56 protein-coding genes and 3 pseudogenes (2 of these 59 only partly in view) are annotated in these 55308 nt (G+C 64.1%); 28 read left to right on the forward strand and 31 right to left on the reverse strand.

The genetic code is table 11. From position 1 onward, the window contains the following. A protein-coding gene (locus B9A95_RS08260) for a discoidin domain-containing protein (RefSeq protein ID WP_212648274.1) crosses the window boundary here: on the forward strand, window positions 1-1213 show its 3' portion. It extends 1121 nt beyond the left edge of the window; only the last 1213 of its 2334 coding nucleotides appear in the window; the start codon falls outside the window, past its left edge; it ends in the stop codon at window positions 1211-1213. A 497-nt stretch (window positions 1214-1710) separates the two neighbouring features. Here the strand turns inward: B9A95_RS08260 and B9A95_RS08265 are convergent, their stop codons facing one another. Continuing rightward, window positions 1711-3096 carry a serine hydrolase domain-containing protein gene (locus B9A95_RS08265; protein ID WP_084046439.1) on the reverse strand — a complete coding sequence of 462 codons (1386 nt, stop codon included), beginning with the start codon at window positions 3094-3096 and terminating at the stop codon, window positions 1711-1713. Window positions 3097-4085: 989 nt separating this feature from the next. Between B9A95_RS08265 and B9A95_RS08270 the strand changes: the two are divergent. Together B9A95_RS08270 and B9A95_RS08275 are read left to right on the forward strand one after the other, a co-directional pair. Then, a pseudogene (locus B9A95_RS08270) lies at window positions 4086-4871 on the forward strand (IS5 family transposase). A 98-nt stretch (window positions 4872-4969) separates the two neighbouring features. Next, window positions 4970-5227, forward strand: coding sequence for a hypothetical protein (locus tag B9A95_RS08275; protein WP_245808193.1), 258 nt, complete (start codon window positions 4970-4972; stop codon window positions 5225-5227). A gap of 417 nt (window positions 5228-5644) precedes the next feature. Here the strand turns inward: B9A95_RS08275 and B9A95_RS08280 are convergent, their stop codons facing one another. Both B9A95_RS08280 and B9A95_RS08285 read right to left on the reverse strand, forming a co-directional pair. Next, window positions 5645-6112 (reverse strand): hypothetical protein, encoded by a 468-nt coding sequence (locus tag B9A95_RS08280; protein ID WP_084046441.1) that lies wholly within the window; start codon window positions 6110-6112, stop codon window positions 5645-5647. Between the two features lie 81 nt (window positions 6113-6193). After that, window positions 6194-6922 (reverse strand): DNA adenine methylase, encoded by a 729-nt coding sequence (locus B9A95_RS08285; protein ID WP_084046442.1) that lies wholly within the window; start codon window positions 6920-6922, stop codon window positions 6194-6196. A gap of 970 nt (window positions 6923-7892) precedes the next feature. Between B9A95_RS08285 and B9A95_RS08290 the strand changes: the two genes are divergently transcribed. Beyond that, window positions 7893-9173, forward strand: a complete 1281-nt coding sequence (locus B9A95_RS08290; RefSeq protein WP_084046443.1) for an MFS transporter — start codon at window positions 7893-7895, stop codon at window positions 9171-9173. A 726-nt stretch (window positions 9174-9899) separates the two neighbouring features. On the opposite strand, the gene B9A95_RS08295 is transcribed toward B9A95_RS08290, so the two are convergent. The 4 genes from B9A95_RS08295 to B9A95_RS08310 form a co-directional block, all read right to left on the reverse strand. Beyond that, window positions 9900-10841: an aldo/keto reductase gene (locus B9A95_RS08295; protein WP_084046444.1), complete on the reverse strand. Its 942-nt coding sequence runs from the start codon at window positions 10839-10841 to the stop codon at window positions 9900-9902. A 336-nt stretch (window positions 10842-11177) separates the two neighbouring features. Next, entirely contained in the window at window positions 11178-12218 is a 1041-nt protein-coding gene (locus B9A95_RS08300) for a zinc-dependent alcohol dehydrogenase family protein (RefSeq protein ID WP_084046445.1), read from the reverse strand. Between the two features lie 421 nt (window positions 12219-12639). Then, window positions 12640-13290, reverse strand: coding sequence for a pyridoxal-phosphate dependent enzyme (locus B9A95_RS08305; protein ID WP_245808194.1), 651 nt, complete (start codon window positions 13288-13290; stop codon window positions 12640-12642). 466 nt (window positions 13291-13756) lie between these two features. Next, window positions 13757-14323 carry a hypothetical protein gene (locus B9A95_RS08310; RefSeq protein ID WP_084046447.1) on the reverse strand — a complete coding sequence of 189 codons (567 nt, stop codon included), beginning with the start codon at window positions 14321-14323 and terminating at the stop codon, window positions 13757-13759. A 67-nt stretch (window positions 14324-14390) separates the two neighbouring features. Between B9A95_RS08310 and B9A95_RS08315 the strand changes: the two genes are divergently transcribed. Further along, entirely contained in the window at window positions 14391-15062 is a 672-nt protein-coding gene (locus tag B9A95_RS08315) for a hypothetical protein (protein ID WP_084046448.1), read from the forward strand. 435 nt (window positions 15063-15497) lie between these two features. Here B9A95_RS08315 and B9A95_RS08320 read toward each other — a convergent pair whose 3' ends face one another. Further along, window positions 15498-16166: a hypothetical protein gene (locus B9A95_RS08320; RefSeq protein WP_139806591.1), complete on the reverse strand. Its 669-nt coding sequence runs from the start codon at window positions 16164-16166 to the stop codon at window positions 15498-15500. 289 nt (window positions 16167-16455) lie between these two features. Between B9A95_RS08320 and B9A95_RS08325 the strand changes: the two genes are divergently transcribed. Then, window positions 16456-16638 (forward strand): hypothetical protein, encoded by a 183-nt coding sequence (locus tag B9A95_RS08325; RefSeq protein WP_084046451.1) that lies wholly within the window; start codon window positions 16456-16458, stop codon window positions 16636-16638. 336 nt (window positions 16639-16974) lie between these two features. Here the strand turns inward: B9A95_RS08325 and pdxR are convergent, their stop codons facing one another. Beyond that, entirely contained in the window at window positions 16975-18459 is a 1485-nt protein-coding gene (pdxR, locus tag B9A95_RS08330; protein ID WP_084046453.1) for a MocR-like pyridoxine biosynthesis transcription factor PdxR, read from the reverse strand. A 96-nt stretch (window positions 18460-18555) separates the two neighbouring features. On the opposite strand from pdxR, the gene B9A95_RS08335 reads away from it, so the two are divergent. The 3 genes from B9A95_RS08335 to B9A95_RS33440 all read left to right on the forward strand — a co-directional run bounded on the left by B9A95_RS08335 (window position 18556) and on the right by B9A95_RS33440 (window position 19748). Next, window positions 18556-19128, forward strand: coding sequence for a pyridoxamine 5'-phosphate oxidase family protein (locus B9A95_RS08335; protein ID WP_084046455.1), 573 nt, complete (start codon window positions 18556-18558; stop codon window positions 19126-19128). A gap of 82 nt (window positions 19129-19210) precedes the next feature. Further along, the gene (locus tag B9A95_RS31830; RefSeq protein WP_139806592.1) at window positions 19211-19408 is read left to right on the forward strand and encodes a hypothetical protein; all 198 of its coding nucleotides are present in this window, start codon (window positions 19211-19213) and stop codon (window positions 19406-19408) included. Between the two features lie 97 nt (window positions 19409-19505). Further along, the gene (locus tag B9A95_RS33440) at window positions 19506-19748 is read left to right on the forward strand and encodes a hypothetical protein (protein ID WP_084046456.1); all 243 of its coding nucleotides are present in this window, start codon (window positions 19506-19508) and stop codon (window positions 19746-19748) included. Between the two features lie 99 nt (window positions 19749-19847). Here the strand turns inward: B9A95_RS33440 and B9A95_RS08345 are convergent, their stop codons facing one another. Then, a complete protein-coding gene (locus B9A95_RS08345; RefSeq protein ID WP_084046457.1) occupies window positions 19848-20057 on the reverse strand; it encodes a hypothetical protein in 210 nt (69 codons plus the stop codon). A 223-nt stretch (window positions 20058-20280) separates the two neighbouring features. Between B9A95_RS08345 and B9A95_RS08350 the strand changes: the two genes are divergently transcribed. Further along, the gene (locus B9A95_RS08350) at window positions 20281-23031 is read left to right on the forward strand and encodes a PAS domain S-box protein (RefSeq protein WP_084046458.1); all 2751 of its coding nucleotides are present in this window, start codon (window positions 20281-20283) and stop codon (window positions 23029-23031) included. Continuing rightward, window positions 23028-23837: an alpha/beta fold hydrolase gene (locus tag B9A95_RS08355; protein WP_084046460.1), complete on the forward strand. Its 810-nt coding sequence runs from the start codon at window positions 23028-23030 to the stop codon at window positions 23835-23837. Before B9A95_RS08350 ends, B9A95_RS08355 begins: the two co-directional genes overlap by 4 nt. A gap of 738 nt (window positions 23838-24575) precedes the next feature. Here the strand turns inward: B9A95_RS08355 and B9A95_RS08360 are convergent. The 5 genes from B9A95_RS08360 to B9A95_RS08380 form a co-directional block, all read right to left on the reverse strand. Continuing rightward, on the reverse strand, window positions 24576-25088 hold the full coding sequence (locus B9A95_RS08360; protein ID WP_084046462.1) for an alpha/beta hydrolase: 513 nt from the start codon (window positions 25086-25088) through the stop codon (window positions 24576-24578). A gap of 875 nt (window positions 25089-25963) precedes the next feature. Continuing rightward, window positions 25964-26380: a hypothetical protein gene (locus tag B9A95_RS08365; protein ID WP_084046463.1), complete on the reverse strand. Its 417-nt coding sequence runs from the start codon at window positions 26378-26380 to the stop codon at window positions 25964-25966. 396 nt (window positions 26381-26776) lie between these two features. Continuing rightward, the gene (locus tag B9A95_RS08370; RefSeq protein WP_084046465.1) at window positions 26777-27340 is read right to left on the reverse strand and encodes a hypothetical protein; all 564 of its coding nucleotides are present in this window, start codon (window positions 27338-27340) and stop codon (window positions 26777-26779) included. A gap of 19 nt (window positions 27341-27359) precedes the next feature. Then, on the reverse strand, window positions 27360-29639 hold the full coding sequence (locus B9A95_RS08375; protein ID WP_212648276.1) for a hypothetical protein: 2280 nt from the start codon (window positions 29637-29639) through the stop codon (window positions 27360-27362). Between the two features lie 361 nt (window positions 29640-30000). Beyond that, the gene (locus tag B9A95_RS08380) at window positions 30001-30555 is read right to left on the reverse strand and encodes an acyl-CoA dehydrogenase family protein (RefSeq protein WP_139806593.1); all 555 of its coding nucleotides are present in this window, start codon (window positions 30553-30555) and stop codon (window positions 30001-30003) included. A gap of 875 nt (window positions 30556-31430) precedes the next feature. On the opposite strand from B9A95_RS08380, the gene B9A95_RS34510 reads away from it, so the two are divergent. Further along, window positions 31431-31688: a hypothetical protein gene (locus B9A95_RS34510; RefSeq protein ID WP_084046468.1), complete on the forward strand. Its 258-nt coding sequence runs from the start codon at window positions 31431-31433 to the stop codon at window positions 31686-31688. Window positions 31689-32000: 312 nt separating this feature from the next. Here B9A95_RS34510 and B9A95_RS08390 read toward each other — a convergent pair whose 3' ends face one another. Then, the gene (locus B9A95_RS08390) at window positions 32001-32750 is read right to left on the reverse strand and encodes a DUF72 domain-containing protein (protein WP_245808195.1); all 750 of its coding nucleotides are present in this window, start codon (window positions 32748-32750) and stop codon (window positions 32001-32003) included. Window positions 32751-32999: 249 nt separating this feature from the next. Here B9A95_RS08390 and B9A95_RS08395 point away from each other — a divergent pair, with 249 nt between their 5' ends. From B9A95_RS08395 to B9A95_RS31840, 3 genes are all read left to right on the forward strand, one after another. Further along, entirely contained in the window at window positions 33000-33311 is a 312-nt protein-coding gene (locus tag B9A95_RS08395) for a hypothetical protein (protein ID WP_425429926.1), read from the forward strand. 543 nt (window positions 33312-33854) lie between these two features. Next, window positions 33855-34193, forward strand: a complete 339-nt coding sequence (locus tag B9A95_RS08405) for a hypothetical protein (protein WP_084046470.1) — start codon at window positions 33855-33857, stop codon at window positions 34191-34193. Window positions 34194-34351: 158 nt separating this feature from the next. Further along, the gene (locus tag B9A95_RS31840; RefSeq protein ID WP_139806594.1) at window positions 34352-34729 is read left to right on the forward strand and encodes a hypothetical protein; all 378 of its coding nucleotides are present in this window, start codon (window positions 34352-34354) and stop codon (window positions 34727-34729) included. A 136-nt stretch (window positions 34730-34865) separates the two neighbouring features. On the opposite strand, the gene B9A95_RS08415 is transcribed toward B9A95_RS31840, so the two are convergent. From B9A95_RS08415 to B9A95_RS31845, 3 genes are all read right to left on the reverse strand, one after another. Further along, window positions 34866-36374: a protein adenylyltransferase SelO gene (locus tag B9A95_RS08415; protein ID WP_084046472.1), complete on the reverse strand. Its 1509-nt coding sequence runs from the start codon at window positions 36372-36374 to the stop codon at window positions 34866-34868. Between the two features lie 1081 nt (window positions 36375-37455). Further along, window positions 37456-38475: an aldo/keto reductase gene (locus tag B9A95_RS08420; RefSeq protein WP_084046473.1), complete on the reverse strand. Its 1020-nt coding sequence runs from the start codon at window positions 38473-38475 to the stop codon at window positions 37456-37458. 38 nt (window positions 38476-38513) lie between these two features. Continuing rightward, window positions 38514-38810, reverse strand: coding sequence for a hypothetical protein (locus tag B9A95_RS31845; RefSeq protein ID WP_139806595.1), 297 nt, complete (start codon window positions 38808-38810; stop codon window positions 38514-38516). Between the two features lie 142 nt (window positions 38811-38952). On the opposite strand from B9A95_RS31845, the gene B9A95_RS08425 reads away from it, so the two are divergent. From B9A95_RS08425 to B9A95_RS08445, 4 genes are all read left to right on the forward strand, one after another. Beyond that, entirely contained in the window at window positions 38953-39192 is a 240-nt protein-coding gene (locus tag B9A95_RS08425) for a DUF7669 domain-containing protein (protein ID WP_084046474.1), read from the forward strand. A 152-nt stretch (window positions 39193-39344) separates the two neighbouring features. Continuing rightward, a complete protein-coding gene (locus B9A95_RS08430; protein ID WP_139806596.1) occupies window positions 39345-39527 on the forward strand; it encodes a hypothetical protein in 183 nt (60 codons plus the stop codon). A gap of 565 nt (window positions 39528-40092) precedes the next feature. After that, window positions 40093-40320, forward strand: coding sequence for a hypothetical protein (locus tag B9A95_RS08435; protein ID WP_139806597.1), 228 nt, complete (start codon window positions 40093-40095; stop codon window positions 40318-40320). A gap of 1416 nt (window positions 40321-41736) precedes the next feature. Next, window positions 41737-41940, forward strand: a complete 204-nt coding sequence (locus tag B9A95_RS08445; RefSeq protein WP_084046482.1) for a hypothetical protein — start codon at window positions 41737-41739, stop codon at window positions 41938-41940. A gap of 246 nt (window positions 41941-42186) precedes the next feature. On the opposite strand, the gene B9A95_RS08450 is transcribed toward B9A95_RS08445, so the two are convergent. Then, window positions 42187-42414: a hypothetical protein gene (locus tag B9A95_RS08450; RefSeq protein WP_084046483.1), complete on the reverse strand. Its 228-nt coding sequence runs from the start codon at window positions 42412-42414 to the stop codon at window positions 42187-42189. An 80-nt stretch (window positions 42415-42494) separates the two neighbouring features. After that, window positions 42495-42668, reverse strand: a complete 174-nt coding sequence (locus B9A95_RS33445; RefSeq protein ID WP_170928526.1) for a hypothetical protein — start codon at window positions 42666-42668, stop codon at window positions 42495-42497. 604 nt (window positions 42669-43272) lie between these two features. On the opposite strand from B9A95_RS33445, the gene B9A95_RS08455 reads away from it, so the two are divergent. Continuing rightward, window positions 43273-43548 carry a hypothetical protein gene (locus B9A95_RS08455; RefSeq protein WP_084046485.1) on the forward strand — a complete coding sequence of 92 codons (276 nt, stop codon included), beginning with the start codon at window positions 43273-43275 and terminating at the stop codon, window positions 43546-43548. Between the two features lie 647 nt (window positions 43549-44195). After that, the gene (locus B9A95_RS36935; protein WP_084046486.1) at window positions 44196-44525 is read left to right on the forward strand and encodes a transposase family protein; all 330 of its coding nucleotides are present in this window, start codon (window positions 44196-44198) and stop codon (window positions 44523-44525) included. A gap of 447 nt (window positions 44526-44972) precedes the next feature. Here B9A95_RS36935 and B9A95_RS31850 read toward each other — a convergent pair whose 3' ends face one another. Together B9A95_RS31850 and B9A95_RS31855 are read right to left on the reverse strand one after the other, a co-directional pair. Next, window positions 44973-45206 (reverse strand): hypothetical protein, encoded by a 234-nt coding sequence (locus tag B9A95_RS31850; protein WP_139806598.1) that lies wholly within the window; start codon window positions 45204-45206, stop codon window positions 44973-44975. A 298-nt stretch (window positions 45207-45504) separates the two neighbouring features. Further along, window positions 45505-45690 (reverse strand): hypothetical protein, encoded by a 186-nt coding sequence (locus B9A95_RS31855; RefSeq protein ID WP_139806599.1) that lies wholly within the window; start codon window positions 45688-45690, stop codon window positions 45505-45507. A gap of 35 nt (window positions 45691-45725) precedes the next feature. Between B9A95_RS31855 and B9A95_RS33455 the strand changes: the two genes are divergently transcribed. Continuing rightward, window positions 45726-45872 carry a hypothetical protein gene (locus B9A95_RS33455; protein WP_170928528.1) on the forward strand — a complete coding sequence of 49 codons (147 nt, stop codon included), beginning with the start codon at window positions 45726-45728 and terminating at the stop codon, window positions 45870-45872. A 414-nt stretch (window positions 45873-46286) separates the two neighbouring features. Here B9A95_RS33455 and B9A95_RS36940 read toward each other — a convergent pair. From B9A95_RS36940 to B9A95_RS36950, 3 genes and pseudogenes are all read right to left on the reverse strand, one after another. Next, window positions 46287-46787 (reverse strand): annotated as a pseudogene (locus B9A95_RS36940) (transposase); the annotation flags it as partial. A 62-nt stretch (window positions 46788-46849) separates the two neighbouring features. Continuing rightward, window positions 46850-46954 carry a winged helix-turn-helix domain-containing protein gene (locus B9A95_RS36945; RefSeq protein ID WP_084046489.1) on the reverse strand — a complete coding sequence of 35 codons (105 nt, stop codon included), beginning with the start codon at window positions 46952-46954 and terminating at the stop codon, window positions 46850-46852. Window positions 46955-46977: 23 nt separating this feature from the next. Continuing rightward, window positions 46978-47358, reverse strand: a complete 381-nt coding sequence (locus tag B9A95_RS36950) for a helix-turn-helix domain-containing protein (protein ID WP_084046560.1) — start codon at window positions 47356-47358, stop codon at window positions 46978-46980. Between the two features lie 74 nt (window positions 47359-47432). Between B9A95_RS36950 and B9A95_RS35205 the strand changes: the two genes are divergently transcribed. The 5 genes from B9A95_RS35205 (at window position 47433) to B9A95_RS36955 (ending at window position 48883) form a co-directional block, all read left to right on the forward strand. Further along, on the forward strand, window positions 47433-47624 hold the full coding sequence (locus B9A95_RS35205) for a hypothetical protein (protein WP_245808196.1): 192 nt from the start codon (window positions 47433-47435) through the stop codon (window positions 47622-47624). Window positions 47625-47649: 25 nt separating this feature from the next. Further along, window positions 47650-47844, forward strand: a complete 195-nt coding sequence (locus tag B9A95_RS35210) for a hypothetical protein (RefSeq protein WP_245808197.1) — start codon at window positions 47650-47652, stop codon at window positions 47842-47844. A gap of 8 nt (window positions 47845-47852) precedes the next feature. Next, window positions 47853-48236 (forward strand): transposase family protein, encoded by a 384-nt coding sequence (locus B9A95_RS08485; protein ID WP_245808206.1) that lies wholly within the window; start codon window positions 47853-47855, stop codon window positions 48234-48236. Between the two features lie 84 nt (window positions 48237-48320). Further along, entirely contained in the window at window positions 48321-48530 is a 210-nt protein-coding gene (locus B9A95_RS36570) for a transposase (protein WP_342744575.1), read from the forward strand. Continuing rightward, window positions 48527-48883 (forward strand): transposase, encoded by a 357-nt coding sequence (locus tag B9A95_RS36955; RefSeq protein ID WP_425429919.1) that lies wholly within the window; start codon window positions 48527-48529, stop codon window positions 48881-48883. Before B9A95_RS36570 ends, B9A95_RS36955 begins: the two co-directional genes overlap by 4 nt. 966 nt (window positions 48884-49849) lie before the next feature. On the opposite strand, the gene B9A95_RS31860 is transcribed toward B9A95_RS36955, so the two are convergent. Next, entirely contained in the window at window positions 49850-50530 is a 681-nt protein-coding gene (locus B9A95_RS31860; RefSeq protein ID WP_139806600.1) for a transposase, read from the reverse strand. Between the two features lie 48 nt (window positions 50531-50578). After that, a complete protein-coding gene (locus tag B9A95_RS31865) occupies window positions 50579-50905 on the reverse strand; it encodes a hypothetical protein (RefSeq protein ID WP_139806601.1) in 327 nt (108 codons plus the stop codon). A 323-nt stretch (window positions 50906-51228) separates the two neighbouring features. Here B9A95_RS31865 and B9A95_RS08505 point away from each other — a divergent pair, with 323 nt between their 5' ends. Beyond that, window positions 51229-51456, forward strand: a complete 228-nt coding sequence (locus B9A95_RS08505) for a hypothetical protein (RefSeq protein WP_084046494.1) — start codon at window positions 51229-51231, stop codon at window positions 51454-51456. 260 nt (window positions 51457-51716) lie between these two features. Here the strand turns inward: B9A95_RS08505 and istB are convergent, their stop codons facing one another. The 3 genes and pseudogenes from istB to B9A95_RS08520 all read right to left on the reverse strand — a co-directional run. Then, a complete protein-coding gene (gene istB, locus B9A95_RS08510) occupies window positions 51717-52517 on the reverse strand; it encodes an IS21-like element helper ATPase IstB (RefSeq protein WP_084046045.1) in 801 nt (266 codons plus the stop codon). Beyond that, the gene (gene istA / locus B9A95_RS08515) at window positions 52514-53800 is read right to left on the reverse strand and encodes an IS21 family transposase (RefSeq protein WP_170928458.1); all 1287 of its coding nucleotides are present in this window, start codon (window positions 53798-53800) and stop codon (window positions 52514-52516) included. Before istA ends, istB begins: the two co-directional genes overlap by 4 nt. 387 nt (window positions 53801-54187) lie before the next feature. Continuing rightward, window positions 54188-55308: pseudogene (locus B9A95_RS08520) on the reverse strand (IS3 family transposase); it runs 19 nt beyond the window's last position.

A 55308-nucleotide genomic window follows, 5' to 3' on the forward strand; every position in this document is an offset into this window, starting at 1 on the left:
TGCGCGCATCGACCGGGTGGAGCTGGACTGGGAGCGCGCCTGGTCAAGCCGTTACACCCTGGAGGTGTCCAACGACCGCCAGAACTGGACGGCTGTAGGCGGCGTGCAGACCAACCCCCGCGTACAAGACGGCGTCACTTCCACGCCTCCGGCCAGCGAGTATCACGATACGGTCGCGCTCAACCTCACGCAGCCCTACCGTTACGTCCGCATAAACTCCACCGAGCGGGGGTGGTCTGCGGGGGACGGAAGCCAGTACGGCATCTCCCTCTACGAGTTCGCCGTGTATGGGGCCGGTGGCCAGGACAACCCGGCCGTCATCGGTGGGCCCCCGGCGCCCACCGGCAATACCTGGGCCCTGAAGTGGCAAGACGAGTTTGACAGCGCCGCGACGCCCCTCAAGGTTGATGGCAACAGGTGGAACTATGAACTGGGCGACGGTTGCGCCAAGGGCCTCTGCGGCTGGGGCAACGGCGAGCGCCAGTACTACACCGACAGCCTGAGCAACGTCGCCTTGCAAAACGGCCTACTCAACATCACGGCCCGCAAAAATGACCAGGGCCATCCCTACACTTCGGGGCGCATCACCACCGCCGGGAAGTACCAGTTCACCTACGGGCGCGTGGCGGCGCGCATCCGCATGCAGATGCCTGCCACGGCCGCAGGAGCCAAGGACGGCGCGGTGGGCGTATGGGGCGCGTTCTGGATGCTGGGTTTCGACGTGGACGATCCCTACGTCGGGTGGCCGAATGCTGGCGAAACCGATATCTTCGAGAACATTGGGTACTCGTGGTGGTACAGCTCCTCACTGCACGGACCCGGGTACTCGGGCGGCGGCAGCATCGGTGAGTCGTACAACAAGCAGGACACGGCCAGCGGCATTGCCCTGAATGGCCACCCCGACTTCAAGACCACCGACTGGCACACCTACCAGGCCCAGTGGGACGCCGACCAGATCGTGTTCAGCATTGACGACGTGCCTTACCGGACCGTCTCGCGTGCGGAGACCGAGCAGCGCGGCTACTGGGTGTTCAACCGGCCGAACTACATCATTCTGAACGTCGCCTACGACGGCGCGTACCCAGCGGCCTACCGCAACAATGCCCAGAACTTCACTGGAGCCAGGACGGCGGACGGACTGGCCCAACTGGCGGAGAATAACTTCCCGCACACGATGCAGGTGGACTGGGTGCGGGTCTACCAGCGGCAGTGAGCCGCCGGTTCCCCCGTTCCTGGGCGCCCGGAGCAGTTAACGAAAAAAGACCCACCCCCTCACCGCGTGGGGTCCTCTCCTTTAAAGGGAGGGGCTCAGGTTCCTGAGCCTCTTCGACTGACCCTTTGTCAACGGCCCTGTCGGGCTGATCCGGTTTCCAGATCAGCCGTTCCGTCCCCTCTGCTGCGCAGCTTTGCAGGTCCGCGCCGCTTCGGTGGTTCCACGCCTCTCGGTCACCGCTCGCTCTGCTTGGCCCGTTATTTCATTATTGATGAAGTGAAATTCTGATGCTAACGGCAGAAAGAGGGTGTCCCCTGCCGACAAAGGGTCGAGGAACGGCCTTGCGAGGTGGCATGTAGGGGTTCCTTCTGCACACTGTGATTGAATCGTTTGCGGAGCGGTGCAGAGCGAGCAGGAGAGAAACGGGTTCCGGGTGTAGAGGGAAGCACACCGGCGGTCTTCAGGTTTGTTCGCGAAACAGACGGAACCCGCCCACCCTACTGCTGACGAACCGTGATCCGCGAGAACGCCCTCAGATAGCGAACTGTTCCCTCTACACGCAGGAAATCAAACTTCATTCCCTTGAGGATGCCGTCCTGCACCGTCACCCGGTCATTCGCATGAAATGCCAGCCGGGTCGGGGGCCATGGATCCGTTTCGGCAAACACCTCCCTTCCTTCACCCTGCTGGAACGCGAATATCAGCCCACCCTCGTTGGCCGTGACGCGAAAGCCATGTCGGTCTCCGGGAACTTGATACCGGCCCTCGTACTCCACGAGCTCACTTTGCCCCAGGGTCAACCAGACCGGTTCCTGGGGCACGTCATGCAGGACATGCTGGCAAAACCACTCCAGTAACGCACGGTTCATCTCCATCCCCGCAGCGGCGTTTGTCATTGACGCGAGGGCGACCCCCAGTTGGGGAATCAACGCCAGCACCGCTGTCTGTCCTCCAGTCGAACCAACGTGAGAGCTCACCTGCACGCCGTTTACCAGCGCCACGTTCCAGGTCAGGCCCACCCAGCGGCCGTCCGTCGTCTCGTGTTGGGGCTGGAGCAAAGAGGCCATCCCCTCCTCACTCAGCAGCCGTTCTCCCTGGGCGTTGCGTCCATCCCCCAGCATGAAACGCGCGAACTGCAGCAGGTCGTTCAGGGAGCAAGCCAGGCCCGCGAAAGGCGCAGAATTGCGCGGAAGGCTCCAGGGTCTGGCGACCACCGTCTGACCGTTTTGCTGAACATGACCGACGGAAAAGTGGTGGGTCATAACTTCCGCAGGAAAGAAGAACGAATGCTCCAGCCCAAGCGGTTTGAGCAACCACTGGCGCGCTGCATGTTCGAACGGCATTCCGGTAACAACCTCCACCACACGTCCAGCCAGGTAGAACCCGGCGTTGTTGTACGACCAGTACGCGCCAAGTGGGGTTACCTGGGGTTGCTCGGCCAGCAACCGAACCATCTTCGCCAACGCGTCATCACCGTCCCCGGTGTTCTCAAACACGTCGCCCCGCCAGCCACCCGTATGGGTCAGGACATGTCGGAGCGTCGCCTGCTGCGTCGCGTGCTCATCGGACAGTTGCAGCTCAGGCAGGTAGGTCCGCAGGGGCGCGTTGAGGTTGAGCAGACCTTGTTCGGCGAGGCGCAGGATCAGCAGCGCCGTGAAGGGCTTCGTGATCGAGCCGATCTGCCCGATGGTGTCGCGGCTGAGGGGCTGCGGGTACTCGGCGCTGGTCACGCCCAGTGTGAACGCGCGCTCCTCGGTCGGCGTTAGCAGTGCAATGGCCGCCCCGGGAACGTGATGTTGATGCATCAGCCCCTGGGCGTGCTGTTGCAAAGCGTCATAGAACGCGGGGTTGGGCGTTGGTTGCTCCCACAAGCCTTCGGTCATCACGGCACCTCGGGTGAAAGCTTAACCAAAAGCCGAAACGCCATCCGTCCGGTCCTGGGTTCCAAGTCAAAGGAGCGCGTCAATCACCTTCTGGGCGACTTGAGATCGGTTGCGCAGTAAGGAGGTGAGGCTCCATCCACGTCGTCTGAGTAGGGAAACACCCTCCCTTTTAAACTGAAACCAATTCGGGTTGGTCGACACAGACAGCGTTTTCTCAAACCCAGTCCACTCCTGCACAATAGGTCTTCAGTTGAAAACCACTATTCCATCCCCCAATTTTCAACGGTCTAACCCATCCTGAACCCTAAAATAAAGCAGGTCACCCACTTGAGAACCTTTTTCACCCCTCAAAATTTCCCCGAGGCCTCATCCTGGCCTTCCTGGTGCCTCACGATTTTTCATTTGGTGACCCACCACCGCTCCACGCCCTGAACCATGTCAGTCCGGCCGCCATTGCGCCTCCACGCCGTACACCCCACCCCCGCGGGCCTGCATCACCTCCTCAACTCACTTCAGTCCATTTGGAACCGAAGGATGACCTCTCAAATAATTAGAGCATTTGTCATAGTAAGGGTATGAAGCCAGTGGGTGGGCGAGGATACAGTCTGGATTTGCGCGAGCGGGTGGTGGCGGCAGTCGAAGGAGGACAGAGCCGGCAAGAAGTCGCCCGGTTGTACCGAATGCGCGTCGAGACTGTTAATACTACAGTTGCAGTTGCCCAAGGAACCTGTTGTTCAAGGGCTTTCTATCACCAGGCACCTCCCGAGAATTCCCGTGTTTGAGGGACCCAATCGCCAACTGCAACTGTAGTATTAATACATATCTGGAAAAGCAACGCCTGGGAACACTACACGAAGTTGGTCGGTCTTCTGGACGTCCTCCGCGTGTCACATCCTTCCACGAACAGCAACTCTTGAAACAACTCGAAACGCATCGGGACGCGACCTTACAGGTCATCCGGAAATAGGTCACTGTTTTGGCTGAGGGCCGTGTGGCACGCTAAAAAGGTGCGACTGACAGACGAGCAATGGTCCATCCTCGCTCCCTTGTTACCTCCACCCGAAAAGAAAACCCGAAGCGGCCGTCCGCGTCGGGGAGATAAAGAACTGCTCGAAGGCATGTTGTGGGTGTTGAGAACAGGAGCGCAGTGGGCAGAACTTCCTCGCCCCGATTACCCTCCGAAGTCCACATGTTTCGAGCGCTTTCAAGAATGGAATGAACGTGGCGTGTTTCCCAATGTATTGGGCCGTTTATACGAATTATTGGAGGATCAAGCGCTTCTTGATCTCCGGGAAGCTTTTATCGACGGTACCTTCAGTGCCGCGAAAAAGGGGGCGCTGATGTCAGTCCCACGAAGAAAGGCAAAGGCACCATGATCATGGTGGACTCGAGCGGTATACCGCTCGCTGTTCATACTGAAAGTGCAAGTCCTGCCGAAGTGACCCTAGTGCACGACACTTTGGAAGCCTCTTTTGGCATGGACTTCCCCAAACGACTCATCGGGGACAAAGCGTATGACAGTGATTCTCTGGATGCGGAACTTGCTGCTCTGGGGATCGAGATGATTGCTCCAAATCGCAAGAACCGGAAGAAAAAGACGCAGGATGGACGACCACTGCGTCGTTACAAGCGACGCTGGAAGGTGGAACGCACGACCTTATTGGCTGCAGTCATTCAGGCGTGTTCGGACACGAGATGAGCGCAAAGCCCAGAACTTCCTGGGCTTCGTCCAGCTCGCCTGCATCCTCATCCTGCTCCGTCGGATTTCCGGATGACCTGTATCCTCGTGGTCTTAGCTCTCGGGTTCTTCGTGTTGTGGCCCTCCTTCACATGTGCCTGTCGTCGTATTCCTCCCGATTCTCCCGCTCGGAGCTTGCTGGTCCAAGCCATTAACGCCGCTGAGGATCACCGCTCCACCAGTGGTACCTACTTCAAGGTCGCCACCGACTGCAGGAACAGCGAATTACTCAACATCACGTCCTTTCCTGCCACCGTAACGGCGTGCCGGATTCAGCAAACGCCCAACGGAACCTACGGCTATGTCACTTCCAGTACCATGGATAAGTCCTACCAGTTCGACGGCACCTTCATTGCTCAGGGCTCTGCCGCCATGCCCTCCAGCATGCCTTAAAAAAGCCCTCCTTTCGGCACTGCTCGTGATCGTCAAAATGCTGTTGTTTATTCCCAGCAGTGTGATTCGTTCCGTTGGCATTTTTGAAGGAGAACGGAGGAAGAAAAGCCAAGTCAGGATGACGGACCTTCCCTGCTCTAATTGGCTTTAGGCCAGAGCAGGCTGCAGGGCGTCGATTGCTCGGCCATAGGGTTGTACAGAGCGGGGAGGCCCAGGGCTCAATGCCTGGGCTTCCCCTCGTCTTGTCCTCCGGCTCAGCCGTTGACGCTTTCCTTCAGGCTGCGGCTGCGACGGCGTTTTTCGGGTTCGCGCATCCACGAAGTAGGCGGGTCCTGGGTTGCTTCCGCCAGACCCTTTTCTGTAAAAGTCTGCGCCGCACTCCAGGTTTCGGGAGTGCGGCGCAGACTTTCTGACGGTTTAGGGAGCCGTCACAGTGATGATGAAAGCGACAGGTCCGGGGCTTGCAGGTACGTCGGCGCGCGTCAGGCCCAGGATGGCCGTGGAGCGCGTGCCAGCGGCAACACTGGAGGGCACCGTCACGTTCACGGTGGTGGTGTGGGAAGCGCCGGTGGTAAAGGTGCGTGCTGGAACGGTGTAGGTGACGCCTTCGGGGGAGACGAAGATGACGTTGGGATCAGGGTTCTGGGCAGCGACTTCGTTGGACTTGCTCCACCTCAGTGGCGTGCCCGTGGGGACCGGGCCGTAGTTGATGGTGACCGTGCCCGTGCGGGTGCTTCCCTGCGGTACTGCGAGCTCGACCGTGCCGCCGTCGACCACGCCATTGCTGGTGCCAGGCGCAGAAAAAGGTGAAGAAGAGCTGTTCACGCAGCCGGTCAGGCCGAGGGCGAGCAGCGCCGCGATACCGAGAGCCAGAAACGACCTCATGGCCCGTATCCTACGCCCCCTCAAGGCTGGGCCACCCGGCATTCGGTCCAGGTGTGGTCGGACCGGGCAGGTGAATCTGCTTTATTGGGGGGGGTACTCCGCGGTCGTTTCCACCTGCTCCAGGTTGTTGTCCGGTCCGAACAGACTGGGTTGCGTGACGGTTCCGGGCAGCAGCAGGCTGCCGAGCCCCTCTGCCCAGCGAAAATCCCGGCCCACCACGAGTTCCCGCGCGGTGACGTTGTGGCCGCTGACCATCTTCACGCTGCGCCACGACAGGCCGTTTTGCCAGGCGAGCGCCATCACATTTGGGTCGTGCTCATGCGTCATGAGCCACGGCACCCGCAGGCCCGCGCAGGCGCGGAAGAGCCGCTCGTGATCGAGGGCGTGGTGCGTGTAGAGGCGCTTTCCAGCGCTTTTCGCTCCAGCGGTGTACGGGGGATCGACGAAGATCACGGTGCCGGGCGAGAAGGGGGTTTGTTCGAGGATGTTCAGGGCGTCGCCCTGCGTGACGCGCACGCGGTCCTGGTGCGCACTCAGGACCATGATGCGCTGCGCGAGCGTCTCGGGATACCACCGCTGCGCGAGGCCACGCCCCCCCTCGCCGTGCTTGACCAGGCCTGCGCCGGGCGCGAGAATCCCGCCGCGGTTGACGCGGTTTCGCACAATGGTCTGGAACGCCCGGTCGAGTTCTGTGCGGGGCTCGGCATGCAGTGTCTTCAGCACGTGCTCGCGGGTGAACTCGAACTCCAGGATGCGCTGCGCGAGCTTGGGCGCACGTGCGCTGAACACCACCCGGTGAACGGCGACCACCGCGGCGTCCAGTTCGTTAAGCCAGACGGACGCGGCTGTGCAGTCCAGGACGCTCGCGGTGAGGGCCGCGCCACCCGCGAAAGGCTCGAAGAAGAGCTTGGGCGGATGTGCCCGCAGGAGGTGCAGCAGCGGAAGCGCGAACCAGGTCTTCCGCCCGGATAGCGGAAAACACCCTTGGCTTTGACGTGCGCGACATTCTCTGTACGCTGAACGGGAAGGACGGACATGCCGTTTCCTGAACCCGCGGCCTTGCCGGGTGAAGGGGGTAGCTTCGCGCCCGGAAGGTGGGCGTGCGCAACCTCCAGGAGGTCAGAGGTCGCTTTCCACGTCTGCAGCGACACCCAGTCGTCAGGCACCGGGCGTTCCCTGAACGGGTCCGGCCACGGCCATATCCCGCGCGGCGGCACGACCGTTTCCGCCCAGGCGGAGGGCGAGGGCGCTTCCGGCGGAAGGATCGGATGATCTCGCAGCGCGTCTTCCCACTGCTGAGGCGTGAAGGTCGTGATCCGCATGTTGTCGGGCGGACCGTCAGGCTGCAGCTTGCGCCTGGAGTGAGCGTATCTGTCCCAGCCAGCAGCCTGGTGTCGCCCGTACCGTTGAAGGCCGGGTTGACGGTGCAGCCTCCTGCGATACTGGTGGGCACCACAGTGACCGAAAACGAGGGGCTACCCGTGACAAAGACCTGCGACAGGGCATCACCCAGCTGAACGTTGGTCACAGCTGCCGCCCCCGTGTTGCCCAAGACCACCTGGTATGCGGCGGCACGCCAGGGCTGGTCGCCACCCCTGTTCGCAGGCGGCCTGGACCGGCCGTAAGGCCACCGTGCAGATCCGCCGCGCGGACGGCGACCTGAGGCGAGTGACCGGGAGGCACCGCGCCGCCTTGCGTGGCGGGAGGCACCGCGCCGGCTTGCCTGGCCGTATCCTGTGGCCTGCGCCGCCTTCTCGCGCCGCTGCCCCGAGGTTTCCCTATGTTCTCCCTGCTCCGCGACCGCCGCATCCTGATCCTGTGGATCGGCGAGAGTATCAATTCCTTTGGCAGCGGCCTGACCTTCATCGCCCTCGCCTGGTTCCTCTACCGCCTCTATCCAGATTCGCCCACGCGGTCGGGCAGCGTCATTGGGGTCTGGACGGCGGCGATGCTGCTCGGCACGGTCAGCCTGGCGAGCTTCACGGACATCTGGGACCGCCGCATCACCCTGCAGGTCGCCAACGGCCTGAGTGCCCTGTGGATCAGCCTGATTCCACTGCTCTACGCCCAGGACCTGCTTTCCTTTCCGGTCCTCTTCGCCGTCGCGGCCCTGAGCGGCTTTACCGGCAGCGTGATCTTTCCGGCGCAACAGGCGTCCCTGCCCACTTTCGTGCCCCCGAACCGGCTGCAGGGCATCCAGGCGCTCTTCAACCTCACTTGGACCACCAGCGGCCTGCTCGCTCCAATCAGCGCCGGCTTCCTGGTGGCGAGCGTCGGCGCGCCCGCTGTGATGTGGGTGAACGCAGCGAGCTTCGCCGCAGCTCTGGCGGCCTACTCGCTTGTGCGCTTTCCAGCCGTGACCCGCCCCGGGGACAGCGGGCAGGGGCTGGCCGCCTGGTGGGCGCGGACCCGCTTCGGCTTCGCCTTCGTCCTCGCGCGGCCCGCGCTGTGGGCGACGTTGCTGGGCCTCGCCAGCGTCAACTTTGCCATGGAGCCCTACACCGCGGTCTTCTTGCCGCGCATCGCTGACCGCCTGATGACGGGCGTGGACCTGCCCGCCGCCCTGTCCTGGGTGAGCACTGAAAATCGGGGCGCCCTTGGGGTCGGCCTGCTGGGTTCGGTCCTGGCGCTGGCGGAACTGGGCATGGTGATCTGGATGGGGCGGCGCGTGAGTCACCATCCCCTGAACTGGATCGTGCTGGGCTGCGCTGGGCCCGCGCTGTGCATCGTCGGGGTGGCGTACGCGCCTGCGCTGTGGGTGGCCCTGATCCTCGCGCTGCTGATGGGGCTGTGCTTCGGACCCCTGAACGTGATGGTGGGGACGCTCTTTGCCCGGCTGACGCCGGAGGAGGTGCGCGGACGGGTGTACAGCGCCCGCATCCTGGTGGGTCAAGGGCTGCGCCCGGTGGGGGTGAGTCTGGCCGCCCTGCTGATCGGTGTGGCGGGCCTCGCGCCGGCGGTGGCGTTGCTGGGCGTGTTCGCCGCCCTGCTCACGCTCGCGGGTTACCTGCGGGCACGCGGTGGGGAGGCAGGGGAGGGCAGATCGGCGGGCGGACGCTGAAGCGGTGCCGTTCGAGGCGCGCTGCCTGCCACAGACCATCTGGGCACGCGCCGCGCGCCAGGGGTCCTTTTTCCCCGCGCAGGCGCCTTTCGTGCTCCTCGGCACCTCCTCGTCAGCGTTCCGGTTCATCCGTGATGAAATCACGGGCCACCTCGGGCGGACGCGCAGCGCAGCGGGCAGGAGAAAAGCGGATAGAGGGAAGCAAAGCGGTGGGGGGGCGGAGCTGTTCACGAAACAGACGGACTCCGGAGAAGATGCCCCAGCCCTCCGGGCGGCGCGGGGCGGCGGAAGGCGCAGAACGCCTTCATTTCGCCCAGAACGGCTTATTTCCCTCCTCCACACCGGCGTTTCTCAGACAGTGACTCCTTTTGTGCAGGCCACTCTGAACGCCACGTTGTCCCTGCCGCCGCTGCGCGGGCTGGCCGAGCTCCGGCGGCGCGAGGACAACCCCGTGTGCGCCGGACGTGAGCGCCCTCCTCGCTGGAGGACACCTGGAAGCAGCGCTGCCAGGCAGTGGACATGCCCCGCGCGCCGAAGGCGGCCCAGCACCTCTCGGCACTCTTGCGGGGCCAAGAAGCGCCCGGCCGTGGGGGGTTTGGGGCTGCTGTCCGGCCAACGGGGGCAGGGTGCGATACGGTTTCCGGCCTATCCGTAGGGTCTGCTCGGGGGGAGCCGTGATTTCATCACGGATGAACCGAAATTCTGACGGCTGGGCCCCCACCCCTGTCAGGCGGCCGTGATGCGGTCCACCTCAACGAGGTCCTCGGGAGAGAGCGTCCAGCCCGCGGCGGCCACGTTCGCGCCAATCTGTTCGGGCCGCGTGGCTCCGGCAATCACGCTGCTGGTCACGTCGTGCGAGAGCAGCCAGCTGAAGGCCAGGTCCAGCAAGGTATGCCCACGCGCCGCTGCGAACTGCCGCAGATCCTCCACGACCCGCCAGTTGCGTGCGGTCAGGTACCGGTGTTGCGCGCCCTCTGATCCCGTGATGCGGGCCCCCTCGGGCAGGGGCTGCCCGGCCTGGTACTTCCCGGTGAGCAGGCCGCTGGCCAGCGGGAAGTACGGCAGCAGGCCCAGACCCAGCTCCCGCATAGTAGGCATCAGCTCGCCCTCGATGTCCCGCACCAGCAGGCTGTACTCGTCCTGACAGGCGGTGAACCGGGCCTGGCCGGGTCGCTCGGCTGCCTCGTCCGCCGCCCGGACGCCGGCCGCATTCATATTCGACACGCCCACGGCCCGAACCAGACCGGCCTGAACGAGTTCGTCCAGGGCCCCCAGGGTGTCTTCAATGGGCGTCTCAGGGTCTGGGCGGTGAAGTTGGTACAGGTCCAGGTGGTCGGTGCCCAGCCGCCGCAAGCTCGCTTCGAGTGCCTGCCGGATATAGGTGGGCCTGGCGCCCTGAAGCTCACCCGCATCGTCCATGGGAAGCCCGAACTTGCTGGCGAGGATGACGCGGGACCGTTCCTGCCCGAGGGCCCGGCCCAGCATGGTCTCCGAGCCGCCCCGGTTGCCGTAGACGTCGGCGGTGTCGAAAAAATTGATGCCGTGGTCCAGGGCCTGACGAACGACCGCTGTGGTGGCGGCCTGATCGAGGCGGCCGCCGAAGTTGTTGCAGCCGAGACCAACGGCGGAGACCTGCAGGCCCGAGGAACCCAGGACGCGGAGTTGCATGCCCATCATCCTAGAGCATGTATCAACGTGTGGACCTCTTGTTGAGCGAGCCCGGCAAGCGAAATGCGCATGGGGGAGAAGGGGGAGCCGTGAGGGCTGCCCTTCCACGCCCGGCGCCATTCGGACCCATGCTCCAGGGCGCGGGGGGCGCTCACCCTCAAGGCGCGGAGCGGGGCCGACGCCCCACGTTTCCGCCGGGGGCCATGCCGGCTCCTGCCTGCCGGGATCCGCATCGGCACCGCGCGGTGGCCCGGGCGCTGACCGTGCGCGGCCCACGGCCCAGGCCGGGCGGGAAACGCACCTGGCGCGGGCGTCTTGCGCCCGCACGCGCCCCCGTCAGAAGCGGTCGATGACGCTCACGCCCGTTCCTGCGAACCGGTCCATGTTCACCAGGGCGCCTATCGACTCTTCGAGCGTCAGGCGCTGGCCGATCAGCGCCTCGGGCTTCAGCAGGCCCGCTCCGATCATCCCCAGCATCTCCGGGTACGCGTGGGCGGCCATGCCGTGGCTGCCGTAGAGTTCGAGTTCCCGGGCGATCACGGCGTCCATCGGAAGTGCCGGCCGGCTCTGGTCCCCGAGCAGCAGGCCCACCTGCACGTGCCGTCCCCGCCGGCGGAGGTTGGCCACCGAGTTGAAGGCAGTCTGCGGGTGTCCCAGGGCGTCCAGGGAGACGTGGGCCCCGCCTCCCGTGAGGTCGTGGACGGCCTGCACGGTGTCGGAGACGGTACGGCTGTTCACCGTGACCTCTGCCCCCAGGTCCCGGGCTCTTTCCAGCTTCTGATCGTCGATGTCCACGGCGATGACGCGGGCCCCAAGGGCGCGGCCGATCATGACCGCCGACAGGCCCACGCCGCCGCAGCCGTGCACGGCCAGCCACTCTCCGCCCCGCACACGCCCCTGCTGCACCACCGCGCGGAACGACGTGGCGAAGCGGCACCCGAGGCTCGCGGCCGTCGTGTACGTCATGTCCTCCGGAAGGCGTACCAAGTTCTGATCGGCGTGGTGAATGCCAACGTACTGCGCAAACGACCCCCAGTGCGTGAAGCCCGGCTGGAACTGGCGCTCGCAGACCTGCGGGTGGCCGGACTGGCACTCGCCGCAGTCCCCACAACCGCACACGAAGGGCAGCGTCGCCCGGTCGCCCACCTGCCAGCGCCGAACGCCCGGCCCGGCGGCAACGACGGTTCCGGCAATCTCGTGGCCGGGGACGTGGGGCAGCCGGATGTCCGGGTCGTGACCCATCCAGCCGTGCCAGTCGCTGCGGCAGACGCCGGTCGCACCGACTTCCAGCACCACGCCCCCCGGCACTGGTGCCGGGTCGGGCACTTCCCGGAGTTCAGGACGCTGGCCAAACTGCGCGTAGACGACGGCTCGCATGCTCCCCAAAGTAGCAGTGACCGGGGCTGCCCGGCCGCGTGAACGGCAGTAAGGGCCTGGAGCTCGTCCGCGGGCGGCGCGAGGTCTGCGCACAGCGAGGTCTGCGCACAGGGGTCAGGACGGGGGTCACGGACCGGAAAGGACCCAGGACGAACCAGTCTTCCCTGCGTTGCCGGGTGGGGCGCGTCCGGGCCGCACATGCACCTGCGCCGGGTCGCCGGCCTTTTCATACGGTTTCCCTCCGCTCCGGTGCTGCCGCGCTTATGCGTCACCGTTGTTCCCGCGCGCTCCGCCGCGTTGCAGGTCCGCTCAGGGAACCCCGGGACGGGGCAGCGCGCATCAACCGGGATCCTGTTCAGGTCGTGGGCAGAGTGCAAGCGCTCTGGTCTTGAGGGGAAGCTCTGCCGCCCGGCGGGGCCCCTCAGGCCTTCTCCGGCACCGTGCGGGCATACGCTTCAGGGTCTGTCGCGCCTTCGGTGGAGATCAGCAGCACCGTGCTGTCCGGGGTGACGCCGAGCCTCTCCCGCGCCTCAGCGGCGAGTGGGCCCGCAAGCAGTTCGAGCAGTCCGCCTGCCCCAGCTGCGCCGCTCTCGCCGGACGTGACGGCGCCACGCGCGAGCAGCCGCACGGCCTGCTCGGCGCGCCCGTCTGGAAGCGCCACGGAGGCGCTGAGCCCCCCTTGCAGGACGGGCCATGCGAGCGGAGAGACGGTGCCGCCGTTGAGGCCCGCCATGATCGACGCGTGGGGTCCAGGCACCGCGGTGGGTTCCCCGGCCTCCAGGGACCGCAACACGCAGTCTGCCCGGAGGGGTTCCACGCCCACCACCCGCGTCTGCCAGCCTGGCACCCGGTAATGCCGCACCGCCGCCGCCAGGGAGCCAACGCCCATCTGCGCGGCGACGACGTCCGGCTGCCCGCGGCCCTGCGCGGCGAGCTGCGCGTCAATCTCCATGAAGATGGTCGCGTATCCCTCGACCACCCAGGTCGGGACGCGCCCGTAGCCTGTCCAGACGGTGTCGCTGATGACCAGGTGCCGTCCGCGCGGCCGCGCACTGAGCCGCCTCCAGGGCAACGTGACGTCCTGAGTTGGGATGCTTCAAGCGTCAGGCCAACTTGAGCGGTTGGAGGTCAGTCCGAAGGGACTTCCTTCCATCCTCCGTACAGTGAAGGTGACCAGTTCGGATTACGCTTTACGCACGGTGACGTTTTATGCGTTAAAAAAGGGCCATTCTTGAAAGACGAACAGCCTCGTGGATGACGCGTCTCGCGGGTAGAACAGGGGTTGGTATGGCGTTATTGGTCTTCCGTTGAGTCTGAAAGTGCTGACGAAGAACGCAGTGGATCCCCACTCTTTACCGCGCTGAGCCCAGAAACACGGGCGCCATTCATCAGGCTCCTGCCAGTCAGCGGAGTACCATGATTGGTAGCGGTGTAAGCTCACACCGGTCCTCCACGCTTCGGACCGAGCGGAAACGGGCCAACACACAAAACGTTCCACTGGGATTCATACCGACCTAAGCCCTGTCCTGCCTTTACGATCAAACTCCATCCCCGCCGCCCAGGGTCGCGGTCAGTTGCTTGCTGACCGGCTTGATCTCCTTGATGGTTGGCTGACCGGTGTAGTTCGCGTCACGCGTGATCTGCAAGGCCACCCGGGAACCGCTGCCCACCGTCAGCGTGAGGGCGGTGGGCTTGAAGGCCGAGGTGAAGCCTGCCGTGGGTATCGTGGTCTCAGCCGTTACGTTGACCTGTATTACGCCTTCCCCCTTGCCGCCTGTCGTCGAGCCCTGGATGATGATGGGGTACGCGCCCGGCGTGGTGGTCGGGGACGCCTGGATCTGAAGGCCTGCGCCACTGGTGGTCACCGTCAGCTCTTTAGGGGCTCCGGGAACCTTCAGATTGAGGTTTGTGACGGGCGTGCCGTCTCCCGTGGCCGTCACCGCGACGCAAGCACTTTTGCTGGCGGTCAGGGCCAGGGGCTTGGGCGTGGCTGTCAGATCAGGGGGAACAAGGAAGGGATTGCTGAACTGGCCTTGGCCGCACGCGGTGAGGAAGGCGAGGAGGAGCGCGGCCGGGAGGTGGCCCCGCAAACGCCGTGCGTTCACACCCCTGCAGCGTGCGGTGGTGGTGGCCCAATCCCTCCAATGGCACAGATCGTGTACGGTCGGGAGAATGACCGAGAACCGCGCGAGTTCCGCTTCCGTGCTTTTCGGCCTCACACTTGTGGAGATCCGCTTCACGACCGTTGCGGGGCAGCCTGAATGGGTCGAGGAGTGCTGTCCTTACCGGGAGTGTCTTGCGGGAACACCGCTGGAGGCAGATGAAGTGGTCCAGCTGGAAGGGGAGAATGACCAGGGGGAGGCCGTCTGGTGGACGGCCCGCCTGACGGGTGCGAGGTGCCCGAACCTCTCCCGGTATGGGAACCACACTTTGAGGTTGGGATGCCAGAGGGGCCCCTGGCAAGCGCTGCAGGCCGTTGAGGCGTTTTTCAACGGATCGTGGTTGCAAGGGAACGCTGAGGACCCATCGTTCTTGCGAAGTCTCGCTGAGTTGCGGCCTGGGGAGGGCGTGAACTTGCGTGAGGAGGGTCATGCGGTGCGCGTGGGGGATTGCGTCTCCCTCTGGTCGGGGATGAGTTACCTCGGCGCCGAGCTGCCGCAAGCGCAGATCGCCTGGGAGGACTGGAGCGAACTCGTGAAGCTCAACCTGGTCTTTTTGGACCTCAAAGCTGCTGTGGAGGCGTTCGTACGAAACGCCCAACGGGAGACGAAACTCCCTGGAGACGCCGCACTGCCCCAGTACCAGGCTGCCCATGGATTCCTTTGCGCTGAACGGTGGCAATAGGCAGCGACCGACTTCCGAGAAGTTAACGGCCCGGGCACTTTTGTGCGCCAGGGCAGACGTTCTGCACTCCTCCCGCATGCTTCTTGACCTCTCTGGGCGCCAGCCGGGTGTTCACCAACATTTGGAAGGCAGAAGTGGACGCACTCTGGGTCCGCTTCCTCTCATTCTGCAACACGGCACCATCCAACGGGAGGAGTGCAGAACGTCTGCCCTGCCTTGTTCCTCCAGACGAGTGCAAGCCAGACGTAATTTTTCAAAGTGACAAAGTCCTGCTTATTCCTGTTGTTCTCCGGGCAGCCAGCGCTTACTGCTGGGCCAAACCAGGCCGCAGCGCTGACCCTCGGACAAATTACGCCTTTACCACTCGGCAGGTGACCAGTTGCATGAGCGCCACAGTTTTCCTGTTGGTGACCGAACGCCTGGCTTGCCCCACTCTTACAAGACCGGAGGCTTGGTTCCGAAGGACAACAGCCCTCCAAACGGCATCACTGAAAGGGTGAACTTGTCATCGTTGATGACGAAGCGCATCAGGTTCCACCCCCGATGTAAGGGGAGCGTGACCTTTTGCACCACACCGACTTTGACGCACTGCAGGGTCCCGCTGAGCGTATCGTCGCGCGTCACAAATACAGGCACGTCAATCTGAAACCCACTGTCCCCAATCTGGGGCAGGAGATAGAGTGACACGCCGCCCTCACTGGTGCTGAAATCCCCCGTATTGAGCATGAGTGCCCTCGCGCTGGGATCGCTCTCGGTAAATGTGTCCGTGCAACTCGCACTCAGCGCTTTACTCACGATCCGTGCAGGCAAGGTTGCTTTCTCCAGTACGCCCTGGGGCTCGCCGGGAAGCTTGAGCGTGCCCCGGCCGAGAGCGTCGACCTGACCCGAAGCGACGACGGCCCCGGCAGACTTGTCCAGCGTGAAGGACCGCAGCGCCACATTGCCTGCTCCGAGCGTCCACCCTGCAAGAAACTCCCTGTACAGCTGCACAGTCACGTCCACATCCGAAACCGAGGGATTGGGAGGCAGGCTGGAGTTTCCTCCACCACATGCGGCCAGAAGGAGGGGAAGGGCCGACAGTGCGCGAAACCTCGTCTTTCTCATGGTTTGACTATGGGGGTGCACCCGTCAAAAAGGCGTCAAACCACACGCCCTGCACCACCGTTTTAAACCTCCCAGCGCTCCAATCGAACCCGCCCGTGTGAACGCGGACATCCGCTACTTCTTCAGGTGCAAGACCTGAGTATCAGGCCTTAAAAAACCCACCCCAGGAGTTCCTGGGGGGATACACGTACCCGTGGGCTGAGCCGGGATCACTGCCGCAGCGATGATGTTTCGGGTCAGTCCCCCGGTGTTGGAGGGCAATCGCCTCTATCTCTAGGTTGTGGTGGGTATGACCGGAGGCTTTCCTGAAGCGGGCAGCGTGACGGGCATCCGCGAGAACGGTTTGATCCCCGACTGGGGCATCTGGGTGAATGGCGCCGTGAGGGGTGTCCCTCCACCCACGGCGCCATTCACCCAGATGCGCATTCCAGTTCGCTCGCCGGACCCGGTCAAAAACAAGTCCTCTTTTTGACAACTGACCTCAACGTGATGGGTGCAGGGGAGGGCGAGGCGGAGCTGGACTCTTGACAGGCTGTCGTCACTGAGGCCTTCCTGCTCGGTGAGGGCTTTGGCTCCGTCCAGATCGGTCACCCGGCGCGCCATCGTTCCTGTTCCCGGCGCCAGGATGACCCTGGGGAAAACGACTTTACGCTTGAGGCGCTGGGACGGGGCGGGGAGTTTCACCATTGAGGAGGTGCAGCGGTGCGCTGCAGGTGCCGCTGGCCTTCAGGCGGCGCAGTGGGCGAGGACTGGGGCCTGACCGCCACGCTCACCCCGCGTCCGCCTGCCCTAGTGCCCCGCGCCTGGATCAGGAAATCCCGGCAAGGCCCCGCATGACCTGGACCAGGACCCGCGCTCCCCGCGCGATCTGGTCAGCGTCCAGTCCGCCGTAACCCAGCAGCAGTCCTCCAGGTGCGTCCTGTGCGACGTAGTACGGTGAGAGCACGCTGGCGCGCACGCCCTGCTTCTCGGCCAGGCCGATCACCTCCGCCGCGTCCAGGCGCCCGTCCAGCTCCAGGTGGACGTGGAAGCCCGCTTCCAGGCCTCCCACCCGGGCGACCGCTTTCGCTCCTTCCAGTTCCCTTACCAGGATTTCCCGCTTGCGGGCGTAGACCCGCCGCATCCGGCCCAGGTGCCGTTCCAGATCGCCCGAACGCAGGAAATACGTCAGCGCCCGCTGTACCGGCCAGGACGTGTGGTAGTCCGTGATGGTCTTGAGGCCCACCAGCTGCTCGCGCAGAACTGGGGGCGCAACCACGTATCCCACGCGCAGCACGGGGGAGAGCACCTTCGAGAAGGTGCCCAGATACACCACCCGGGCCGGGTCCAGCGAGGCCAGCGCTGGAAGGGGGGCCGCGTCGTAGCGGAATTCACCGTCGTAGTCGTCCTCCACGATCAGGCTGTCGTGCGTCCGGGCCCATGCCAGCAGGGCGTGGCGCCGGGGGAGGGAGAGGCGACTGCCCAGGGGAAACTGATGCGGGGGCGTCGTGTACACCAGGGGAGGCGCGCCCTCGCCCAGGGGGAGTTCAGCCACCTGCAGGCCGTCTCCATCCACGGGCACCGGCAGAATCTGCGCGCCCCGCTCGCGGAGAACCTGCCGGGCCAGGCGGTACCCGGGTTCCTCGAAGGCGACAACGTCGCCTGGGGCGAGCACCGCCCGCGCGATGAGGTGCAGGCCCTGAATGGTTCCGCTGGTGACCACCAGGTCCTCTGCGCCGCACACAACGCTCCGTGAGCGCCGCAGGTACGCCGCGATCTCTTCCCGTAACTCCGGGTCGCCCGCCGCGTCCGCGTATGCGCCGGGAAGTGCGTCCTCCGCCACCCGGCGCCACGCACGCTTCCACGCTGCGTCCGAGAGGGGCGCGACGGCGGGCTGGCCCACCCGGAAGTCGATCACGCCCTCGCCGCTTGCGGGCGGGGACACGTCGGGGGTCACGGGCGCGCCGCGCAACCAGCGGGGAACGCTTTCTGCGGGTGGGGGCGCTGGAGCCGCGACCGGGGTGGAGGGCAGCTCCGCGCTGACGTACGTACCTGCCCCCACCCGGCCCACCAGGTAGCCCTCCGCAAGCAGGTCGTCGTACGCCGCAATCACCGCTCCGCGGCTGATGCCCAGAATGCGGGCGAGCGTACGCGTGCTGGGCATCCGCGTGCCGGGCAGGAGCTGCGCGTGGGCGATCGCGGCGTGCAGCTGTTGCCGCAGTTGCGTCACCACCGGTACGCCACCCCCACGGTCCAGATGAAGCGGCACGTCCACCGTGACGTCTTGCTGCCGGGCGGGCAAGTGGTCAGTCATTTTTCTCCTTGATTGGTCCTTCTTTTCAGACCACTTTTACCAGAAGATACGCGTGGGGGAGGACTTGAGCCCTGAAGCAACGCCGGAGGAACATGTATGACAGACGCCGCAACACCGCGGGGACAACTCAAACGCCAGGACAAAGCCATGACCCACGAGGATGCCGGGGCGTTCCTCGCCGCCGCCTTCTGTGGACGGACGGGTACCCTCGGCCCCGACGGCTATCCGTACGTGGTGCCCAATCTCTTCACCTGGCACGCGGGCCAGATCTACCTGCACACCTCCCGGCACGAAGGGCATTTCCTGAAGAACGTGCGCTTTCACGATCAGGTGAGCTTCGAGGTGGATGAACCCGGGGAGGTGTACCCATACGGGCACGTGGAGTGCGACACCTCTGTGTCGTACCGTTCCGTGATCGTCTTTGGTCGCATCCGGATCGTGGAGGACGTGGAGGAGAAAGTGCGCTTCTACCGGGCGTTCATGACCAAGTACGCCCCACAGGACTCGTGGGGCCGCGAGAAGGACGCGTTGCCGCGCGTGAACGGAACGGTTGTGTACGCCATCAGGCCGGAGACCATCACCGGCAAGCAGGGCCACCTGCCCGGACCCAGCGAGCGCTGGCCGGCCCGGAACGACACCTACTCACCCGGCTGGCAAAAGCGCAAGTGAACCTGGGAGGGCCCCCGGCCTGCTCCCGCGTACGGGGGTCCTTTCCCGGGGCTGCCGACGCGCCTTCCCTGAAGGCGCAGCCTTGAACAGCTCCCTTCATAGCCGTCCGGTGGTGGCCGAACGCCTCCCGAACGGTCCCAGCGGCGCACGAAGCCTGGCGCTGCTGCGGGAAGCCGGTGTGCACGCCCGTCAGAACTTCCTGCGCACGCCCCCCGCTGAACATCCTCACTTCGCGTCCAGGCGGGACACCTCCTTTCGGCGCCATCAGAATTCCGGTTGATCTGTGAGGCGGTCGCGGGTTTACCCAGGCGGAGGAAGCAGGAAAAACGGTGATGGGCGTAGACGCACCGGAGCGGAGGGGACGTAACGGATGATCCATGATGGGCGCTGCTGAGGCCCTCATCACCCGCGTAAAGGGAGCGAACGCCCCGCCATCAACTGGCCCGCCGGCGTCCACACCGCGGTCAGCGTGCGCTTTGCCCTGCGGCGGCGAGGACCTCAAGCAGGTGATCGGGCGCGCCACCCGAAAGGTCACAGACGGCGCTGAAGCCCTCGCGACGATCAAGGACGGCAATCAGCTCCTGCCCGGAGAGGCGTGTGGGCAGACGAGGCGGGCGTGAGGTGCCGCGCCTGGAACTGGCGGCAGGGGGTGCGCACCTGACTGACCGGGGCACGACGCCGGCGGGCGTCCTGCTTTGACCGCGAACCCCGCCGGCGCACTATCCCTGTTCAGGATAGGAGCGCTGAAGGACGTGCAGAAGCGCCAGGGCTTGCTCGCGGTCCAGCAGCATGCTGTGGGGAGGACCATCGTAGCGCTGGATGGTGACGTGCAGTCCCCCTGTGGTTGGACACACGTGGAAGCGGCCGGTGTCCCCGACGAATGAGGTGAGGTCCGGGCAGGAGCCGGTGGGGAGCGGGCTGACAGTCATGGTGCTCCGGAAGATAGCGCCTATGGCGGGAATTTCTGTGGGAGGCCCCCACCGGGGGCACCCCGGGAACAGCAGGGAGATGCCGCCTGAAGCTCCTGGACCTGCACCGGTGCACCGGGCCACGGTTTAAGCCGGTGTAAGAGCATTGAGAGGGCCTTCACGTCATCTTCATGTTGTCCCACCTTCTGCGTTCAGCCTGGGGGCGCGAAAGACCGAGGTTTACGTGACTGACTCTCCCCCCACCTCCTTTTCCCTCGGCACCCTCTACGGGCGTGAGGCTCCCTTCCAGGCGCTGATGGGGCACAGCGCCGACCTGATCACGCTGCTTGACCGGGAGGGCCGCGTCCTGTACCAGAGTCCGTCTGTGCGGCAGCACCTGGGTTGGGACCGCAACCCCACGGCGGAGCAGCACCACTTCAACCTCGCCTCCCTGCACCCAGACGACCGCGAAGGGCTCTCCCAGCAACTGGTGCGCCTGCTGCCCGGCGTTACCGTGACCCTGTGCCCTTACCGCATGCAGCATGCCAACGGAAGCTGGCGGTGGCTGGAAGGCACGGCGGTCAACCTGCTGAACGATCCCAGCGTGGGTGGCATCCTCGTGCAGGCGAGGGACGTGACGGTCCGCGTCCATGCCGAGCAGCGCGCGCGCGCGCTCGAGGGACTCGGGACGGCGCTCGCCGGCGCGAGCACCACGGACGAGGTCGTGCAGGTCATCCTGCTGCAGGGGCTCGAAGCCATGGGGGCGATCGCTGGCGGCGTCATGCTCCTTGACAACGATCGGCAGCACGTGACGGTCGTGGGAAGTGCGGGGTATTCCGACCACGTCGAGCGACCCTGGCGGCGCTTTCCTGTGGAGATTCCCGTTCCTGCGGCGGACGCCATCCGGGAAGGCCGCGACCTGTTCCTGACGGTGGAAGACTGGCAGACCCTGTACCCGCACCTGCAGCACATCCTGATGCCAGCCAGCGGGAGCCACGCCGCCCTGACCCTCTGGGTGAACGGGCAGGTCATCGGGGCGGTCACGCTCTCGTTCGCGGAGAACGGGGCGCTGAGCGAGACGCAGCGGCGGTATCTGCGCACCGTCGCCGCCCAGTGCGCCCTGGCGCTGGAGCGCGGCGCGCTCCATGCGCGGCTCCAGCAGCAGGAGCGGCTCTACCGCAAGATCACCGAGTACAGTCACGACCTGGTGAGCATCATCGGTCTGGACGGGGTAACCCAGTACATCAGCCCGGCGCTGACGCGCATGTTGGGCTACGCCCCCACGGACCGGCTGGGCGTGAGCGTGTTCGAAGGCATTCATCCGGAGGATCTCGACCGGTTCAGGGCGGTCTTCCAGCAGGCGGCCACCTCCCAGGTCCCGGTTCTGGCCACCTACCGCTTTCAGCACAAGGAGGGTCACTGGGTGTGGCTGGAATCCACCGGCGTGAACCCGGCCCACGATCCGGACATCAAGGGTGTGGTGATCAACACGCGCGACGTGACGGCGCGCATCGAGGCCGAGCAGGCGCGTCAGGCCACGGAGCGCCGCCTGCAGCTGTTCGGGGAGCAGTCCGACGTCTTGATCCGCATCTTCAGTCCCGCTGGTGAGTGCCTGTACGCCTCGCCCGCCGCAGAAGGCCTGCTGGGGTACACGGCGCAGGAGCTCGAGACCCATCTCCTGACACAGCTGATTCACCCGGAAGATCTGTCCAGGGTGGAGGCGGCCTGGGCTGGCCCCATGCCTGTGCCGCCCCACCGCATGCAGCGCCGTGACGGGGCGTACCTGTGGGTGGAGAGCACCATTCGCAGAATCACAGATGGGCTGGGCGCTCTGGTCGAGGTGCACGTCGCAACGCGGGATATCACCCCTCGTCAGGAAGCGGAAGAAGCGCTGCGCGTGCAGCTGAGCCGCTTTCAGCATCTGGTAAACCTCACGGCAGAATTTGCCGCCCAGGACGCTTCAGAACAGCATATCCAGGCAGCGCTGGAGCACTGCCTGGACCTGACGGGATACACCTACGGCTTTTACTTTCCAGTTGGCAGGAGCGGGCTGCTCGAACCGCTGTGCGCCGGAGACGTCAAGGACGAACAGTTCGTCTGGACGAGGCTGGACAAGGCCCTGCGCAGCGGGGAGATCGGAAGGTCCTTGCGGCGCCACGCCGCCCTCTTCGCTGGACCGGACGAACCGGTGTTCAGTCCTCCTGAATCCTTGCCCAGGCCAGTGTGGACCTCGCTGGCGGTGTTGCCGGTCGTTGCGCGTGAAGTGCTGCGCGGCTTCATGGCCTTTGGCACAGACGGGCCGGTGGATGTGGACGGGGACAGCCGCCGGCTGCTGCTCAGCGTGAGTGAGCAGGCCAGCCGGGCGGTGGAGCGCAGGGTCCACCTGGAAGAACTCAAGCAGTCGCGCGAGGAGACCCTGCGCGCGCTGGGCCTGGCGCTGGAGTACCGCGATTACGAGACCAAGGGGCACACGGACCGCGTGGTGCACCTCACCGAGCGTCTCGGCCGGGCCCTGGGCTTCTCGGGAGCTGACCTCGACGCCCTGCGCTGGGGCGCGTTCCTGCACGACACGGGGAAGGTGGCCATTCCCGACGCGATTTTGCTCAAGCCGGGGAAGCTCACCCCCGAGGAGTGGGACGTGATCAAGCGGCATCCGGGAATCGGGTACGAGATGCTGGAGCACATTCCCTCGTTGCCGCCCACCACCCTGGAAGTGGTCCTCTACCACCAGGAACGCTGGAATGGCGGCGGATACCCGAAGGGGCTGGCGGGAACGGACATCCCCCTCGCGGCCCGGGTCTTCGCCGTTGTGGACGTCTACGACGCCCTGACCAGCGAGAGGCCCTACAAGAAGGGCTGGACGCACTGGGAAGCCGCCGAGCAGCTGCGCAAGGAGGCCGGTGTGCTGCTGGACGAACGTGTGGTCCAGGCCTTCTTGAAGCTCTTCGGCCAGGAGGGCGAACCCATTACGTCAGCAAAGGAGGACGCCCTATGACTGTTCTTGATTCCAGATTCGCCCGGCAATCCAGCGCCTCTATCACGGGCTCGGGTCCGCAGACACTGCTGTGCGCCCACGGCTTTTGCTCCCACCAGGGGATCTTCCGGCACCAGGTGGCTGCGTTTGCACAGAGCCACCGGGTCGTGACGTATGACCTCGCCGGCTTCGGGCAGTCGGATCCAGACCTGTGGCGTGCGGAGCATCACCAGCGGCTCGAAGGGTACGCGGCCGACATGGTGCGCCTGATCGATGAACTCGGTCTGCGCCGCATCACCCTGCTGGGCGCCTCCATGGGCGCGATGATCGGGCTCCTGGCTTCGCTGGAACGCCCAGAACGCTTCAGCGCGCTGGTGTTCATCGGGGCGAGCCCGCGGTACTTGAATGACGCGACCTATCAGGGCGGCTTCGAACGGGCGGACGTGGACGGCTTTTACAGGTTGATCGACGGGCGTCAGGACTGGCAGGGCGCCCTGACGGGCATGCTGCTCAACCAGCCGGTGTCGCTGCCCCTTCAGGAGATCGCTGAGAACGTGCGGGGCGTCAGGCCTGAGGTCGCGGGCGTGGTGGCGCGGGCCATCTTCGATTCCGACTACCGGTCTCTGCTGGCGCAGGCGCGGCACCCGGTCCTCGTGACGCAGACCCGGGCAGACAGCGCGGTCCCCGAAAGCGTGGCGCGGTACCTGCACCGCAACCTGCCCAACGCGGAACTGGCTTTTCTGCCGGGGGTGGGTCACATTCCCAACTTCACGGAACCCGGTGCCTTCAACGCCGCAGTCAGGGGATTCCCAGTTCAGGCGTTTTAGAGCATGTGTCAAAGGGAGGACTTCTTTTTGACCGAGCAGCACGCGGACTTGAATGCGCATTGGGGAGAATAGGGCGCCGTGAGGAGTGCCCTTCCACGCGCGGCGCACTTCGGACAAATGCGCCAGGCGGACGCTTTAGGTCCGCAGGAGATGGACGCTGCGCAGGAAGTCGGAAAGCGGTGCCCCAGGTGCCGCAGTGGCCCGGGAAAGGATGTCCGCGTCCTTCAAGGCCGGGTCCCCCCGCTCGCTGCCCGTGATGCCCACAGAAGGCGGCTACTTGCAGTTTGCGGTGTGCCACGCCTCCAGGTCCGCTTCCCCTTCGCCTCGCTGCCAGTTTCGACCGCGAGGAGGACGTGCCGGCGCGCGGTTCTGGGCCTGTAGCCAGAAGCGACCAGACGCCGGGCGGTCACATAGAGGCCCACGGCAACGGTGCCGTCACCGGGCTTGGCTCCGAAGTGGGCCTCTCTGAATGTTTGCGGTGCGTCGAACCGCACCGCGTTCAGGTCTCCGACCATGACTGTCCAGCGGACCGCTCCTCCTGGAGGGTGTGGCCCTGAGGACGTGCCGCCGCGTCATACGGTTTCCGGATCATCCGTGACACCCGATCTGCTGCGCCGCGTTGCACGTCCGCTCGGGTTGGCCCGTGACGTCGTCACGGGCCAACCCGAATCCTGATCAGGCGAGAAGAAGGGGTGATGTGCACCCGACCGTCGGAGGCGCTTTCAGGGGCCGGGCCACTCAGCGGTCAAGGGTAAAGGCACCGCCAGTGGGAAAGACCTCTTCCCACAGGAGCGCGTCGTGCTCCCCGACCAGGGTGACGAGGCACGCCGGTTGCCCGGCGCTTGACGACAGGGCCGTGTACCGACGGGCAGCCTCAAGATAGGGCAATTCCAGCGTGCCCCCTGAGGTAGGGAAGCGCGCCAGCCCCAGTACCATCGCGCCGTCCCCGAGGTAGACCGCTGGAAGGCCCCCGGCTTTCGTCCAATTTGGTGGGGTATAGACGGTGATCTCGCGTGAACCGGGCAGGCTGCCCGACTTCAGGATGAACCAGTCGATCTTCCCGCTCAGAATCTGCGTGCTGGGGATGGCCGCAGGCGCCTGAGTGCCCCGCCAGGCGGTGTGTGCCTGCGGGGGTGAGGGCGGGCCGGCGACACCGGTCCTCAGGGAAAGGGCGGCGTGCGTGATGTCCTTGATCTGCGCGGTCACGGGCCAGACGCCCGTGCCAGGAACGGGGGGCAGCGGAAGGTACACGCCGCAGCACACCGTGACTTCACGCGCCGCACCAGGTGGCCGGTTCCCGGTACAAGCTGGAGCTCCCCCGGACCCGGCGGGGAAGCGCCGGCCGGGCCACCCTGAGGCGGCAGCCGTCCGTCCGGTTCACCTGTAGGTCACAGTCTACGGGCCAGGGTGGCGCGGCCGAGAAACCGGGTACCAGGGGCCGCGCTCCACCGGCTTCCTCCGCTCCTCCTGCCGCGGCGGGTGACAGCAGGGCAAGGCTGAGAACGGCCGCAGACAGGCGGGTGAAGGGAGAGGACATCCCCACGAGCATATGGGGCGGACCTGAAGGACGGCTGCCCGGAGGCGGCGTCACGGCCTGACAGCTCCCCGCTCTATACGGAGGGGAGTTCTGGCTGCGCTTTCCTCGTGGTGGCCTTGGGAGAGGCGCGGAAGCAAAGCTCCCAAGAACAGGGTTCGCTGAGCCGCTCTGACGCTGGCGTTTAACCCGGGGTCTCGGCCACAGGTGCCGGTCCGGAGACCAGCCTTCGCGGCTTCGTTGATGCCCTGGGTGTGCCAGCGACAGGAGCGCGTCGGCGCCCAGGGTCAAGGGACCCGCGCACGGGGTTACGTCTTCCGGACCGCTCCGCAGCGCCAACCACGCGGGCGTCAAAGCCCGCGGCGCTCAAGCGCCGCGGGGAGAACGGGCGTGCCCACGTCCAGACAAAGACGTTCTCCGGACATGACCGCACGCGCACGCCCGAGACAGCTCGGCCTGCCGGGGGTTTATCCACTGCGCTGCTCTGCCAGCACGCTGAGCCTTGCGAAATCGGTTGCTGTGCGGCTCGCCCGGTTATGGCCGCCAGCGACACCGAATGGGGGGCGGCATTTCTCCGTGCAGGCGCAAGGCGTCAGGGTTGGGCCTGCACGGTGATGCCCTCCAGAACGAACTCGCGCAAAGGCCCGTTCGCGCGAAAACCCAGGAAGCCTCCCGGTCCGAATGCCAGGCTCCCCACGGCGTGGAGGTCAAAAAGCTCGCCCACGGCGTGGACCACGGGTTCGATGTCCTGCTGTGACCGGGGAACCGCGGCTTTCCGGTCCCGGTGGGGCGGGAGGCCATACGCCTGTACCGCAGCGCGGTGTTCTGCTGGTGAGAGGAAATGGAAGGTAAGATCCTGGGTCACGAAATGACCGGGCTGCGTCAGGCCCAGCCTGCCGCCAGTCGGTCCGGCCTGAAGGTGACCCAGACCGTGTTCCACCATCAGTTCGAGCAGGGCCTGCACAAAGTGCGTCGCCTGGGCGGAGGTCAGCGGAGGACGGTCGGTCATTCCCAAAGCCTACGGCAACGCGCGTTCCGCTTCTGTCTGGATCGCCCCATCCCCAGTCTCCCCGGTACCAAGCCCCGTCCCGGTCCGCCCGTCTCGGGCGAGACCTTCCCGGACGGGTGGCCTGGGGACGCGAGCACCTCCGGGCGAGGGCTGCAGCGTCGTCTGGTCCGGTTCGCGGGATCATCCGTTTCCTGTGCGGCGCAGCGTTGCACGTCCGCTCGGGTGAGTCGGGTCTTGCATCACGGACTTACCGCAATCCTTATGTCGCTGCGGCAAGGCGCTGCAGTTCAGTCCTTGAACCCTGGCCGTCCGGGGAGAACGCCTCTGCACAGCGGCCGACGGCCTTTCACGGCGGGGGTAGACAGGGCGGGCGCAAATCAGCGGTTGTGGCAGGGCTCAGCTGAGCTTGCGGTTGCTCAGCCGTCGCCAGCCGTCGGGCGTCCCCACGCTGGGGGCAGTGGCCACCCCGTGGCCCAGCCGCAGTGGGATCTGGGCCGCCGTCTGGACGCGCGTGGACGTCTGCAACTGCGCGATGGCCCACATCAGTTTCCATCCGCTGAGCGGGATGCGCAGCGCCTCAAGCACCGGAGGGCGCGCTCCGCCCTGGGCCTGAATGCGGGTGATCGAGAGCCACAGCCAGTCCTCCTCGGCGTCCGGGACCCTGGATGCGGGCTCCATCGGCAGCAGGGAGACCTCGGCCGTCCAGGCTGGCGCATGAACCTCGCCGCGCGACATGCCCAGCGCGCATTCGCCCAGCAGAATCCGGTCGCTCAGGCCGCTTGGGCTGTATCCCAGGGTGCACAGCCCGCTGAAGGCTTCCGGCACCAGGCCTACCGTCAGCAGCTGGTCTTCCAGCGGCCCGTGGTTGAGCCGAATGGCCAGTCCCGCGCGCTCCAGCGGCTGAAGTGAGGGTGGGAACAGCACCAGATCGGGAGCGGCGTGTCCATGGGTCAGCTGCAAGGCGAAAGGAAAATGAGAGTTATCTGATGTAAATGTCAAGGACCCACCTCTTGACACTCACATTGCCATGTCTCTGGAGGGAGCGCGTGAGAACCTGCAGCCGCGCCCAGTGCGCGTCGGGGGGGGCGCTGGGGGAGAGGCTGCGAAGAAGTGCACACGGCCGCTGAATTCCGGGGCGTGGGGGGCTGGGGTTCCTCCGGCGCGGCTGATCTACAGACGCCGCCCTGAGGTCGTTTCCCCGCCCAGCGCGCTCAAGCCGGGGGCCTGGACTGGGGGGCAGGTCGGTGCGCCCCTGCAGTTGCCCGCTGACCTGCTGCATGATCTGCCAGGCGACGCTGCTGGGTGAGAGGCCGCCGGGGTGCATCACGAAGGGCACGCCCCTGGCTTTCGCCACGTCCCGCAGCGTGTTGTGCGCGTGCCCCATCCAGCGGATCGCCAGGATGACGACCGCCGTGTCCTCGGTCACGTGGGCATGCGCGTGCGTGCCGTGGGCGTACTCGCCGCTCCCTATCCAGTCCAGTTCACGCAGCCGCAGCGCCCTGACGAGCGCCGCACGGTGCGGTGGACTCGGCACACTGCCCAGCAGCACCACCCGCTGTCCCGCCAGCCGCTCCCTGGCCGCGAGAACATGGGGTGGGAACGCGTCTCCACGCTCGTCTTCCCCGGAAGGGTTCTGCGCGGTGGGGTCAGCTGGCGTGGACGGCTGTGGCGGGCGTTCTGCTCCGTCGTCCCCGGCTTCCTCCTGCTGTTCCCGCTCCCACGCGGCCTCCAGGGGCCTGGCAGCGGCCGCCAACACCTCCTGGGCCGCTTTCTGCACGCCTTCCCACTCCCCAGCGGAGAGCGGCAGGGCCCGGAGCGGACCCAGGCGCCCGAAATACGTCTCCAGGAAAGTCTGCTCCGGAAGGCGCAGACCGGCGCGGCGCACCGTGGCGAACAGGTGTCCCGCCGCCAGTGCCGTGAGGCGGCGGACCTGCTGCCCCCACGTCTCCCAGTACGCGGTGCCGTCCAGGCCGAGCAGCAGGCCACAGTGAATCAGCAGCTGAAGTTCCGCACGCAGGTCGGTACTCAGGTGGTCCTGGGGCTGGGTCCGTTCCCACGCCCAGAGCGGGTCGATGCCCGACACCTGTGCGGCCAGCTGCACCATCGGCGGCAGGTTCATGCCCGGCGCGCGGTACGTGGTTGTGAGGCCCTGGAGTCCCAGCAGCAGCAGCCGGGCCTTCAGGTGCTCGTCCTCCGCCGGAGTGATGCCGCTGGCCAGGTCGCGGTCCAGGGCATTCAGGGCGTCCCACAGGGCGCCGCGCTGCTGCCTTTCCAGCGGGGTCGGCGCCCTCCACCGGTCGGCGCGCAGAGCGCGAAGCCGCCGTCTGGCCCGCCAGGTCTGGCCCTCGGCGTCGCTGCCTGGCTGCCGCTTGAAGCGCTGGGTGCCTGGCAGCCGGGGTGCTCCAAGCTCCCGGTGGAGCTGTGCGTGCAGGGTCAGCAGGGCGTCCGCGGTCCCGCTCTCGCGCTCCTCCTCGCGGTGTTGACGCTGCAGGTGAAGTAAGAGCACCTGCGCCGTGTCGAGGACACCCACGAGGGGAGCGTTCTCCAGGCGGTCACGGCCATTGACGTGAAGGAGCAGGAGGGCGGCGTTCCGTTCGCCCTCCAGGGAGCTACGCGACAGCCGCCTGAGCTCCCGCTCCCTCGCCATGCGCTCCCTTTCCAGCGTGGCGGGAGGCGTCAGGGCGGCGCGGCTGGGATGCAGCGGGTCTTTCGGGGGAAATGGCGTCCGGTGGCCCGCCCAGTCGAGCCGGGCCTGCGCCTCTGGGGTGAGGACGACGCCGGCCTGTGCGCCGCGTTCTAGCACCTGGGACACGGCGTGCGGGTACTCCTCCGGCAGCAGGGCCACGCCCTCCAACCCGCCGAGCCCAGCGGCCCCATTGATGGCGGGGAGGCGCTGCAGGTAGGACCGACCCAGGGGGCTGATCACGTCCAGCGTCGTTGCCAGGTCGTTCAGCAGTTCCAGCAGTTCCCGGTTCCCGCCCGCGGCGTATCCCGCCAGCCCCACAATCACCGCCTGTCCGAGCAGGACGCTTTGGATGGTGTGTTCCTGCTGCTGAACGCTGAGGGTCTCGTCGTTCTCCGCCCGGTTCATCTGCCCGTCGAGCAGGCGTTCGCCCGCCTGCAGAAAGGGGGTGAGCGTCTCCGGAGACCGGGTCAGGCCACCGGGAGGATCCTGAAAGTGGCCCTGCCCGGCGGTGACGTGCAGCGTCGACGTGGGCGCTTGCAGGATCCTCCCATCGGGAGTGCGGAGTCGGGCCATGTCAACAGTCTCCCGCATGACGGGGCAGACAGCGCGGCGCGGACGCCAGCCTCAACTTGCGGAGCCCCGTCGGCAGGTGGGGAGAGTCCCCGCTCCCGCGCTGCTCGGGGTTGTTTCCCCGGGGCGCCGCTTGGGCCGCAATCCGGTGACCGCGCCTCAGTGCTGAGGGGCAACGCGCCGCGCGTGCCTTTTTCCCCAGGAGGTGCAGCTGAGGGAGCGGCCACCCGCCCGAATGCCGCCGGTTCAGGCGGGGGGTCCTGCTTCCAGCCAGGTGCGTCCGGCGTGTTCCCTCACGCTGGGCGCGACGGAGATGTGCTGCAGCGCGGCGTGCGCCTCTCGAAAGGCGCGCGCCAGCCGGCCTTCACGGAGGCTGGCCCCACCGGCGAGCTCGTGCGTGATCTGCATCACGCGCGCCGCCCCAGGAGCGTTCAGTCACCTCAGATGCAAACCTACGGGCGGCGCGCCACATCCCTTCGGCCTCGGCATACCGTGTGTGGCCGGACGCGCCCAGACGCCCCGCTCCCCTCGCGGTCACCTCCTCCCTTAACGCGTCCAGGGCCGCGCGGGCAATTCCCAGCGGCACCGGCGCAAACCACAGCCACAGCGGGGCCTGAAAGGGCAGCGTGTACAGGCGGCCGGGGTCAGGGGCTCCGTCCTGAAAGCGCAGGGTGCGCTCCGCCGGGACGAAGACGTCACGCGCCGCGAAATCGTGGCTGCCTATGGCGCGAAGTCCCTGAACGTCCCAGTTGGGCATGACCTCCACGCCGCGGACGTCCAGGAAGACCTGAAGGGGCGTCTCCCCCGCGACGGAGCAGCCGGCCAGGACCCGGGTCGCGTGCCCGATGCCGCTGGCGTACGACCAGCGCCCCGAGACCCGGTAGCCACCATTCACGCCAATCGCCTCACCCAGCGGCATGAAAATGCTGGAGCACACCAACTGTGGGCAAACGAGCAGGTCTTGAGCGACTCAGGGGCGAGCCAGCCCGCAAAGGCGTTGCTGCCTGCCCCGATCAGGAGGCACCAACCCGCAGCGCCGCCAGCTGACGCGACGCACTCGACGGCGCGCACCGCTTCTGGCAGGGGGCGGGCCGCCGCAGGACGCGGGCTGCAGGATCCGGAACAGGTCCGCTTCATGCAGGGTCCCGAGGGTGGTGCTGGAGAAGCGGCCCTGACGCTCGCTCTCCGCAGCGTGGGCCCGAATGACGTCGAACACGCCGGGGGCAGCCTGTTTCAACGGTGGCCGAACCGACGAAGGGGTCATGGTGTCCTCACATGGTACGGCGTTCCGCCCCCACATGGAGCGGGAGCAGCGCCAGACTGTTCGGAGGAGAGAGGCGCCTGTAGAAATGTTTTCGGGGTGGAGGCCAGGAGCAGGCGTCGCCCAGGCAGGATGGGTCACGGGCTTGCGCTCCCCTGTCGTCAACTCCTCGGCGTCTTGTTGCGGCGGGTGCCGGTTGCGGTGGGGATGACGGAGCGCTCGGGGCCTGAGAACGCCCGCGCTCCGCTTTGTGCAGCTCCGCTCGGTCCAGCCTCTGGGGCGCGTGAGCGCCCAGCCACCGCCGAATGGAACGGTCATCCCTGAAGCCCGTTGAGGACCGGTGGGTTGCTGCTGGGTCCGCGCCAGAATCGCCTTGGTCCAGCAGGCAACCTGGCCTGACGTGCGCGCTGGGCCAGTCATGGCAAGCAGCACGCCGCCAGGCATGGTTCAATGGCGAGGTGCTGCGGGACGTGAGGGTCGTCGAACGTTCTCCACTGGCCTGGCTGGCGAAGTGAATCCTGAGGGCACCGGCCGTGGCCATGGTGCTGGGCCGCACAGTTGATCTGCGTGGCGCTTCAGAGGCGCAGGTCCGGAGGTACGGAACGGCGCGCTTCCTGCTGCTGTATCTCCTGGAAAGCGCGCGGCGCGGCTCTCACCTCCACCGCTCCGAGGTGGAGGCCCGGAAGACGGCGCAGGCCCTGCTCACGCGCTTCGCCGAAGCAGAGGTCTGGCCGAACGTCTGCTACCGTTTCCGGATCATCCGTTCCCTGGATTGCGCTCCACTTCGGTGATTCCACGCCTCTGAGTCGCCGTTTCTCCCGCCCCCTCCTGCCGCGCAGCGTTGCGCGTCCGCTCGGGTGAGCAGTGATGAAAGAACGGGTGAACCGAAATCCTTACGGTGGGGCCTGGGGCGTGACCGCCTAGAAAAAGAAGTGATCTGAACGGTGCGCCCAGCTCCGGAGGGGAGCCTCCGGTCGAGGAGACGGCCGAAGTTCCCTGTGGACGTGGCCAGGCGAATGTCTCTGGGAGGGCAGAGGGAGAGAGCCCACTTTCCAGGCCCCCTGCCCCCTGGCGCCATGCCCCCGACTTTGGTTGCGGGCGTGTCACGCCCGGTTCTGAGCGCTGCTTCCCAGAAGGGCGCTCAGCTCGAAGGCGTTCTCCAGCGCCGCGCCCACCGCGGTATTGTCGAAGATGATCCAGGGGGAGTACCCGGCCGGCGTGGCGCGAACCGCTTCCGCCAGCCTCTGGAGCGCTTCTGCGGAATAACCCGAGTAATACGTGCGTGGGGAGCCGTGCCAGCGGTAATACAGCGTTTCTGGGAAGCCCCCCGGAATGGCCGCTGCGGGCACGATGGCTGGATCAGCGGCCACACGACCCACGCGGTGTTCAGACAGCGTGGCGTCCACCTCCGGCGTGAACCAGGAGGGGTGGCGCGGCTCGCAGGCCACGGGCACGGAGCTCAGGTGCCGGAGTTGCGCGAAGAAGGCTGGGGCGACGTCAGGGCAGAACGCCAGGCTGGGTGGCAGTTGAACGAGCAGACAACCCAGCGTGTTCCCGAGGCCCTCCACCTGGTCCAGAAAGGGAAGCAGCGGGTCGTCCCCTCCCTGCAGGCGCGCTGCGTGGGTAACGGTCCTGGGGACCTTCACGGTGAAGCGGAACCCGGAAGGGACGCTGCGCGCCCACCGCTCATAGGTGCGTCGCTGATGGGCGCGGGTGAAAGACGAGTTGATCTCCACGGACGGAAAGCGGGTGCTGTAGCGTTCCAGCACGCTGTCTCCGGCTCCGAAGAGCTCTGCTTTCCCGCTGGCCACGCCCCAGCCTGCACAACCAATCCTGAAGACCTTGGATTCCACGGCCGTACCTCCCGGGCCTGATTGTTCCAGATGTTCCTGAGCGCACCGTACGGGAGGCGGGTCTTTCATGGCGCTTTATCCTGTGAGAATGCCCCAATGAGAATATTCATGAACTAGCATGACAACGCCACAAAGGAGCGTGCGAGAGGAGGAAGCCCACTGAACACCGCCACCTTCGGCGCGCTGGCCGAGCACAACCGCCTGCAGATCGTCCAGCGGCGGATCGGGCAGCCCCTGACGGTCGGAGAGATCGCCGCGCAGCTCCACATCCGCCAACCCCAGGCGTCCAGGCATCTCAAGGTTCTGAGTGAGGCGGGCGCCGCCGAGGTCCAGGCGGTTGCCAACCGGCGCGCCTGCACCCTTCGCCCAGAGCCCTTCCAAGCCCCCGACGACTGGCTGAACACCTGCCGCAACTCCAGAAGCGCCAGAACGCCGCCAGCGCTCAGGAATCGGCCCTCAGGCAAACGGGAGTCCCGTCCTTTCCAGGAAGCTTCCCACGACCAGCACCGCCGCGTCCCCCACGACTTCCAACACCGGAGCTGGCCAGCCCCCCGCCCTTGAACGCGTCTTCCACACTCCCCGCAAGCTGGTTTTCGCGGCCTTCTCCCAGGCCGGGCACCTGCGCCACTGGTGGGCGCCCCTGGGCTGGGAGATGCCTTTTGCACCGCCGACTTTCGCCCGGGAGGCCGGTGGCACTGCTGTATGAAGTGCGTCGACCAGAACCAGGGGGAGTTCTACGGCATGGAATCCTGGGGGTCCGGCGTCTACCGCGAGACCACGGGCCGGAGCGCCTCGTCTACACCGGCTCCTTCTCGGACATCGGGGGAACATCAACGGAAACGTGCCGTCCAGCCTGTCGACGCTCACGTTCGGGGAGGTCGAAGGCGGTACCCGCGTCGTGAACCGCGCCGCGTACAACTCGGAAGCGGCCCTGAAGACCGTGTTGAACATGGGCATGCTCCGGGGGAGCACCGAGACGTGGGACCGCCTCGCCGGGCACCTCCAGGCGCCGCCCTCCTGGGGACCTCGGTCCAGCAACGCCGCGACCCAACATTTCGGCCGACGTCACTGCGCCCGGGCCAGCGGTGGCGCTACCCTCCATCCATGGTTGCTCCCCGTTCCCCTGCGGCGCTGCGTGCCCGCGCCGTGCCCCAGCACGCGGACCTCGCCGCCCTGCCTTTCGAGCAGGCCTGCGCCGAGATCGCGGCGCGTCACCACCTCAAAGCGCCCCACGCCTTTCAACTTGCCCCGGGAGGAGCCACCCACCTCGTGCGGCTCTCGGACGGCCAGGCCCTGTGCGGCCGGGGCCCCCGGCTCTACGCCGGAGTGCCCGGGGTAACCGGTCCCCTCACCTGCCGGGGCTGCGTGCAGGCGGTGGCCCGGCGGCTTCAGGGAAGCCTGGGCCGGCGCGCCGCGCGGGTGACGCCCACGCGCCGCTCCTGAGGGCACCAGCTCTGCGCTGAGGGGCGTCCGCACTGGGCTGTCCAGCATCGCCGTCCCAAAAGCGCCGAGCGAACGGGCACACGCTTTGCTCACCTGTCTCCCCCCAGTCCTCACAAAAAGCTCCAGAATGCCCCGTTCTGGAGCGCGGGATGCGTGGCGTGACCACCGACAGGTGGTCCCCCATCTCAAGCGCTGGGTGCATAACCGTCTTTCCCCTGAAGCATGCTGAAGAAGCGGCGGTGCCGCCCATTACCCCTGCCCAGCTTGAAGCGGCCCGTTGCTCGCACCGACGCGCGGCCGGTGTGGCCTTCTTTCCGGTCCTGAGCCCGGAGGAGGTCTTCCGTCGGGCCTGGTGCCGGATTGGAAGGCCGTACCTGCGCCAGGACCGCGTCCTGCTGCCCGTCAAAGCGCTGCGGCGTTCCTCGGTCCAGCGTCGGCGGTACGGCCTGCCCGTCACCGGCCCACCCGGGCGTGGCCATCCGGTAGGTGTCAGATCAGCCCTCCTGCCGCGTTTTTCCAGGCGCGGCGTCCCATAACGCAAGCGGTCTAGAGCAGCGGGGAGAATGGCGCCGTGAGGGGTGCCCTTCCACGCGCGGCGCCATTCTCCCCGCTGCACATTCAAGTTTGCTCGCCGGGCCCCGTCAAAAAGAAGTCCGCACTTTGACACATGCGCTAGGTGCCGCAGAACGTGCGGTAGCAGGCCGTTGCCTCTGCGGGGGCCGGTTCGGTGTATTCGGCCTGATCCGGCGCTCCGTCGTAAGGCCGCCTGAGTGCCGCCAGCAGGCGGCGGAATGGGGCGAGATCTTCCCGTTCGGAAGCCGCTGCCAACGCTTCCTCCACCCGGTGGTTGCGTGGGATCACCGCCGGGTTGACGCGGCGCATGCGCTCGGCCCGGACGCTCCATTCCGTGGCATGCCCGCCCCCGCTCTCCGCGCGTGACCGCCAGCGGTCCAGCCACGCGCCCGGCACCTGCGGCTCCGGGAACAGGGAGCGCAGCGGCGTCTCGTCGCCGCCCGCCGCGTCTGCAAGTCGGCGCCACCCGAGGGTAAAGTCCACCCGGTGTTGGTACAGCAACGTCAGCCAGTCTGCTGCGAGCGCGCGGTCCGCCTCATCGTCGCCCCCTTGCAGGCCCAGCTTCTCCCGCTGGCCTTTCAAAAGCGCGTCGGCGTACCACCCGGGGAAGGCGCCGATCACCTCGGTCGCCTGGCCGATGGCCCTCTTGACGGCGCCCTCGCTCTCCTCTCCGGCGATGAGCGGCAGCAGGGTCTCGGCCAGACGGGCCAGGTTCCAGCGCGTCACCAGCGGCTGGTTGCTGTAGGCGTAGCGGCCACCCTCGTCGATGGAGCTGAACACCGCGTCCGGGTCATACGCTTCCATAAAGGCGCACGGTCCATAGTCGATCGTCTCGCCGGAAATGGTGACGTTGTCGGTGTTCATCACGCCGTGAATGAATCCGACGTTCATCCACCCCGCAACGAGGGCCGCCTGCCGCTGGGCCACGCGCTGCAACAGGGCGAGGTACTGGCCCCCGGCGCTTCCGACGAGGTCCGGGTCATGCCGGGCAATGGCGTAGTCGGCAAGCTGCCGCACCCGTTCTGTTTCGCCGCGCGCGGCGAAGAACTCGAAGGTGCCCACCCGCAAATGGCTCGCCGCCACGCGGGTGAGAACGGCGCCGGGCAGAGGCTGCTGGCGGTAGACTGGCTCGCCTGTGGCCGCCACGGCAAGCGCGCGCGTGGTGGGAATCCCCAGCGCATGTATGGCCTCGCCGATCAGCACCTCGCGCAACATGGGGCCGACGGCCGCCTTGCCGTCGCCCCCCCTGGAGAACGGCGTGCGGCCCGAGCCCTTGAGCACGACGTCGTGGCGGCGTCCAAGCGGGTCGATGACCTCCCCCAGCAGCAAGGCGCGCCCGTCGCCCAGCTGAGGGGAGAAGCCGCCGAACTGGTGGCCGGCATAGGCCTGGGCGAGCGGTTCGGCCCCCTCAGGTACCTGGTTGCCAGCAAAGATCGCGGCACCTTCTGCCCCGTCCAGCGCTTCCGGATCCAGCCCCAGCTCAAGCGCCAGTTCCCGGTTGAAGAACAGCAGGGCCGGTGAAGGAACGGAAGCCGGCTTCCAGGGCGTGTAGAAGCCCTGCAGGTCCCGCGCATAGGTGTTGTCAAAGCGGAAAATGGAGGCCGACATGTCAAACAGTCTGACGCCTGCCCAACGCCTTGCCGGACCCAGCTCACAGTTCTGATTCTTAAGGCGCGGAAGTGGAAGGCCTGGACCACCCTGTTGTGCAGGTTCCCCTCACGGCCAGAGCGGCGAACGCCACACCGGCGTACCGCCCCTCTCCCCCGGAGTGGCGGAGGGTGGTGGCGGGTCTCGTCCAGTTCAGCCCCCACATCCAGCGGTGCGTCCATGCGCCAGGCCAGCAGCAGCGCCGGAGCGGGGCAGCATAAGGACTCCGGTTCATCCCTGACGAAACCACGGGCCAAGCTGGGCGGACGTGCAACGCTGCGCCGCAGAGCGCCCAGGAAAAACGGCGACACAGAGGCGCCGAAGCCCCGGAGCGGACGTAATGGATGCTCCGGAAACCATATAGGGCGGCGCCGCGGGCCGGGGCCAGAGTTGTTGCAGCCCGTCGGGTTTCAGCAGGGCCTCCAGGCGCGGCCCAGTTGTCACCAGGCCCAGGTGTCGCCAGGCCCTGTGGCCGCCCAGGCAGGCACCTCCGGAGGTGCCCGGGTCTGCTCGCCTGCCAGGCGGTGCGCCGCTCCCAGGTCCACACCCCGACGGCGTGCCCCGAACCCGTCGGGTACGGCTCCGAAAGATCCAGGGCGGGTGAAGGTTGAGGCGCATTCCATCACGATATTCAGGACTGAACCGTTACAGTTGAAGACGTTCCACAATTTGACCGGCCGCGTGTTGCCGGAGGATCCGCTTTCCCAACCTTCCCGTTGGGAAACGCTTTCGTTGGCCCTGGACGTGGGTCCAGCCGAGTCGCAGCGCCTTTTGCAGGTGAATACAGGGACAGCCCCCGGCAGCGCTCGCCCTGGCCCAGTCAGGCCCTTGCGGGGGAGACAGAGAGGATCACCGCCGGGCGGCCTTATTCCATGGGGCCCGGTCTGGAGCGCTGCCCGGCAAAGGGACCACACTCTGCGCGTGGGAGATGGCCTTGTCGGCGGACCCACGGCCGCGCAACCATTCAGGAGGACCACCAGCCCAACAGCGCCTCGCCCCACTCTTGGTGGGCCGCTGTGCGCCTTCTCCGGAGCCGCTGCCCTCAGCCGGGCGAAACAGGAACGGGCGCCGCTGCGTCGAGCAGGTCTTCCGCCTTCAGCTCCTCCCACAGGGCCGCCGGGACGGAGGTCCGCAGGAAGGCCAGATTCTCCTCCACGCGCTCCGGAACGCGCCCAGCGATCAGAACGCTGGCCACCACCGGATGCGCGAGGGGAAACTGCAGCGCCGCCGCCTGAATCGGAACGCCGTGCCGCGTGCACACCGCCTGGATGGCCTGGGCGCGGGCGAGCGCCGCGTCGGGTGCAGGCGCGTAATTGTACCGGGCCCCCGGATGTGGACTGGCGAGCAGGCCGCTGTTGAACACGCCGCCGATGACCACCTTCACGTCCCGCGCCGCGCAAAGCGGCAGGAACTCCCGCAGCGGCTCCTGTTCGAGCAGGGTGTAGCGTCCCGCGAGCAGAAAGAGGTCGAAGTCGCCTTCCCGGATCAGCTCCGCGGGCATCTGCCACTGGTTCATACCCGCGCCGAAGGCGTGGATGACGCCCTGCTCGCGCAACTCGTGCAGGGCCCGGTACGCTCCGCCCATCAGTTCACGCGTGCCGACGCCCACAGCGTCCGGATCGTGAATCAGCAGGATGTCCACCCGGTCCACGTTCAGCCGCTTCAGGCTGTCCTCATGCGAGCGCATCACGCCGTCGTACGAGTAGTCGTATGTGACGTTCCTGGCCGTCCGCACCTTGAAGCCCCGGGTGCCGTCCGGTTCGAGCTGGGTCGGATGCGGCGGGATGTCCTCGCGGAGCAGTCGGCCCACCTTGGTGGAGATTGCGCTTCCTTCCTGGCCGTGCAGGGCCTGTCCCAGGTGCTCCTCTGCGGTGCCGTAACCGTACCAGGGAGCCGTGTCGAAGTACCGCAGGCCCGCCTGCCACGCGGCCCGCAGCACCGCCTGCGCCTGTTCGTCGGGCACCGGTTCGTACAACCCCCCGATGGGTGCTGTTCCAAAGCCCAGCCGTGGGAGACTCAACTCGGTGGTGCCAATCTGGACGCGTGCCGCGGGATCGGTCATGCCCCTGTTGTATCCCTCCCGGGGGTGTGGGCCGTGGGTCAAGTGGGGGTGTTGTCTTCAGGTTCGGGCTGGAACGCCCACCCAGGGAAAGGGGTGTATTCGTCCTGCAAGGGCCAGGTCCGGCCGAAGTGGATTCGCCGCCGCTGGGCCGTCACTGCCTGCCCAGTGACGGGATGCAAGCCCTCCTTCCCGGAGTCTCCCGGTACGGCCCGGTCCCCCTTCACGGCCAGGCCAAGACCCCGTTGAAGTTGGCGCCCCGCCGATTCACCTGTTCTTGAAGGCGTGGACTGCGCGTCCAGCGGGGCCTGCGGGGTGTCCCCGGCGCGTCCCGCCACCGTATCCTTCACTTTATGCCATTCGTCCCCCCCTTCGCCCGGCTGTTCACTGGCTTCTTCTTGGCTGGAGCGGCGTTCAGCCTGGCGCCACCTTTGCGGGAGGGGGTCATGACGCACCTCCTTGTTGCGGCAAAATGGTGGTATGAAGACGTGCCGTGAAGAAGTACTCGCTGTTGCTCGCATCCTCGTCAAGCAACGCGCAGACGGCACCTTTACCGCTCAGGAGATCGTCGCCGCCATGCGCGAATACGGCACCAAGCACCTTGACACCACCATCCGGCGTCACGTCTCCACCGAGATGTGCATCAACGCGGTTGGACCGAACGCTGCCAAGTACCACGACTTCGAACGTGTCGAACGGGGACGCTTCAAGCTGTTGTAAGCCCCCGCGCCCGCATCAGCGTGGCCAGACGGCCGGCGCGAGGCCAGTGCGCGGAATCACAGGTCACTGCGACCCTCATGCCAGTCATTGGCGAAAATCGAGACTAAGCTGAATAGAAGATGCCCAGGTATCAGTCTGAAATTCTCGGTGTGATGCAAAGTCTGCAAGGGCAACGCGCAGATGACTCGGCCATTGTCGCCGACATCGTGGTCGAGATGTGCAGGCGGTACCCCCTGAAATCCAGCGCAACGTTCCGCACTGCCGTCAGCAACATGTACCGCGCCCACGTTATTGAGCGTGTTGGAAAGGGCCTCTACCGCGCGACCTCAGGCTGACCCCCGGGGAGGCGTGCCGGGCAGCGTGGGCGCCGCGAGGCGGCGCCCACCCCTTGACCACGCCGTACGGGTAGAAACAGGAGCCACCGCGTTCACCTGAACGGCTGACGCTGCACGTACCGGAAACCCTGGAACGTATACGGTTTGCGAATCATCCGTTCGGTCCCCTCCGCTTCGGTGATTCCACGCTTCCGGGTCACCGTTGTTCCTGCACGCTCTGCGGCGCCGCGTTGCACGTCCGCCCAGCTTGGCCCGTGCGTTCATCAGAAATGAACCGGAATCCTTCTCAGCGCGTGCCCTGGAACGCCAGCACCCTCAACAGACCGTACGTACAAAAGACAGTGAAGAAATCCAGCCCCGGCATCTCCATGGAACACGCAGCGGATTTCACGGTGCTTTGAGCGCAGTGGTCACCGAATACGTCACCCAGGGCATGTACCGCATCCAGAAAGGAGAGGGGCGAGGGCGTCGTGAGGCTCCCGACCCGTCGTCTGGAAGCTCTAGCGCCCAGCCGTCTAGAAGAAGAATTCTTAGAGCGGCGTTCCTGTGTAGAGTGTCCAGCATTATGAACTCTTTTCACAAGAAATACGCGTCTGAAATTCTTGCCCTTGTCAAAGAACTGCAGGATCGACAACTCACGAACACCGTTTTGATAGGCGACCTGATAGAGAACATCCAAAACCGCTACCTCAATGCGTCCACACAAGCCATTGGCAGCGTCCTCTCCGCTCTGGAGAGGGATGGCTGCCTCAGCCGTCCGGGCACCGGGCTTTACCGCCTGCCACACTACTGAAGTCGGCATCACTCCGCTTCTTCCAGCGCCGCCAGGAACGCCGGAACGCAAAGCCCCGCCAAGAGAAAAGCGGCCGGCTGTACCCCTGCGGGTAAACCCACGCCAGATGCGGTGAAGTCCCCAGGCGGCCTGGCGTCGGCCGCTGTACCCCTGCACCTCGCAGCAGGCGAGGCAGCGGGCGCGGGATACCGTGCGGAGGCACGGACAATGCCGCCTCGCCCTTCTCCCCGCAAGTGGTGCAGCCGCGCTTCCCTGCCTTCCAGATGGGTTCGCAGCGCCAGAACAGCAGCGGGCCGGTTTTGCATGTACGCCGGTGTATCGGGACGTACCTCCCAGAGTCGGTCCCGGGGCAACGATGCGAACCGGGTCCGGTGCCAGCTCGGCGATCCGGTAGAGCGAGGGCAGCACGGGGCGCCCATAGACAGAAGGCATGTCATAAAAATGAAGGAACCATTAACTACGCTGGAGGCATGCAGCAACCGTTCTACGAATACGGCGCTGAACTCCTGACGCTGATGAAGGAGGTGCAGAATCGCCACCCCGATAGCCCCGTGGTGATTGGTGATCTGCTGGAGCTCATGCGGCCCCGACATCCTGAGGCAACTGCAAGAGCCCTTCGTAGCGCCGTCTGCACGCTCAAGCGAGAAGGGCTTGTTGAACATCAAGGCCCCGGCCTCTACCGCTTTCCCCCACTAAATCCGGAGTCACGGCGCACCGCCTTCTTGACCTATGGCGACGCGGCGTGTCAACCCGTGCCGAACTTCCTTGAGCCTCCACTCCACGGTTTCCCCGTGTACTGGGTTGCGCACTCCATGAGGCGCTCCCCGTACCCTCAGCACGTGCCTGAGCCAGCAGGTTAGCAGCCCGCCTGCCCCCAAGCACCCCCTCCTCCAGCAACGTCTCGCGCCACTCCTGGTCCATACGGTGTGCGGGTCATCCGTTTCGTCCCCTCTGCTGCGCCGCGTTGCACGTCCTCTCCGCTTCGGTGATTTCACGCCTCTACGTCACCGTTGTTCCTCCACGCTCTGCGGCGCCACGTTGCACCTCCGCCCAGGTTGGCCCGAGATTTCATCAGAAGTGAACCGGAATTCTTGGCAGCCCCGCTTCGGCGGGGTTTTCCTGGCCAGGAGGTGGGCTTGTGCCGAAGAAAGCACCCAAGCGCGCCTGCCACCATCTTGAGCAAACTCCCCGACGCGCGCCGTGCCCACCCCACAGGCCAGGAACGGTGTGGTCCGAAGAGGACCATATGGAAAACGTTTGAGCAGCAGGACAGGAGCAGAGAGCCGTTTTCTCTGCGGGAGCCCGGCCCCGGACTTGCGCTGGTGCTGCGAGCCTTGGGCCGAGCGACAGGATGGGCCGGTGATCTGAAGCGGAACACATTATTAAGCCTCCATAAGGCCTACGCTTTGGAGGCCAATGAAGCACTTGAAGCCCGAGGAGCTTGTCTCCTACTTTTACTTTGCACAGCCCGAAAAGTCGAAGCGCTTCAGCGAACTGGACTTCGTTCGCCTCATTGATGATCTGGGGGTGGAAACTGCAAATGAGTTCAAAGCAATTATCGTTCGCCACCTTCACGAGGGGCGCAACCTCCACGTGATCCAAGCCCTCCTCGCTGCCTGACGTAAACTGATTCCTGATCAATCTGCACACCGTCCCAAGGGGCGGTGTGCAGGTTATTTGTCCAAATGGAGCCGTAGGGGGTGCGCTTCCATCCGCGGCTCCATTCTCCCCGGTTGCGCATTCACGTTCGCTGGGCTCGGTCAAAAGGAGTCTCCCTTTTGACAAATTCTCTGGACGCCTTCCGGTTTGTCACGAAACAGACGGAACCCGTTTCTCTCCTGCTCGCTCTGCTTAGCGCAGTGGGCCTTATTGAGGAGGCAAGCGGTAGAGGCTGGGACCAAGATGCTCGATCAACCCTTGCCGTTTGAGCCTGCTGACGGCTGTTCGGAGGGTGTCTCCCGTTATTTCGGGATGCCGCCGACGCATCAGGTCCAGCACATCTCCACTCAGCACGGTGGCGTCGGGACGGCGGCTCTGCAATTCCTGAAACAGGGTCAGGATCTCAGCGCCGTATTTTTTGGACGATTGCGGCATACTCACAGTATATTTAATAAAATCTTCATCTCTGTAAATTTCCTTAAACGCGGCGCTGTCTCATGACGCCCTTGCTGTCTTCAGGCCCTTTGAACGCGAATGTCGGCGGTATCGCACAGATCTTCCGTTACTTTCCAGGTATCAGCGGAGCCAATCAGGACGTCGCCGACCTCCCTCGACAGGGCCAGTTCGGTTTGTCCGTCGGGCTGACGCTGGGTGTGGAGGATGTAGGCGTTGGGCAGGAAGTAGTCCATGTGCACAGCTTAATAAAAACTCAATTTAAGGACGGTCCCCGGTTTTTGAGAGGCAGTCCTTCGCGAGGCCCTTCCTCTCTGACCGTCTGGTCAGGTTGATGTCGGTGCGTGCCAGTGATGCGGAAAAGAAGCCGCTGGAACAGGTGCGCACCATGCTCGAATCCGACAGGTGTGTCTCAGTGCCTGTAGCGCAGCCAGAAGCCGAGGGATTATTGGTTGCCTACCCCAGGCAGCCTTCAGGCGGGAGGTACAGGCCCTTTCTCCAGCGCTGCGGCGTGACTTGAAACGGCTGTGCGTGACTGCCTTGAGTCCTGACTCCAAACGTGGCATCGCGTAGAGCTGAGGCCGGGAGTTTTGGCCTGCACAGTGCCGGAGCTTCGGGCGTTGATCCAGGAATACGGTCCGATGGAGCAGCAGCGCCCTCGTCTTCGGAGCAAGTGCGGCTGCACAAGAGCGGGGACACGCACACGCTGATCGGCCCAGCCAAGCGCAAAGAGGGCGGGGAAGTGTGGGCGGAGTCCGTCCAGAACGCCTAGAGCTGGCGCTTCAGCCGTGAGACCTGGGACTTCGGGACGGCGTTCGGGCGGCTGGGAGGCGGTGCTCAATGACCTCGCCTGTTTCAGACGACGTCCACTTGCCTTCGGGGAACGCCATCGCGGTGTACTGCGCAGTCCGGGACGGGGATGAGCATGGATGGAGCATCGCGGAGGCCTCGGGCGCACCGCTGGGGAGCGTTTACGCCTTGCTGACCCACCTGGAAGCGCAGGGCACGCTGGAAGGCAGGTGCGAAACGGCCGTTGACCTGCCCTTCCTGCCCACCCAGCCCGGCGCCTGTACGAAAGGGGGCGGGTGCAGGCCCGCCCCAATGGTCAATTTATAACGAAACTTTGTGTGTGGTGGATCAAATCCATCGCATGGACTTGACCAGAGATCATGACATTGTTACTTGGCAGATGCCTTTCGAATGGCCTTCAACAGATCGCTGATTGCTTGGACCGTATGGATCGAAGCCTTACGAACGTCTTCGTCCTTACTCAAGTGGGCCAGCTTGCCAGCAAACCGCCTGGCCAGTTCCAGTGCTGCCTCCAACCCCTTACCTTTTGCCGAGCGAGTCATGTACCTATTCTCGCAAGAGCACAGTTCCAACAGAGAGGCAACACATGAACGCCATGCCTACCTCTCAGGGTAATACTTTAGCCCCCGAGGAACGCGCTGACCTCGCCCAGTTAGAGGGCTGCATTCGTTCCGGCTGGCAAGGGGTCGTGGCCGTTGGGAGTCCCTGCTGACCATCCGAGAGCGCCGCCTGTACCGCGCCGAGCACAAGACCTTCGGCGATTACTGCGAGGCCGTGTGGGGCTGGTCTCGGCAACGTGCCCAGCAACTGATCGGCGCGGCGCCAACCACGCAGCTGCTGACAACCGTTGGTTGACAACCCGAGAACGAACGGCAGGCCCGCGAGCTGCGCGAGGCGGCGAAGACCATTGAAGACCCGTTGCATAGTAGAAGGGAGAGGGGAAAAATAGAGTGATGTTGCGCGTCGAGCGACTGAGCCAGCGGCCCCGTTCCTTTGAATCTTTGTGTGGGTTGAGCCCAAGTGCGTTTCAGGAGCTGGCGACCCACCTGGAACCCCTCTGGGAGAGAGCCCATCGCCGGTCCCTCCTACGGGAGGGACGGCAACGCCGGATTGGAGCAGGGCGACAGTTCAAGCTCGATGTTCCTCACCGATTGCTGCTGACCCTGGTCTACCTCCGCCATTCCCTTCCGATGCATCTGTTGGGTGTGCTGTTCGAGATGGATGCTGCGGGTACGAGGCCCACAACTGCATGGCGAGCCTCCTGCGAGAGGATGGGCAACTGACACCAGCACCAGGAACGCGCTACACGCGATGCCGCCGCTGCGCTGACGCTGGCGGTGCAGATGCTGGGCGAACAGGCAGAAGGACCGCTCCGCGTGATACAAGAGGGGGTGCAGCGATTGACCATCACGGCTTGCTGGTTTGGAACAAAGATCTCACCGTTTTTGTAGAGTCCGAAAAGAGTCGCAGTACCTTAAGCAAAGGAGAGATACTTCTGTACCCGGTGACAATTACGCCAGAATATGAGCGTTATGGTCTAGGCATTCATACCAGTCCAGGGAAGCTGGTCCCCGCTTAAAGAGCGGGGGTTTTTCTTGTGGCGTCAGTTTCTTGTAAGGAAGCTCTGATTGCGTTGCGGAGGTCCTCATCGTCATATCCCAGCCGAGTGAAACTGGAATACCGCCCTGCTGAAAGGTAGGGCTTTTTCGTTGCTCGTCAGGAGGAGAGGTTCAGTGCCGCCGTTTCAAGCGACTAAAGGCGAGGAGGGCAGCGTGCACCACTTCTTCCTGAAATGCATTCACCCTGAGGCAAAGCTCCGAGGTGATGTCTTCGCCATCGAGGTGCACATGCCAGAAGTGTTCTTTGCTGCCAGCTGGACAATCCTCGCGCTGGGTGGTGGTCTTTGAAATTCGGAGCTGGTGTTTGCCTGGCTTCTGATTGAGGACAACCAAGGGCTGGGGCACGGGTCCACTTTAGTCCACACCTGCGCTGCTGTCCTTGAAAAACAGTACAGGGATTGGACGTGACTTGCTCTGTCGAAGAAAGCCAGCAAGCGAGCTCGTCGCCGTGGCCTCCAACGGCATCTCCCGGATGTGCGCGGGGCGTACTTCATGGCTCAGGAACGGCGTGGCCGAGAGAAGACCACGCCGCGAACGTTCGAGCGTCAGTGTGTTCAGGAACCGTTCTACCTGGGCGGGCTGGGGTGAGCGCCGGTGCTGCGGGGGGTGAGCCTCGAGCCCAGGGATGAAGCCAGGACGGTGATCAAAACAGTCCTTTATCCCAAAATTCAGCAGCCATAAGAAGCATGGCTTTAGGAGCCACGCCAATACTCCCGGCAACGTCCGTCACGTCTTTGCCAACGGCAAAGACGTGGTACTCACCGTACTCGTCTTCAAAAATCTCCAAATTCCCGTTGGGGTGATCCGGCATGTGCGCTACACGTTCCACGTTTCCACCCTACACCTGAGGAGGTAACTGCACCTATGCAAAGCGACACACCCACAACTGCCGAGGGGCTGGGTGCGGCCCTCTCCGGCAAGGACCGGGTGCTGACCGATGCCTACCTCGCTAAAGTGCGTCTAAAAAACGTGCTGGAACGGGTTTTACTTATCCACAGGATGGAGGGATGATAGGGCGGAGGTGGTGCGCGCATGACACGGGCGTCCCCCCAAACAATCTCACCGATGCCGGGTGGAACGTCCTCCAGCCACTGACCTCTCCTGAAGCTGTTGTGGGCCGATGCCACAAGTGGTCTTTGCAGAAATTCTGGACAGCATCTTCTCTGTCCTACACGCAGGACGTCGCCTGGCGGGGTACGGCCTCATAATCTCTCCCCCTGGCAAACAATCGACCACGCGCACAGGATAAGGAGGCGGCAAGGCGTGTGGGAAGCGTTGCAGACCAAATTATTGGTACTCCGTTGACTGGCGGGAATCTGATGGATGGCGCCCGTATTTCTGGGGTCAGGGCGGTACGGAAAGAGTGGGAATCCACCGTGTTTTTTGCCAGCAGTTTCAGACCCAACGGAGTACCATGGTACAGGATTAAGATGAGTCTAAAACGTGTTTAATCCAGGGAAAGAGGGTCAACGACTTTACTTCCTGAGGGCAATTTCTAAGTCTTTCACATTCTCTTACGATCAGATCTTCGACTTCTTGAATATTTCGAATTATTTTGTTCACCAATGGTGCTTTCAATTTCTTGACCATAGGTTCTGCTGCCGGAAGTTCAGGTGTATAGGTGGGGAATGGGAGTAGGAAGATGTTGGGAGGAATGCTGAGTTTCTTACTCATGTGCCACCCCGCTTGGTCGAGTAGAAACACAATAAGCTGTCGACCCTCAGGGTCGACAGCCCGACTGAACTTTCTCAGAGCGATCTCCATTAGTGGGATGTTGCCCGTGGGAAAGATCGGGAATTCACTTTGGCCCGTCTGAGGTTCGACGAAAATGTAGGTGTAGAGCCATTGATAACGCCGGCGTTGAGCAATCACAGGCCGTTGATCCCGAAGCGCCCAGAGGCGCTTCAACACTGGCTTAAGGTCAAAACTTCCTTCGTCCTAGATCTAAGGGCGAACTTGCTTTTCGGGGTAGGCGGCCTGAGCAAAGCTCAGCGCCGCCTCGACTTTTTTATAAATGCCCCCTGTTCTTTGGGAGAAGCCGCCTCCTTATGAGTCGGTCGAGGAACCTGAATAGTAAAGCCAAGCCTTTTCAAGTAGCCCTAAGCACAGGCCTCAGTCACTTCAATCCCAAAATGCTCCTGGATATGTATCTTGACTTTTTGCTGGTCCAGAGATCACCTGTTTCAGGTTCCCTCTCGAGAGTCTGAAATAATGCCTCTTGCTGGTCTGGGTTTAGAGCCGGATCGGACTTATTAAACTGACGCTTATCCAGAAGGGCCTGTTCGCCGTTGGCATTGTAGGCAGCAATAAACGTACTGATCGTCGTACGTGAGAAACCGGTAGCATCAATGACCTCTGGAATTGACTTTCCTTTGCTTTTAAGCCAGATGATCTGCCAACGGGAGTGCTCAATAGGACGTTTGGCTTGACGATACGCAACTTCAAGTTCTTCAAATGTATGGTGCGGAATTAGGACAGCAGCTCTTATACTTAAAATTCATTAGATTTCTTGCGAAAGTGGTGGGCGAAGCTGGCAGGGTGGAGCGAGACCGTCTGACACGCACACTGAAGATGAATCGCAAGCAGTTTCGTCGACGCACCGGGGTCTACCCGGAGACCTTTGCCGAGATGGAAGAGGTGCTGATGCGACGCGAAGGACGGAAGAAGAAGTCTGGGCGCCCAGCCGCACTCAGCGTGGCGGAACAATTGCTCAGTCACGCTGGAATTCTGGCGCGAGCAGCGTACCTTCGCGCACCTGGGTGACGACTGGGGCGTGCATGAGCATGGCGTGCACCGCACGGTGGAACGCGTGGAAGCGGCTCTGATCGCCAGTGCACGGTTCCAGATGCCCAAGAAACGCGTGTTTCAGGGAGCGCAACTCGTGCACAGCATCGTTGCGGTCGATGCAGCTGAAGTGCCCTGTGAACGGCCCAAAAAAAGCAGCGCGCTTGGTACAGCGGGAAGAAAAAGTGCCACACCCTGAAATTTCAGCTGCTCATCTGCACCGTGAAGCGCATCTTCAGCACCGCCACGAGCGCTAGAGCAGTTCATGACCTGAAGCTGTTCCGTTTGTCCGGCGTCCGTTTCCCTCACCAAACGGCGTTGATTGGAGATGCTGGGTACCAAGGCTTGTGGAGAAGCCATCAGCACGCCATCACCACGCACAAGGCGACGCTCGCGTCGCCTCTGTCCGCTGAGCAGCGCCAGGAGAACCGTGTGCTGGCCTACACCCGGCAGGGTACCCTACGTGTGATCCGCCACATGAAGATCTTCCACGTGTTGAAGGGCGTGTACCGACATCGGCGGCGTCGGTTCGCGCTCCGATTTCAGCTCATCGCGGCGCTGTGTAACCTCACACAAGCCTGTCCATCATGACTTTCGCAAGAGGCCTATTTTAGCACCGTATTACGTGAGTTGGTCCGAGCGCGAGAAGGACGTCCTGAGACACCAAGTGCTGGAATGATTGACAGCCAATCAGTCAAAACGACAGAGGCAGGTGGGCCGCGCGGGTACGACGGCGATCAGAAGGTCAGTGGACGGAAGCGTCATCTGCTCGTGGATACGCCCTGCCTCGTCATGGCGATCAAAGTGCATGAAGCGGACGTCCTTCCCCCGCGCGGGCGCGGTCCTCCTCCTGCGAGGGGGCGCCGAATGTTTTTCCCCGAATGAAGCACCTGTGGGCGGATGCGGGATACACCGGAAAATTGGCAGGAGAACAGGGAACGTTTCTCGGCTGGACGCTGGAGATCGTGAAGCATCCCTGGTCAGGCCGGCAAAGCACCTGGGCACCAAAAGACGCACCTCCACGACACGTGGAGGTGCATACGGGATTTGTGGTGTTAAAACGGCGCCGGGTCGTGGAGCGGACCTTTGCCTGGCCCTGGAAATCCAGGCGCATGGCCAGGGACGACGAAGCTCTGCTGGAGACAGCGGAGAACCTTGTCTATAAGGTGCTAATCCGCTTGATGGTCCGCCGCTTGGCAAAGGTCCACCCTGACCTTCTTCAGACGCACTTTATTTGAGGGGGCAATGACTTCATGCGCTGACCTAGGCATGCGTCCAGCAAAAGTTGGACTGTCTCGTCGCCTGAGTACAGATGCAGAGACACCTACCACGGGGGTTTGGGAGGGCAGCGAGTCCGGGGTCCAGGGCATAGAGGGTGTGCGCCAGAAAGAGCCGCCGCTGAAGAAGGCGGGGTGAACCTTTGGGGGAGAGGAGAAGTCCAGGCTCAATCGACTCAAACCTCACGCTGACCCCCAAAACTAGCCCCCGATGACAAGATAGGTACGCACGGGAGATAAGGTGCCCCATGGCCGGAATTCGCATCACCACCAAAGATGGCAAGACACACGAGCACCTCAATATGCCTCTGGCCGAAGCGCAACGCCTCCAGGAGGTCTGGAGGGAGGGGCCCGACAAGGTTCTCCTCGTTCGCAGCCCTGGTGAGGAGGAGACAGTACGGCAAAGCCTCATCACGCGAACCCAGGTTGCAACCTTCGAACTCCTTCCTTAGCCCCCCAGCAAAAGACCCCGCCCAGAAGGCGGGGTGCATCATTGAGGAGGACAGGACCTGTGCGCGCACGACTTCCAGTACGTCAGCGAGCTCAATGCACTGGCCCGTGCTGTTCGCTGCGCAAGAGCCTGCATGGGCTTGCTCAAAGCCACCTGGAAAAGGGCAGGATCACCAGGTGAAAGAATCAAAGGGCAACGCTGGAGGCATACATTGATTGGGGCTCAATGGCGCTCCAGCGCCCCTTCATCCACTTCGGACCTTCCATAGGAACAGTGATCCGCACGCCCTCCCCTGGCGCGTCACACAGGGCAGTCCAGCCTCATATGTCATGCACTCTAAAATGAATTTAAAGTATTAGAGTTGCTGCCCCTGATGGCTTGACAAATTTTATGAGGATAAGCGGAAAACAAGCGTCCAGCCGACTTCAAGCGTGACGAGGGGGGTAGGCTGAGGACGTTTTCGAACGCCCAGCGGTTCAGGATCGGGACCGCCTTGAAGGGTCAGGCGGGTCAAGATCGCCTGACCCCGGCTCAAAGCGTGTTATACGGCCCGTAGACCGATCTTGAGAGAGCTCAATCCTCTTTGCCAGTGAGGGTAGAGGACACGCCGAGTCGCCACGCTGCACGACCTGAAGTCCTTCGGACACCAAAAGCAGCGTGGCGACGGCAATGACCAGGATCAGCCGTTCCAAGCTTGCTACGTCTCGGAGCTTGGAATCCTCCAACCCAAAGAGCCCGCTTTTGTCGTCCAAAAAGCCCTCTTCAATCTGGAAGCGTTCGCCGTACTCGGCGAACGTATCGATGCGGGTTGGCTGGTCACTGACGACCTGCCACTGTTCTGGAGCGTCTGTTGGACGCCCCACCACATGAACTGGGCCGAAGTGCCGTCCAGTGAGGGTAACGTTGTGGAAACAGCGGGTTTCTCTGGGGACGAGCTGAACCTCGCCCACCTTGCACAGTCGCTGCCCCTGCGGGGCAGCGAGCAGCACATTGGATTTGATCCGGATACGGAAATGCCATCCACAGACCTGAAGCCAGGCCATCAAATGGGTGTCGCAGAATCCTCGATCTGCGAGCAGGCGGACCTGGTGTATCCCCAGGAAATCAAGCATCCCCTTGACCTCGGCCAGGATGGGCAGCAACTGCGCCGTACTCACCTGAGTGCTGGGATGCTCAAGAACTCGGGAGACGAGGGATACCGCTCGTCACCGGAACAGCACCGCCACACGAATCAGACAAAACCGTTCAAATAACATGCTGGTGTCGAGTGCCAACACCAAGGTGTGCTGGCCCCAGTCCCACAATGCGCGAGTCACGAGAGGACCATAGATCTGCCCCGGATCAATGGCTGGATTGTCCAGCCACCGACGGTAGCGGCGTTCGGTGCTCTGAGCAAAGACCGCTCTGGAATGGATGTGAGGGACCCAGGCAGGCAGGGAAGGACACCCAGAGAGCAACCGGCCGGTGATCATCCATGCGAGGGTCTGCGCGTTGCGAACATCGTTCCACAGTCCGGTCTGCACGTGAGCCATAACCGCTTTGTAGCGTCGGGGAACGTCCCCGGCGGCGTTTTCGGTTCTCACAAGCAGAAAGTGCCCCCTACTGGGGACGCTTTCTCATACTTTTTGTCAGTCCCTCAGATCTGCTCGCTCAATCTGGAATAAAGCACGGGACAAGGGTACTACATGAATTGACTTGGACAGTAGGAATTACCAATACGAGGGACAACAAAACCTTCTCTCTTGTAGTGGGGGGGTGTCGTTGAAGCTCAGATCTAAAGGGACGTTAGGGAAAACACCTCCAGTTCTTGCCCTCGTACATGGAAAAACAGGTTGAATTCGGATTGAGGTGCAAGATGAGCAAATCACGACCTGAGCAGAACGACACCCCCGAAACAGATCACGGACATTCGGACAACATGACCAAGCACGGCGAGTGGACGCCTGAGGTGTCGGAGGCAGTCAACCGCGAACTTCGGGAAATGGCGAATGACACTGACATTTCGCCTTCAGACGCAGCGACAGAAAAGGTGGACAAGAGCGAGTTGAGCCTTCCGCAGGAACGTCGCCCCATTGACCACTGATACAGTTTCCGGATCACCAGTTCCATCCCCTCCTCTTCGCTTCGTTGATTCCACGCCTTTGTGTCACCGTTTTTCCTGCTCGCTCCGCTCGGGTCAATCCGTTATGAAATAACCGGGTGACCCAAATCCTTATGAGAACGTCTTGCGGCCGGAAAAAGCCCCTGTTGAAGAAGGCGCGGGTGAACTGCTGGGCGAGAGTGTCAATGGCGCAGTAAAAGTGATCACTTCCGGCGGAATAATTTTGACCACTCCCCCTGTGTTCAACGGCGCTTCACCTCCTGACCCGTCTCGCCGATCCCCACCAGTGCGCTGGGGAACAACCCAGATTTCTTCTTCTCCCGCAGGCGATATGACTCCCCCTTGATGTTCAACACGTGGCTGTGGTGCAACAGTCGGTCCAGAATGGCGCTCGCCACTACCGGATCTCCCAGCACTTCGCCCCAATCAGCAAAGCCCTTGTTCGACGTCAGGATCACGCTGCCCCGCTCGTACCTCGCAGCGATCAAGCCGAACAGGGCATTCGCCGCCAGGCGGTCATATGGCCACACGCCAAATTCATCGATCACCAGCAGCTTCGGCTTCGCGTAGTACCGCAGTCGATATTCCAGCCGATTCAGGGCCTGCGCTTTGCGCAGGTCCTCCATCAGTTGCCCAGCCCGCACGAACAACACGCTCTCCCCTTGTTGGATGGCCGTCATCCCCAGCCCGACCGCCAGATGCGTCTTCCCGACTCCCGGCGGTCCCAACAGGATGACGTTCTGACCATCTGCTGCGAACGACAGGGTTCCCAACTCCTTGACCAGCCGCTTGTCCACGCTCGGCTGAAAAGCAAAGTCGAACTGGTCCAGGGTCCGCAAAAAAGGCAGGCGGGCCTGTTTCAGCCGCTTCGCACGGCTGTCCTCGTCCCGGGCCATGACCTCGATGCGCAACAGGTCTGCCAGAAAATCCGCGTACGACAACTCTTTCTTAGCTGCTGCGTCCAGGCGGCTCTCCAGCAAGCTTGCCGCATGCGGCAAGCCCAACGCTTCCAGCTCCTCCCGGCAGCGTTCGACGACCATCATGCTTCCTCCTCCCGAAAGACAGTCGCCAACACCTCTTCCAGCGTCGCCGTGGTGCCGACTGCGACCAGCGCGTCGTACTCAGCCAGGGACCGCTGTTCGACCTCCATCTCCGGCAAGCCTTCGGTCTGGGATGCCAGTAAGGCGCGCCGCCGTGGTGCATCGTCACCCGGTACAGGCAGGCCGTCGTACTGCGCTTCCACCAGGAAGCGCGCTCCTCGCTGGGCGGACCGTGGATGGACAGCAATCCGGGTGGAACCGCTGAACACCTGCACTTCCAGGTTGTTGGCCTGCACGTCGACGGTCTGTCCGGCATAGCGCCAGGGGACGCCGTAGAAATTCCCACCGTACGATACGAACCCGTCCCAACCGACTTTGCGGGGTTCCCGCACGAACACCGATAAAGATTCCAGTGAAGGTAAGGGTCTGAAGGCAGGCCGTTCCACCACAAGTCGCTCGCAGGGCTTTTCGCGGGTGGTACCGTGGGTTCTGACGTTCGCCACATGGTCAAGCCAGTGCCTGGCTTGACGGTTGAGATCGGCATCGTCCACGAACTTCGCGCCTAGCCAGAAGTTCTTCTCGACGTACCCGACGCCGCTCTCCACCTTGCCCTTGGTGCGTGGTCGGTAGGGGCGGCAGAGCCGAATGGCAAAGCCAAGCCGCAAGGAGAAATCCAGGAACTGGGGATTCCAGACCGGCTGACCGGCCTCGTCGCGTTCCAGCACAACCTGCTTGGTGTTGTCGTACAGGATGGTCTGGGTCATTCCGCCGAAATAGGCGAACGCGTTGAGGTGGCACCGGATGAAGCTGGCCGTGTCGGCCTTGCGGATGAACTCGACGTACAGCGCGCGGGACCATCCCAGCACCATCACGAAGGCCCAGATGGACCGGGTCTGCCCCTCCAGGTTGATGTAGCTGTACCGTCCGAAATCGACCTGGGCCTGTTCCCCTGGATCGGTCTCGAAGCGAGTGGTGACACGGCTGGCGGACACATGTGTCCGCCGAAATGGGCGCACGAAGTCCTTGACCACCGTGTACTGCCCGTTGTATCCCCGCTCCTGGACCTCGCGGAACAGCACCACGGCGCTCAGCACACCCTGCTCAATTCGACCGGTGAGGTAGGGGATGTGCGAATCGAGCTTGCTTCCCTTCTTGCGACGCGATTTGGGTTGGGGTAGGCCGGGATCTCGCAGGTACTTCTTGACGGTGTTGCGGCTCAGGTCAAGTTGACGGGCGATCCCACTGACGGTCTGACCAGCGGCCTTGAGTTCGATGATGCGTCGCACCTGTGCGCCTCCGAGCATGTAGACCTCCGATTCGCGATGAATCGTAGGCCGGAGAGGTCTCCTTCCTCGGAGTGGTCAAATTTGTCCCGCCCTTCCTGGTCATTTTTATCCCGCCATCGTCAAGAGAAGGGAGATGAGTAAAATTCTGCTCTATAATCCACGATCCTCCGCGCCAACTCTTCGATGATGTCAGCAAGAGGATAGCTGGAACGGCCTGCAATCTCTTTAGCCAAGACGGCCAGGACGTGTATGGCCTGTAGGAGATCACCGAAAGCACAAGGATGGCCCGGTTTTGAAGCTGGGGAGGAACAGCGGCGCGCCCGTCAGAGGGTGTTCAAAAGCTCCAGCCATAGCCACTGGGGTTCCCCCGATTCTGCACACTTGTGGTTAAGCCACTAAAGCTTGCCGGTCAGCTTCCTCTGGCATCGAGTACCCCAGAGTCGAGTGCAGCCTCTTTCGGTTGTAATAGACCTCGATGTACTCGAAGATTGCCCGCCTGACCTGTTCACGGGTTTCGTAGACCTGATCATCAACCAATTCACGCTTCAGGGTCTCAAAAAAGCTTTCTGAGACAGCATTATCCCAGCATTCCCCCTTGCGACTCATACTGCAGATCATGCCCCGCTGAATCAGCGGGGTCTGGAACACACCGCTGGTGTACTGACTCCCCTGGTCACTGTGATGCAGCAACCCCGCAGCGGGGTTGCGCCTGTCGACGTGAAGTGCCCGGAGAGGCAGCTCGGCGGGCATGGTGGCCTCCATCGCCCAGCCCACGACACCGCGAGCATACAGGTCCAATGTCACCGCGAGGTAGAGCCAGCCTTCTTTCGTCGGGATGTAGCTCAGGTCCGACGACCACACCTCATTGAGGTTTTCTGGGCTGAATTCGCGTGCTCACAGATTCTCCGCGGCCCCCTGCCGAGAGTCACAGACGGTGGTCCTGGTCAGGCGCCTGCGAGTCCTGCCGATCAGACCCTGAGGGCGCATCAGGCGAGAAACGTGTTTCTCGCTACACGTGGTGCCCTCTCGGTGAAGGGTGGCATGAATCCGCACCGTACCGTACTTGATACACCGCTTGTATTCGTAAGCTCAGCACGGCGTCCAGGACGCTGCGCAGGGAAGGCGGCCTTCTTCGCCAGGTGTGAAAGTCACTCACCGTAACGTCCAACACGCGGCACATCGTGTCCAGACGAAACTCGCTGAGATGTCGGTCGATGAGCACGAATCTCAGCGACTTTGCTTGGCGAAGAAGGCCGTGGCTTTTTTTAGAATTTCCCGTTCCTCACGCAGAATTTCACTCTCTTTGTGGGGTCTGCAGATCTCTTCTTGTTCAGGCGTGAGAATCTGACGTCCGAGTCCGGGAAAGGCGGCGTCGCCTTGCTGGTGAGTTTCGCGGATCCAGCGCTGCAAGGTGGAGATTCCAATGCCCAGGTCTCGAGCGGCTTGGGTGACCGGCATTTCTGGTCGCTGGGTGAGGTGGACGGATTCTCGCTTCAAGTCGGTCGTGA

It is taken from the genome of Deinococcus hopiensis KR-140, assembly GCF_900176165.1.
Lineage (GTDB): Bacteria > Deinococcota > Deinococci > Deinococcales > Deinococcaceae > Deinococcus > Deinococcus hopiensis.

What these genes read in the sequence shown, in the direction of transcription:
- B9A95_RS08375 (WP_212648276.1), bottom strand. Translation starts at nt 29,639, where the DNA reads ATGGCCCGACTCCGCACTCCCGATGGGAGGATCCTGCAAGCGCCCACG.
- B9A95_RS08430 (WP_139806596.1), top strand. Translation starts at nt 39,345, where the DNA reads ATGCAAAGTCTGCAAGGGCAACGCGCAGATGACTCGGCCATTGTCGCC.
- B9A95_RS08265 (WP_084046439.1), bottom strand. Translation starts at nt 3,096, where the DNA reads ATGACCGAAGGCTTGTGGGAGCAACCAACGCCCAACCCCGCGTTCTAT.
- B9A95_RS08320 (WP_139806591.1), bottom strand. Translation starts at nt 16,166, where the DNA reads ATGAGAAAGACGAGGTTTCGCGCACTGTCGGCCCTTCCCCTCCTTCTG.
- B9A95_RS08445 (WP_084046482.1), top strand. Translation starts at nt 41,737, where the DNA reads ATGAAGCACTTGAAGCCCGAGGAGCTTGTCTCCTACTTTTACTTTGCA.
- B9A95_RS33440 (WP_084046456.1), top strand. Translation starts at nt 19,506, where the DNA reads ATGATGGGCGCTGCTGAGGCCCTCATCACCCGCGTAAAGGGAGCGAAC.
- B9A95_RS08300 (WP_084046445.1), bottom strand. Translation starts at nt 12,218, where the DNA reads ATGCGAGCCGTCGTCTACGCGCAGTTTGGCCAGCGTCCTGAACTCCGG.
- B9A95_RS08280 (WP_084046441.1), bottom strand. Translation starts at nt 6,112, where the DNA reads ATGAGGTCGTTTCTGGCTCTCGGTATCGCGGCGCTGCTCGCCCTCGGC.
- B9A95_RS08380 (WP_139806593.1), bottom strand. Translation starts at nt 30,555, where the DNA reads ATGCCGCTGGGTGAGGCGATTGGCGTGAATGGTGGCTACCGGGTCTCG.
- B9A95_RS08315 (WP_084046448.1), top strand. Translation starts at nt 14,391, where the DNA reads ATGACCGAGAACCGCGCGAGTTCCGCTTCCGTGCTTTTCGGCCTCACA.
- B9A95_RS08295 (WP_084046444.1), bottom strand. Translation starts at nt 10,841, where the DNA reads ATGCAACTCCGCGTCCTGGGTTCCTCGGGCCTGCAGGTCTCCGCCGTT.
- B9A95_RS08425 (WP_084046474.1), top strand. Translation starts at nt 38,953, where the DNA reads ATGAAGACGTGCCGTGAAGAAGTACTCGCTGTTGCTCGCATCCTCGTC.
- B9A95_RS08325 (WP_084046451.1), top strand. Translation starts at nt 16,456, where the DNA reads ATGACCGGAGGCTTTCCTGAAGCGGGCAGCGTGACGGGCATCCGCGAG.
- B9A95_RS08405 (WP_084046470.1), top strand. Translation starts at nt 33,855, where the DNA reads ATGGTTGCTCCCCGTTCCCCTGCGGCGCTGCGTGCCCGCGCCGTGCCC.
- B9A95_RS08505 (WP_084046494.1), top strand. Translation starts at nt 51,229, where the DNA reads ATGAGCAAATCACGACCTGAGCAGAACGACACCCCCGAAACAGATCAC.
- B9A95_RS36935 (WP_084046486.1), top strand. Translation starts at nt 44,196, where the DNA reads ATGTTGCGCGTCGAGCGACTGAGCCAGCGGCCCCGTTCCTTTGAATCT.
- B9A95_RS08450 (WP_084046483.1), bottom strand. Translation starts at nt 42,414, where the DNA reads ATGCCGCAATCGTCCAAAAAATACGGCGCTGAGATCCTGACCCTGTTT.
- istB (WP_084046045.1), bottom strand. Translation starts at nt 52,517, where the DNA reads ATGATGGTCGTCGAACGCTGCCGGGAGGAGCTGGAAGCGTTGGGCTTG.
- B9A95_RS08290 (WP_084046443.1), top strand. Translation starts at nt 7,893, where the DNA reads ATGTTCTCCCTGCTCCGCGACCGCCGCATCCTGATCCTGTGGATCGGC.
- B9A95_RS36955 (WP_425429919.1), top strand. Translation starts at nt 48,527, where the DNA reads ATGAAGCACCTGTGGGCGGATGCGGGATACACCGGAAAATTGGCAGGA.
- B9A95_RS33445 (WP_170928526.1), bottom strand. Translation starts at nt 42,668, where the DNA reads ATGGACTACTTCCTGCCCAACGCCTACATCCTCCACACCCAGCGTCAG.
- pdxR (WP_084046453.1), bottom strand. Translation starts at nt 18,459, where the DNA reads ATGACTGACCACTTGCCCGCCCGGCAGCAAGACGTCACGGTGGACGTG.
- B9A95_RS08365 (WP_084046463.1), bottom strand. Translation starts at nt 26,380, where the DNA reads ATGACCGACCGTCCTCCGCTGACCTCCGCCCAGGCGACGCACTTTGTG.
- B9A95_RS08345 (WP_084046457.1), bottom strand. Translation starts at nt 20,057, where the DNA reads ATGACTGTCAGCCCGCTCCCCACCGGCTCCTGCCCGGACCTCACCTCA.
- B9A95_RS35205 (WP_245808196.1), top strand. Translation starts at nt 47,433, where the DNA reads ATGAATCGCAAGCAGTTTCGTCGACGCACCGGGGTCTACCCGGAGACC.
- B9A95_RS08355 (WP_084046460.1), top strand. Translation starts at nt 23,028, where the DNA reads ATGACTGTTCTTGATTCCAGATTCGCCCGGCAATCCAGCGCCTCTATC.
- B9A95_RS08420 (WP_084046473.1), bottom strand. Translation starts at nt 38,475, where the DNA reads ATGACCGATCCCGCGGCACGCGTCCAGATTGGCACCACCGAGTTGAGT.
- B9A95_RS08455 (WP_084046485.1), top strand. Translation starts at nt 43,273, where the DNA reads ATGACCTCGCCTGTTTCAGACGACGTCCACTTGCCTTCGGGGAACGCC.
- B9A95_RS08435 (WP_139806597.1), top strand. Translation starts at nt 40,093, where the DNA reads ATGAACTCTTTTCACAAGAAATACGCGTCTGAAATTCTTGCCCTTGTC.
- B9A95_RS08335 (WP_084046455.1), top strand. Translation starts at nt 18,556, where the DNA reads ATGACAGACGCCGCAACACCGCGGGGACAACTCAAACGCCAGGACAAA.
- B9A95_RS08415 (WP_084046472.1), bottom strand. Translation starts at nt 36,374, where the DNA reads ATGTCGGCCTCCATTTTCCGCTTTGACAACACCTATGCGCGGGACCTG.
- B9A95_RS31865 (WP_139806601.1), bottom strand. Translation starts at nt 50,905, where the DNA reads ATGGCTCACGTGCAGACCGGACTGTGGAACGATGTTCGCAACGCGCAG.
- B9A95_RS36570 (WP_342744575.1), top strand. Translation starts at nt 48,321, where the DNA reads ATGATTGACAGCCAATCAGTCAAAACGACAGAGGCAGGTGGGCCGCGC.
- B9A95_RS33455 (WP_170928528.1), top strand. Translation starts at nt 45,726, where the DNA reads ATGCAAAGCGACACACCCACAACTGCCGAGGGGCTGGGTGCGGCCCTC.